The organism is Syntrophomonas sp. DTU019, assembly GCA_913757435.1.
Lineage (GTDB): Bacteria > Bacillota > Syntrophomonadia > Syntrophomonadales > Syntrophomonadaceae > DTU019.
Window position 1 is genome coordinate 1,093,607 of record CAJYDM010000001.1, and the last position, 41,196, is coordinate 1,134,802.

Genomic DNA, 41,196 nt, shown 5'->3' on the forward strand with positions numbered 1-41,196 from the left:
TTTGGCTGTTCCAGACTGCATCTGCCAAGTTGGTGCAGAGCAATGTCGATAATCTGAATGTAGGAATCCTGGATACAGTGGACTGGTCTAAGGTCGTATTGAAGAAGCCGGTTATTAGCCAAACCGTTAATCAACCCCAAGAAGGCAAAGTATAAAAAGCGCCGTAACGAAAAACCTCCCTGATGGGAAGTTTGTTTTTAATCAAGCCTGAATTTTGGTTGCATTTTTTAAGCGTCTTCAAAGGAGAAATGCAGTTCTGTCGAATATTCATAAGTGACTTCGCCTCCTTGCGATGGTTGGTTTGGTCACTTACTAATTCGACAAAATAGGGGGTGAAGTCCTTTTTCTGGGTAATTAAAATCCCTCTAATTCGAGGCATAGCTATTATGCAAAAGTCTCACATATGTATTCAATGAGTATAATCAATGATTTTTATTGTGTCTCCAACCTTCTTTGCAAAAATCTTCCAACACCGTCTCGAATGTTAAATTCTTTCTTTCATCAATACAATTTCATTTTTAAGCAGCCCGCACCTTTCCATAAAAAGATTACACTTACACAAAAAGATATAGTAAATGTTGCCGCTCCTGGTTTCATGTAATGATTCGAAGTTACCCTGGCCCTTGGCAATAATTACATCGGCATTATTGAATGCCTGTTTGAAGCTATCTGAACAGTGTTCCAGTACCGTCCCCGGCATATCAGTGCCGTTATTGATAATGTGAGCATAGCTATCCATACCAACCAAATAAGCATCTTCTTCCGTAATATCGTTCAATATCGCTGCTCCCCGGGTAGCGAAATCCACCTGTAGATCGGGAAACTCTGACGTAATAGTGCTGATAAATATCTTGTCAAACACGATTTCTCCGGCGTTGTCACCCAAATAAAGAAGTTTTTTGGCCTTGCGTAGATCAGATTTCAACGACGCAAAGACATCCTGATCAAATTCTCTTTTTAAGGTCCGGTTCAAGACTCTGAGGACTGTATCTCTAGATAGATCATGACCAGGGCCAAAATCGATTATGTTTCCCGCTGCGGCCAACTTCAAAGCCGTTTCCAGTGGGTCTTCGGCTGCCCTGATAAGGTCAAAAAATTCATTTTCCAGCTTGAGCATTTCGGAATTGTAATACAGCTTCTCTTCGCGATATGGATCTGGATTTTGCAGGGCGTCTTTTAAGACTCGGTGAATTTTACAGGACATATCAAGAGTGCTTTCGGTGTCTTTGCTGGCACCGATCTCCCGCATGATCTTTTTCACCAAACTGCACTGAACATCTTCACTTTCCAGATGAATTTTGCTTAATCTGACCGCTTGGTTGACTAAACATCCCAGGCATTCCACGTTCGATTTCATTATGGACCTCCCGTTAAAGGCATATAATGACCTATCCACCAAGCAGAAGCAACGATGTACCGGGCTACTTTCAAAGCCGACATAATTGGGGCTGCGGCAGCAAACCTTATACGCCATCAGATATTTTTTATATAGTGTAATCAGGCCGGGCTTCTAATGTCCGCATTCACCATGATGCTGATGTTCGTGGCAGACTGATCCGGTAGACTTAAGCATGCCTTGCAGATATTCCTCTACCACAGCCTTGGCTTCACCTCTGGCGCCTACGATCACCTCAATCTCTTTTGCATTGAATATGTCAATGGCGCCACCGCCCATACCACCGGAAATAATCACATTAACGCCCTTGTCGTGCAAAAAGTTTGGCAGAAATCCCGGTATGTGTCCAGGATTGGGAATGGTTTCGCTCTTAATGATTTGGCTTTTTTCAGTATTAAAAATCATGAAACTCTCACAATGTCCAAAGTGTTGCGTAACCATTCCATTATCACTCGCTACTGCAATTTTCATCATTTCTTTTTCCTCCTCTTTTTGGTGTTTCAGTAAATCCATCAATTCCCTTTATAAAACTCTATCAGGCCTTTATCCAAGGCTTCCAATACTTTTGCGTCAACGAAATTCACTGATACCAAAAGCCTTGGCTATAAAGAGATCTCTTATCCTTCCCCTTCGAAGCACTGCAAAATTTAATCGCGATTCTGGACATTTCGTCAATCTCCTGCACTTGCTCCGGTGTCAAACAACAGCCTGTGACTTTTAGTTGCTATATATAAGCTGAGCCCGTGGTCATTGATGTAATCTCCACAAATTGATGTGTTTTCCACTAAGGTTTTCATAATCATGCATTATCACTTCCAATCCTCAAAAAGCAGCTTCATGGTCTCATCATAAACTCCTCTTGCCGCACGGCCTGACGAACAGTCTATATCAACAATGGTCTGTCCCTTGTTAATTGCCTTTACTGCATCCGTGTCAAAGGGTATACGACCCAAAAAAGGTATGGCGTAAGTATGGCAGAATGACTCGATTTTTTGGGTATTGTCAAGATTTGTATCATATTTGTTGATGCAAACCGCTATTCTGGTTTGAAAGGTCTGGGCAGTTTTTATGATACGTTCCATATCACTGATACCCGATAGGGATGGTTCGGCAACAATTAAGACCATATCCACACCGCTTATCGATGCAATGACCGGGCACCCTATCCCGGGAGAGCCATCGATGATTGCCAGTTTGGTATCCACAATCACTGATTTCATCTGCTTTTTTACTTCCGTAACCAGCATTCCAGAAGTACCGCTTCCCATCTTAAGCTGGGCGGTGGAGAATACCCTGTTATCGTCTAAATAAAGCATCAGTTCACCTGCTATCGCCGGTTTTAAAGCTACCGCATTAACAGGGCAGACCGCTTCACAGACCCCACAACCTTCACAGGCATAGTGATCCACCTGGTATTCGTGATGGTGGTTGATTGCGTCAAATCGGCAATGCTCACGGCACAAGTCGCATTCGATACATAATTCGGCTTCTATTTTCGCCTTAGGCAGCCCGTAATAGTCAGTCCGTGTGGGTTCAGAGGACATACCCATTATCAGGTGAAGATTGGGCGCGTCTACATCACAGTCCGCGTAAACCCTGGCATTAGCCAGTTTAATAAAAGCCCCTGCCAAGGTTGTTTTCCCGGTGCCGCCCTTACCGCTTAGGATTAGTAACTGTTTCATTTCTGCACCTCCTCGGTCACTATCTGCAGCAGGGCAGAGAACAGCATTTTATAATTTTCATTTTCCCTTACAGCGATTTGGGCATTCGAGTTCAGCAACCCCAGCTCATTATCAAATGGTATTCTGCCTAAAATCCTGATGCCTTTTTCCAGGCAGAATTCCTCCGCAGGGTTTTTCCCCTCCAGGCACTTATTAAGCACTACTCCATGGGGCTTATCAAATAACTTGACCAATTCATAAACCATATTGAAATTATGAACCCCGAACAAGGTAGGCTCCGCTACCAATATACAGTAGTCTGCATCTCTGATGCTCTCCATGGCAATACAGGCGCTTCCCGGCGGGCAGTCTATAAAGATGAATTCTGGCCCTGGCAGTATGTCATTCAAAAGCTTCTTTATAATAGGTATGCCCGATGCTTCACCGATGTTTAATATCCCGGTATTTACCGTTACATTCTCTGATGTCCCTTTTTGCACCCTACCAATAACCTTATCTTGTTCCGACAGGGCTTTTTCAGGGCAGAACAATATACATCCCCCGCAGGAATGGCAAACCTCGTTAAAGATCTTTAACTTCCCATTGATATAAGCCAGGGCATTAAATTTGCAAAAATCAACACATATTCGGCATCCATTGCATAGCTGTTCATCTACGGAGGGGATCTTAATGGCTATTTCTTCCTCCTCAACACCTTCAGGTCTAAAAAACAGATATCCATTCGGCTCCTCAACATCACAATCAATGTAAACTGAGGTTTGCGTTGCAGCCGCCAGATTTACCGATACCAACGTCTTACCGGTGCCACCCTTGCCACTAAGCACAGCTATTTTCATATTATCTGTTCCCACGGCCATGAAATCCGGGATGAATCTCGTCTAACAAAGAGAGCTCACCGTCAATGAAGACCTTGATATTTCCCAAAGCGGTAGCGTCAATGGTTTTATATATTTTTATGGATGCTCCTTTGATTACCTGAGCGGCATTTTCACCGCAACGTGGTGTAAGTAATGCACTTATGTTGGCATCAACAACGGTTTGGGCCGCCTTGATCCCGGCACCGCCCTGGCTGACCGCAGCCTTGTTATCAATGAACTCACTAGCCTTTGAGTCGGTATCATAAATGAGTAAATATGGTGCCCGTCCAAATGATTGGCATACACTTGAATCAATGCTTTTCTCGTCTACCGGTATCGCTATTCTCATAGGGAAACCTCCTTTTAAAATAATTTTGCCGATAATTAGTCGCTATTTTACGGACCTGCGTAATATTTTAGCTTTATCAATGCTTTCCCAGTTGAAATCAGAGTCTAAACGTCCAAAATGACCATAACAAGCCGTTTTTTTGTATATAGGCCTGCGCAGATTCAACTCTTTAATAATGCTCCCTGGTCTGAGATCAAAATGTTCATTTATAATATGAACGATCTTGCTGTCCGAAACCTTGCCGGTACCAAAGGTGTCGACATATATTGAAACCGGATTTGCTACTCCTATGGCATAAGCAAGCTGAATTTCGCATTTGTCTGCTAGACCAGCCGCAACGATGTTCTTAGCCACGTATCTCGCCGCATAGGACGCTGAACGATCAACCTTGGTAGGATCTTTACCTGAAAAGGCTCCGCCTCCATGTCTGGCCATACCGCCATAAGTATCAGAAATAATCTTACGACCGGTTAGCCCCGAATCTGCCTGGGGCCCTCCTATAACAAACCTTCCGGTAGGATTGATAAGATATCTGGTTTGCTTATCGAGCATTTCCGACGGGACAACAGCTTTTATGACCTGTTCGATAATATTCTGTTCAATATCTGCATATTCTATTTCTGGTTTATGCTGAGCTGAAACAACTACTGTACTAATCCTGGTCGGTTTGCCATCCTCGTATTGTACTGTAACTTGAGTTTTACCGTCTGGGTATAAATAATCAATCAGCTTTGCTTTGCGCACATCGGCCAACCGCTTGGCTAATTTGCTGGATAGCAATATCGGTAGCGGCATAAATTCGGCAGTCTCATTGCTGGCATAGCCGAACATCATGCCTTGATCACCGGCACCAATTGTTTTCCCTTCACTGTCAAGCTGCTGTCCACCCTCCTGACCCAGAGAAACTTTTACACCCATTGCAATATCAGCAGACTGTTCATCCAAAGAGGTAATAACTGCGCAAGTATCTGCATCAAAGCCGTATTTTGCACGGGTATAGCCTACGTCCCGAACAGTTTGACGGACGATTCTGGGAATATCCACATAGCAATCGGCACTGACCTCACCCGCTACAACTACCAACCCGGTGGAAACCAGCGTTTCAACCGCAACTCTGCCATACGGGTCCTTGCTGATTATGGCATCCAATATTGAATCAGAAATTAAGTCAGCCATTTTATCAGGGTGCCCCTCGGTTACGGATTCAGACGTAAAAAGTTGTGTTCCCAATGTTTATCACCCCTGTTATTTATTAATATTACTGAAATCAGTCTTCCTGGTGTATGGCTTCCAAGGGGCAAACATCTATACACGAGGCGCATTCTATGCAGATCTCTTTGCTGATTACAGCTTGAATTTCAACTAGCGAAATAGCCTCTAATGGGCATGATTCCACACATAATCCGCACCCGACACAGGTTTCGTCTATATACATTTTCATATCTCCTTGTTTTAAGTGTGCCTTTTCTCAATAAATTGAACTTCCATCTTCTGCTACATATTTATTGGACTGGGCCTTTAATGGGTGTTGGCCGGAGAATCAAGCGCCCCAAGGCTAGGTTTTCAGGCAAGCAGTAAACCTTCCTCCATTTCCCTGGTCCAGGCCGGTTATCTCGCCTCGTCATGCATCCAAAGCAGTGGGAGTAATCTCCCACTGCCTTGGTCTGCTCTTATAGGCTTTCCAAGCGTTTATCAATAGCTTCAAGCTCAATTTGCAATTGTTCCTTTTTGGCCTGCAGAGCTTGTTTATGAGCCGTTTGATGTGCTCCCAAGCCGGGGTTTCGTCCAAATCCAAATCCCCAATTTCTTGCGAACCCTCTTCCATAACCTCTTCCGCAACCACGTCCAAACCAACCGCCGGTATCGGGGGTATTAATGCCTGAGCAAATACCGAGTTTTCTACCTGTCATTGCACCCATTCCCATAGGTCCGGTTCCATCTCTTCTTGGCATATGATTCACTCCTTTCTATTAGGCTCTGACCATAGCCGTGCCGCACTGTGGGCACTTGACTTTATGACATGGTGCCCCAGTTTGATGCAGCACTTTTGTCCCGCAATTCGAGCATATGCAAAATCCTCCCGGACCTGTTCCCGAAGAACCTGCAGTTTTTCCTCTGCCAGGTCCACGCCTGGATTGACGGGCTAACCTGCTGCCACCTGAGCCTAAGGGCTCAGTTCCATCTCTTCCCGGCATATGATTCACTCCTTTTTGTTTATGACATATGTCATATATAATTTTATTGTAGGCTATTTATGACATATGTCAATAACTATTTGCTCCGATATACAATAAAAAAGAATCCAGTATAGAGGACTATTTACCCTCCCTAAGCAACCTTAATAGGAGGTTCATAAGATTCTACCGATACGCAAAACATGTATGACCAAATAAAAAGGCCTTTGCGTAGTAGCATTAGATGCCACATCAGCAAAAGCCCAATATTACAATATTTCTGGTGTCGGAGGGGGGACTTGAACCCCCACGCCTTTCAGCATACGCCCCTCAAACGTACGTGTCTGCCCGTTCCACCACTCCGACCCGTAGACTTGTACGCCAGAGCCAAAGGTGCCCTGACAAAGGGTATTATACAACGTCCTTACCTGGGTGTCAATTAAGGAATATAGCCCTTCACAGCCATACTCTGTTAAGTTAATTATACACCATAACCGGGGTCTCAGAATGCAGCAAATTTGGGGCTGATGGCATTAAAAACCTGGTATTCGTAAGCGAACACACTGGCAAATTTGACTTATGACTAACGGCTGCTGATGGATCGCGCATTACCCACCCCGGCAGATTTAGTATTCTGAGTCATTTATGTCCCAAAGGCAGTTGATGCACACCAGATTATTCTTATGGTAATGAAGGTTGTGTACTTGGCCGCAGACGGCGCAACCTTGCGAAATCTTCTGCAGTTTAATAATGCCTTCCTGAATGATCAATTCAAGATAATCGCCGACTTTTATATCCAGTGCCTCCATGATTCCGGACGGTAGCTTGATACGTCCGGTCTTGTCCATATTTATTACGGTGCGTACATTTTTCAACACCACAGTCCTCCAGAACTACTCTTAAATGGTAATAAATTGTAATTATATGTATAATTTAGAACTAATTTCATAAGAAGGCAAGTGACAATATTTTAAGCGTTCTGAATAAGATTAGTGTTTCTATGCCATACAATTGATACGAAGAGATCTAACTCGCCTAGCTATGCTGCGTGGTCATGGCTTAAATAAAAATATATAATATCTAATGTAACTCAATTTATTACGTTGGCCTTTTAACCCCTCAGGTGGATAATCTCATCACCAAAGGATTCCAGTTGTCTGTGCAGGGAGAAGGAAGCGGTCTAATACCTAATTAGATAAAGAGAAAGGAAGATCATATATTGGATGAGGTTTTCTCCAAGTTCAAAGAAGTGCTGTATTCGGTATTACCGATAACACTTATAGTAATAGTACTAAACTTTACTCTGTCGCCGGTTGCTACACCGTTGATCATTAGATTTATTATCGGTGCGGTACTTATTATTATCGGATTGACCATTTTTTTGATCGGGGTAGATATCGGCATCACTCCAATTGGCAATACCATGGGCTCAACAATGGCCAAAAGCAACAAACTCTGGATAGTCATTCTGGCTGGTATACTTCTTGGATTTTTTGTGTCCATTGCCGAACCCGACCTTCATATTCTAGCTGGACAGGTAGCTGCGGTCACATCAGGTTTAATTGCCAAGAATATCCTGGTTGTGATCGTATCAATTGGGATCGCGGTATTTTTATCGATAGGCCTGACTAGAATCGTTCTCAATTTTCCTATACACAAGCTGCTTACACTGATTTATGCGGTGATTTTGATACTTGCATTTATGACTTCACCGGAGTTTCTGGCCATATCATTCGATGCTTCGGGTGCAACCACGGGAGCCTTGACGGTTCCCTTTATTCTTGCCCTGGCGGTGGGGGTATCCAAACTTAAGAAGCATAGTCAAGAAGCCGAAAAAGATAGCTTTGGACTGGTAGGAATTGCTTCTGCGGGTGCAATTATATCAGTTATGGCCATGAGCATTATTTCGAAAACCGATAAGGTCACGGGCAATCTTCCTCAGCAAACCGTTTCCGATGCCATAGTTGAACCTTTTTTACACATATTTCCCATCGTGACCGGGGAGGTTATCGTGTCACTGCTGCCTATCGTAATAACTTTTCTAATATTTCAAAGAATTTCCTTTAAGTTGTCAAAACGGAATGTACGTAAGATATTATTCGGAACATTATTCACCTTAATAGGTCTGGTTCTGTTTTTGGTTGGCGTTAATGCTGGTTTCATGAACGTAGGAAGCACGGTTGGATATAACCTGGCTTCACTAGATAGCAAAGCTTATGTAATCATTCTAGCCTTTGTGTTGGGCTTTGTGACTATTCTTGCCGAACCGGCAGTGTATGTCCTGACGCATCAGATCGAAGATGTTACCAGCGGTTATGTAAAACGGCCGGTGGTTTTGATTACGCTTGCTATAGGAGTTGGCATAGCTGTAGCTCTATCGATAATTAGGATTTTAATACCAGAATTGCAGCTATGGCAATATCTCCTTCCAGGATATATGATTGCATTAGCGTTAATGTATTTTGTGCCTACGCTCTTTGTCGGTATGGCCTTTGATTCAGGCGGTGTCGCTTCAGGACCGATGACAGCCACTTTTATACTGGCATATTCACAAGGTGTTGCAGAAGCCATACCAGGTGCCAATGTACTCACTGAAGGATTCGGAATGATTGCCATGGTTGCTATGACTCCAGTTATCTCTTTACAAATATTGGGTTTGATTTTTAAACTAAAATCGAAGAAAGGAGAAATGGAGAGTTGATAGACGAAATGGATATCGAGTTGATATGCATAATTGTCAATTTCGGATCGGGGAGCAAACTGATCAAAACAGCTAAACAATGCGGTGTGACAGGTGGCACAGTAACACTGGGAAAAGGAACCATTGACAACCGAATCCTCGATTATCTGGGGATCTCAAGTGTAAGAAAAGAGGTCGTGTTTCTAATAGCTGAGAAGTCCACAGCTTATAAGGCACTTGATACAATCAACAAAAAGTTTATGTTTCATAAACCCAATCATGGTATTGCCTTTACGTCTACCATTTGCAGTCTATCCGGAACAAATCGTCTTTCATGCAATAGTATTAAGACTGAAAGAGGTGCGAATAACAATATGTATAACGCCATCACAACAATTGTAGATAAAGGTAAGGCAGAAGATGTTATTGATGCAGCAACTAAAGCCGGATCAAAAGGAGGCACCATTATAAACGCCAGAGGTTCGGGAATTCATGAAACCAGCAAATTATTCTCGATGGAGATCGAGCCGGAAAAAGAGATCGTCATTATTCTTTCTGAAGTAGCGTCAACCGAAAAAATCGTAGCTTCAATTAGAAACCATTTAAAAATCGACAAACCTGGCAACGGCATAATATATGTCCAGGACGTCAATAAAACCTATGGTATATATAAATAATATTTTTGTGATGCGCTTCACTATACTGATTCTGACTTCGTATCTTTTGCATAAGTCTTTGTTCAAGAGCATATAAGGTCAGGCAATACAACTGCCCAACTAAACGGCAGCAGACTTTCCATTGCTGTGCGAGCATGGCTGGAGTGCGCCACAGCCATGATTCAAAGATACTACCAGGAGGTAATCAATGCACATTCCTCTTTTAAATGACATTATCATCATATTTGGCCTGGCCATCGCGGTGATATATATCTGCCACAAGATCAACCTCCCTAGCGTGGTGGGACTTTTGATTACCGGGGTACTGGCTGGTCCTCATGGATGGGGACTAGTCAATGATGTAAAAAGTGTTGATGCTATGGCTGAGCTGGGCATTATTCTGTTGCTTTTTACCATAGGTATCGAGTTTTCAATACGAGAACTCTTGAGAATCAAGAAAAGCGTATTCTTAGGCGGAGTTCTGCAGGTTTTGTTCACTTCGCTGGCAACCATGCTTATTGTGATAAGAATCGGATACCATTGGAATATTGCCTTGTTTATGGGTTTTCTGGTGTCGCTGAGCAGCACCGCCATTGTGCTCAAACTGATGCAGGACCGCTCTGAGATTGATTCCCCCCATGGCCGGAATATACTGGGCATATTGATTTTTCAGGACATTATCATCATACCCATGATGCTATTAACCCCGATTTTGGCCCATGCCGCTGGCGGAACCGGGGAATCCATTTTACTGTTGATTGTAGAAATGCTGTTGGTATTGGTGTTTTTGTATGTCAGCGCCCGCTGGGTGGCGCCATTTATTTTCCACCACATCGCCAGACAGCGAAGCCGGGAGTTATTCCTGATCAGCACTGTCACCATGGGGTTGGCGGTGGCCTGGCTGACCTCCAGCATCGGATTGTCACTATCGCTGGGGGCCTTCCTGGCCGGGTTGATTATTTCGGAATCCGAGTACAATCATCAGGCCCTGGTCAGCATCTTGCCTTTCCGCGATGTGTTCACCAGTATCTTCTTTGTGTCGGTAGGTATGTTGTTCAATGCCGCCGAGTTTTTACACAACCCCCTGGCACTGGCCGGGGCGGCCCTGTTGATCCTGGTGGTGAAGGCTATCGCCGCAGGGGGAGTGGTATTGTCGCTGGGCTTTCCCTTGAGGACCGCTATCCTGGCAGGTCTGGCTCTTAATCAGGTGGGAGAATTCTCCTTTATTCTTTCCCGGGTAGGATTAGAGTACCAGTTATTGAGTCAGGAATTCTATCAGTTGTTCATTATTGTCTCAGTGCTAACCATGGCCCTAACGCCCTTCAGCATAGGACTCAGCCCTCGCCTGGCGCAGGCCTTGCTGCGCCTTCCCCTGCCTGCCAAGACCAGAACCGGTATAGACCAGCATTTGGAATCACCTCATGAGCATTTGAATGACCATCTGGTCATTATAGGTTTTGGCATCAACGGCCGTAATCTGGCCCGGGCGGCATCTGCTACCAACATTCCCTATGTGATCATAGAGATGAACCCCGATGTGGTAAAGCAGGAAAGGTGTAATGGCGAGCCCATCTTTTTCGGGGATGCCATTCATCCGGAAGTGCTGCAGCAGGCTAATATCGATACCGCCCGGGTGGTGGTAGTGGCCATATCAGATGCTGCCGCGACTAACCGAATCGTGGATATGATCCACAGAACCAATCCCCAGGTGCACATCATCGTGCGCACCCGCTATGTGCAGGATATTGGGGAACTTTACTCATTGGGGGCTCACGATGTCATTCCCGAGGAATTTGAGACTTCCATAGAGATATTTACCCTGGTCTTGAAGAAATACCTGATTCCCAAAGTCGATATTGATGGGTTTGTTGCTGAGATCAGAGCCGATGGTTATGAGATGCTGCGCAGCATGTCCAGGAAATCCCCCACCTTCCATGACATCAAACTGCATTGCCATGATGCTGAAATCGCCAATATCAGGGTGGAAGGCAGCTCAGTTTTAGTTAATCAGACCCTCGCTGATATCGATTTGAGGAATAGGTACGGGGTGTCTGTTTTATTGATCCAACGCGGGAATGAAACCATCATCAATCCCGCCGCCGACACTGTGCTGCAGCCTGAAGATCAAGCGGTTTTATTGGGAACTCCGGACTGCGTCAGTCAAGTTACACGGCTCCTGGGAGCAAGTGCGACACCAATGGGCACCCGACCCAGGCTGGAGGCGGTCTAATAGATAGCGGCCGAAGTGGAGTGAGGAAGCAGTTCTTGACAGCATACTGGCCCAGCGGGTGCTATCGCCTTAACAGGTAGATACGTCTAATCGCCTATAGGACTGTAGTGTATGATATTATTTAGGAAATAATCCCTGGAACGAGGTGTCAGGATGTATTGGCCAAGGTTGATCAAGCACTGGCGACAGTCCCTGGCCGGTTTGATTCTGGCGATTATGGGGGGAGCCATTTATCCCCGAAGCGCGTTGGGAATGACCTGGCGCGAACTTTCCAGAAGCCTGCACAGCACTTTCAGCCAACGCCATCCCTTAGACCATGAGAATATTGTCGGCTTAGCCCTGATTTTGATTGTATTTGGCTTGTTAGTGGCTGGCTTCAGATTATATGCCTGCAAACAGCAAAAAGGCATTGAGAAATTTTACAATGACCGCCGCCAGAAAAGGCAACAACAAGAGATGCTGCCCGACGGAAAGACTCAGAAGCGCAAATGGTTCAGGCTAAAGACCCGGGATTGGCTGCGCTGGTTCCAGTTTAGCGGCTTCACGCCTCTTACTGACAGCCAATACAAGCGGGACCGCATGGTGGATATTGGCGGGGGAGGGTTGCGCTTTACCACTGAACAAAAGTTGGAATTAGGGGCGATTATCACTTTCCTGCTTGATATTGGCGTTGATGAACCGCTTTCGGTTTGGGGTCGGGTGGTACGAGTGCAGGAAAAGAGCGGAGACGATCCGCAGCAATATTTTGTAGCCATACAGTTCGCCCAACTGCCTGATGCAGACCGTCAACGTCTGGTGGCCTGGATAATGCAGGGCCAGCGTGATGCTCTTCATATTGCCTCACCGGGGAAAAATACAACCACCGCCATTTCACACGATTAAGCATGAGTAGTGACCGTCACGACTCGATCTTCAAATCGTAGTGTAACTTGCCTAGCCCAATCTCCTCTGCGTACTCCAGGCCTGCCCTCCAGTTGGTCCTGGGATGGACCAGGCTGAATTTGTCATCTCCGGGTTTACAGCCTTTTTCAGCCAGCACCGTAGCGGGTAAAGCCGGGGCTTTATTGACCATATCTACACAGGCTTTATCCAGGGCGACGGGATCGAACGATACGGCGATACCGAGGTCCGATACTATGGCCGAATCATTATAAGACCAGCAGTCGCAATGGGGCGATACCGAGTTGACTATATTTATATGGAAATTTGGTTTTCCCTTAATTACTGCCAGAGCATATTCGGCTATCTTTTCGGCAGTAACCTGAACTGACTGCTTCCAAACCACTTGAGCGGAGTTAAAGCGGCACAGGGCGACACACTGTCCGCAGCCAATGCACAATTCCTCATCGATCATGGCTCGTTCCTCATCTGACAGGAGAATGGCCTGCTGCGGGCAGCTTTCTATACACATGCCGCAGGCGGTGCAATTCTCACCGATTATTCGCGGTTTCGAACTGGAATGCATCTCCATTTTGCCGCCGCGGGAGCCGGAGCCCATACCCAGATTCTTGATTGCTCCGCCGAAACCGGTCTGTTCGTGGCCCTTGAAATGATTAAGAGAAATCACTATATCGGCATCGGCTATAGCGCTGCCGATCTTTGCCTTCTGACAATGCTTCTGGTTGATGGTTATCTCCCGGTATTCTATGCCTTTCAGGCCATCGGCGATTATTACCGGACATCCCACCGTCAACGGGGAGAAGCCGTTTTTCATGGCGGAATCGAGGTGATCGATGGCGTTGCTGCGCAGACCGCTGTATAGTGTGCTGGCATCAGTTAAAAACGGTTTGCCGCCCAGCTCCTTGATCATAGCGACCAATTCGGCGGCATAATTGGGGCGGATAAAGGCCAGGTTTCCCGGCTCACCAAAATGCATTTTGATGGCTACCATCCTATTCTGGAAATCGATGTCTGCCAGCCCTGCTTTGTTTAACAGGCTGCGGAACTTATTAACGATATTGCGGCCGGGTCTGGTGCGGAAATCGGTAAAATAAACTTTTGATGGCTGCTGCATTTGTTATTCCTCCGCTTTAAATTCTCTTGTGAAAAAAGTATAGCATAGTATTCCGCCAAAATAATTCGCGGTTTAACTTCATTAGCTAACATAAACTGGCTAGTATTAATCTGGCATGATATATTCAATACAGGGTTTGTTGAAAAACCTGCCAATACCCTAATTAGCAGCACTTTAGAGATAATTGTGTATTCTACAGCTAATACTCTAGCCGAGAGTGGTGTGTACCGAATTCGGAAATGCTAGAGTGGAACTGGCATTTGTACGATTGGTGGTCAAACTCAAGATTTACCATAAGAGAGGATGGTTAGATGATTTCCGAACAGATTAAGAGTGATTTGCAGAACTCTTCGTGGATCAGGGCTATGTTCGAAGAGGGCGAACGCCTGCGGGCCATATACGGTGCCGACAAGGTGTATGATTTCAGCCTGGGCAACCCCGACTATGAGCCGCCTGCCAAGGTGAGGGACACTCTCAAGGGGTTGGTGATGAACGAGACCCCGGGACTGCACCGCTACACCAGCAATGCCGGGCATATTGATGTGCGCCAGCGCATTGCTGACCAACTGTCCAGGGAAAGCGGACTGACCCTGGCTGCTGGGCATATCATCATGACTTGCGGTGCCGCCGGAGGTTTGAATGTAGTCCTAAAGACCATACTCGACCCGGGCGACGAAGTGATTCTGCTAGCACCTTATTTCGTAGAGTACCATTTCTATGCCAAGAATCACGGCGGCAAGGTCGTGGTTGTTCCCACCGGAGATGATTTTCTACCTGATACAGCCGTTCTGGCAGCCAGTATTTCCCCAAAAACCAGGGCAATAATCCTTAATTCGCCCAACAATCCCACCGGGGTAGTGTATTCTGAAGCAGCCCTCAAGAATATCGCTGAGGTTGTCAATGCCAAAGAGCAGGAGTATGGGACCGAGATCCTGGCCATTTCAGATGAACCCTATTATAAGCTGGTATACGACGGGGTCAAGGTCACTAATCTGATGACAGTGTTCAAGAACGCGGCGATTGTTAACTCCTTCAGCAAATCCCTGGCTCTGCCTGGGGAACGTATTGGTTACATAGCTTTGAGTCCCAATATACAGAATGTGGGGCTGCTGATTGATGGCATGGTATTCGCCAACCGCACCCTGGGCTATGTCAACGCACCTTCGATCTTCCAGAAGGTGGTGGCGGAATGCCTGGATGAGGGTCCGGATACTGAGGAATACCAGCGCCGCCGGGACACTCTCTACAATCATATAACCTCTCTGGGCTTTTCCTGCACCAAGCCCCAGGGAGCCTTCTATCTGTTCCCCAAATCACCCGAACCGGACGACGTAGCATTTGTAAAACAGGCTCTGGAATACAACCTGCTGCTGGTTCCGGGGCGCGGCTTTGCCAGCCCGGGGTATTTCCGCCTGGCTTATTGTGTAGATTTCAAAACCATTGAGGGGGCTCTGCCCGCCTTTGAGAAACTGGCTAAGCATTATTTTTAGTTTCGGTCGGTAAGGTACAAATAGATATCATTAGCGTTATGGTCTGGAATGCACCGCCGAGCCCTGCATATATTTTAATGATTGAACTGGTATGGCCTGTGCGGGGAGGTGCCTTATGGTTTTTGGCGGTATGCCGAGACGTTGGATGCTGGCTGTGGCGCTGGGACTGATGCTCGTTGTGGTGAGTGTATATTTAATGCAGCCTGTACCGCGGCCAGAGCCGCCGCCCCCGCAAGAACAACCTGTAAAGGGGGAATTCCTTAGCTGGAAGGAAGTCGACCAGCTATTCCCCCGCTACTCCAATGCCAATATAGTAGACTTTGAGACCGGCTTGAGTTTCACGGTGCAGCGTCGCGCCGGCACTTATCACGCCGATGTCCAGCCTCTTACTGCGGAGGACACGGCTATTATGAAGAAGATCTACAGCGGTCAGTGGGCCTGGAAAAGGCGGGCCATACTGGTCGTCTTGGATAGCGGGCGGGTGGTAGCAGCATCCATGAATGGCATGCCCCATGGCTCAGGCGCTATTAAGGGCAACAAGTTCAATGGCCATTTCTGCATACATTTCCGCGACAGCATCACCCATGGATCGCGCAAGAGGGACACCGCCCACCAGGTTATGATCTGGAAAGCGGCCGGGGTTTTGAAAGAACAACTGGCAGAATTGACGACGGAACAAGTTATTGATGTGGCCATAGCAGCGCTGACGCAGGGGGACTCCCATATCCTCAGGGAAGTCACCTGTGATGCTGAACAAGCCAAACTCTTGGATAGTATGGAAGATGTTACCTGGGTCAAATCGAAGTCGCTGCGGAAGATCGATGAGCAACATTTCATCGCTCAGGTACAGTTTTTGAAGCGTGGCAGCATTAAAACTCAAATGCTGACATTGCATATTGAGCTGGTTGATTCCCCTGAGCACTGGTGCGTATCAGCCGCGTCGCTTCTGCCCCTGGTGCAGCCCTGACAACGGTCAAACGCTGGCAAACCGCCCCCGGTCACACTGTCACATGATTAAGGCTCAAGTTTCAGTTATTAGCCGAAATTTGAGCCTTATTCCGATTGACTCCTTCAAGAATCGTTCCCTGTCGCCTGAGCGCAATGCGATAAAGCGAGAACCGTCCACTGTGGAACTGTCGCATAGGCCGCAGGTCTGTTTTGGGGATATTAGCGGTCGGCCTTTTCATCCAGGTCGAACCAGCAGCCGGTGATAGCACGCAGGCACTTGGGGCAAAAAACGCTGCTGTAGCCGAATTGCCGCACCATCAAGATGCACTCCATACATACCGGCTTCAAACACAAGCTGCAGGTCTGTTCGGTGGTTTCTTCGCCTTCATGATAAATGCACTCCATTATACAATGATTCCTCCATTAAACCGAAGGGACAGAAGAACCGTCCCCTTGTCCCTTTGTTACTTGTCTGAGCCAGCAGAGCCAACAGAAAGAACGTCCCTCTGTTGGCGCAGCATTTCTATTACGGTGCGGTCCGTGGGGAAGGCTAAGGGTGGAACGTTGTCCAGCGCAAAATAGCCCACCATATCCAGATCATCCCCGGCTACAGGCGTACCTGCAATTACTTCGGCCAGGAACCATATGCCTACCGTATGCCGTGCCGGGTCATGGAAATTGGACAGAACTGCAAACAGTTTGACAATGTTGATAGTCAAACCAGTCTCTTCCAGGAACTCCCGCTTAGCACCGTCGAAAACGTCCTCATCATACTCCAGATAGCCGCAGGGGATGCACCACAAGCCTTGATAATCGCCCCAGTTCCTGCGGCCCAGCAAAATCTCACCGCGTTCATTAAAGACAATAGCGGCAACCCCTACGATGGGATTCTCATAAAAAATATAGCCACAACTCTGACAAGTCAGGCGCTGGCGTTCATCGTGCATACGGTATTCGAGAGCCCCACCGCATTTAGGGCAATAAAAGTAGCGCTGCACAGGAGGCTGCGGATTATGCTTCATCGTTCATGTCCCTGTCTAATTATTGCGTGGTTTAAATAAATTTCTGGTAAGACCTTTGTCAGCATCCTCGTTTTCGCACATTTCCAGCATAGACTCCGGTACGATCAGCATTTTGCGGTGCTGCTCCAGCATCAACAGGTACATGGGATCGCCCGGCGCTCTAAGTCCCCGCTTGCCGACTATAATACCCGTGCAGTTGTTGTAGAAATGGCCCCTTTGAGTGATTATGACCCTATTACCCAACTCCATATTGTTCACCTCTTTCACCACCGGCAGGGCTGCCAGTGGGCCTTTCTAAACGCCACCCGTTTGTTTAGTAGTCTTCTTAGGTGGTTATTGTACGGCACTCGCTTTGCCATAATACTACTTAATTATAATATATTGACACCATGATTGTATATTCTATCTGCCGGTGAATCGCCTCTGACACGTGGATAAACCTTTACATAGCAGCTGTCTGAGTATGCACGCAGCCCTCTCAATAGGTGGTAATGCGAAATGAATCCTTTAGGCTACCTGTTGAAGTGAGGCATGTTAAAGATCAGCAATAGAAAAAGGGGGCCAAAAACCCCTTATACAATACAGTTAGCAGACTCAAGCCCTGTTGGCTTTTAGGCCAGAGCGAATTCCCTTAAGATATTATCAAATATCTGCGCCACCGGCAGTATACTCTTTATTTTGTACACGTTAGCCCCGGCAAAGACCACCCCCTGGTCCACCTTGCCATTGCGGGCATTTATCAAGGCCTCTTTGATGCAGTAGTCACTTGAGCAATTGCGCAGGCAAGCCTCACATTCCTCTGACAAGGGAGCCTCTCCGGCTGCGATCAGGTCGGTGAAGCTGTTTCGGATGGCGCGCCCCGGCAGTCCCACCGGGCTTTTGATGATGATGACGTCTTCTTGCCGGGCATTCAGATAAACCTGCTTGTACTCTTCGGCTACATCGCACTCCTCACTGAGCAGAAAACGGGTGGCTATCTGCACTCCGTCTGCGCCCAGCCGAACCATATCAGCCATGTCATAGCCATCTACAATACCGCCGGCAGCGATGACAGGAACCTTTACCGCCTGTTTGATTTCCGGGAGAATCTCTTTGACGGAACGATCCGTACCCAGATGGCCGCCGGCTTCGCAGCCCTCGGCGACTACAGCTGCAGCCCCCGATTTTTCTGCCAGTATGGCGGCGCGAGCCGAGGATACGATGGAAACTACCGGAGTCTGGGATTCTTTGCACCAGTTGAAGATCTCCCGAGAAAACCCGGCTCCAGTGAAAATCACATCGATGTGTTCGTTTAATGCGGTTTTTACTAACTGCATAAACTCCCGGGCCGCGTACATGATATTCACGCCGATGATGCCCTGGTTCTGGCTCAATTGACGGGCAGTCCGTATCTGCTCACGGAGATCATCGAGGCTGATCGCCGTTCCCCCAATCACGCCTATACCACCGCAGCGAGCGACAGCTGCCGCCAATGGGGCGGTGGAAACTCTTATAGACATTCCTCCTTGTACGATGGGGAAGCGTGGTTGAAGGCTGCCTATTTTTAACTCCGGGAGCTGCAAGATGAACCCTCCTAGTATAATGATACTTTAACTAGAATATTACACCATAAAATCAACAATCATGCAAATATCGTAATTATTATCGGGATTAATTGAAATCATGAAGCAGCAGGGTGGGGGTTCGACAGGCAAATGAAGCTTTGCAATGAAAAGGAATTATCTGTCAGAAATAAGGCAATAATGGAATTGTTATTGACTTTCACTAATAATACTGGTTTAATAACCTCAACGTCCTTGTGCACGAAAATGTGCTCAAAACTACTGGGCTTAATGTCATGATGAGGTGATATTTACAGTGAGAGCTCAAATTATAGGTCTGGGATATGGGCTGCCGGAGCGGCGGCTTACCAACCAGGACCTTGAAAAAATGGTGGACACCTCGGATAAATGGATTGTTGAACGGAGTGGCATTCGCGAGCGGAGGATCGCCGATCAGCCCATAAAGTGTTCTGATCTGGCATATCAGGCTGCTGAAATGGCTGTGCAGCGTGCCGGTATATCTGCACAGCAACTGGACTTGATCATCGTGGCTACCTCTACCCCGGACATGTTTTTCCCTTCCACGGCCTGCATCGTTCAGGACCTTTTAGGGGCTACCAATGCGGCTGCCTTTGATCTGTCAGCAGGCTGCACAGGTTTTGTTTACGGACTCGATGTAGCCCATAAATACCTGCTTGCAGATGACTGTCATTATGTCCTGGTAATAGGCGCGGAGATAATCTCGCGCATCCTTGACTATGAAGACCGCAATACCTGTGTCCTGTTTGGCGACGGTGCCGGGGCGGCTGTACTGGGCAAGGGGAGCGATGCTTATGGCATCTTGAGTTCAGTATTAGGAGCCGACGGCAGTGGTGCTGCACACCTGAGCATGCCTGCCGGAGGAACGGCCATGCCAGCCAGCCTGGAAACTGTACAGAATCGTCTGCATTTCTTGCGTATGAACGGCAATGAAATCTTCCGCTTCGCTTCACGGATCACTTCTGAGATCAGTTCGCAGGTCTTGCAAAAAGCTGGATATACCTACAGCGATGTGGATATCTTTGTGCCCCACCAGGCTAATATACGCATAATAAGGACCGCCATGAAGAGAATGAATATTCCTGCAGAGAAGACTCTGATCAATTTAGATAAATACGGCAATACCTCCGCTGCCTGTATACCCGTTGCGCTCTTTGAAGCTGAACAAGAGGGGCGTATAAAAGCGGGGGACCTGGTCCTCTTAGTCGCGTTTGGGGCTGGTCTGACCTATGGCGGGGTATTGCTTCGCTGGGGGAGGGATTAGATGTTTACGAGTCGAGTCACTGAGTTGTTAGGGATTCAATACCCCATACTTCAGGGAGCCATGGCTTGGATCGCAGGCGGCAGATTGGCCGGAGCGGTATCCGAGGCCGGAGGCCTGGGAGTAATCGGCGCAGGCGACGCCGACCGGGCCTGGGTGGAAAATGAGATTCGCAAGGTCAGGGAGGCAACTGACAAGCCGTTTGGGGTCAATTTGATGATGACTTCGCCTCATATCGACAATGTAGTCGATTTAGTGGTTTCTTCCGGGGTATCTGTCGTCACTACCGGAGGAGGAAATCCGGGGCGTTATATGGAAGCACTCAAGGGTGCTGGTATAAAGGTTTTGCCGGTGGTGGCTTCGCTGGCCCTGGCTAAACGCCTCAGCCGCCTGGGGGCGGATGCCCTGGTGGTGGAAGGCATGGAATCAGGCGGTCACATTGGGGAAATGACCACCATGTGCCTCGTTCCCATGGTTGCAGATGCGGTGGATATTCCGGTCATTGCCGCCGGAGGCATAGCCGACGGCCGCGGCTACATGGCCGCCATCGCCCTGGGTGCGGAAGGGGTGCAGATCGGAACCCGCTTCATCTGCGCCACCGAATGCGACGTACACCCGGCCTACCAGCAAAAAGTAGTACAAAGCCGTGATCGGGCTACGGTGGTCTGTGGTTCCACCACCGGACATCCGGTACGGGCTATACATAATCGCTTTACACGCCAGTATCTGCAAGCCCAGGAATCAGGCGCCAGCAAGGATTTCTTGCAGCAGTTGGGGCGAGGCCGTTACCCGGCTGCAGCTGTGAAGGGCGAGGTGGACGAAGGCAGCATTTTAGCAGGCCAGATTTGCGGACTGATCAATCGTGTCCAACCTGCCGCGGAGATCATTGCGGATCTGGTAGAGGATGCCCGCCGGGTGCAGAAACGATTGGGGGAATGAAATGATGAAACTAGCATTTGTTTTCCCGGGCCAGGGTGCGCAGCAAGTGGGCATGGGCAAAGACTTGCATGACCACTTTGAGGCGGCTCGCCAGGTTTTTCAGGAAGCTGATCAGGCGGCTGGCTACAGCATCAGTGGGATCTGCTTTCAAGGCCCGGCAGAACAGCTCAATCAGACTGAATTCGCCCAGCCGGCCCTATTAGCTTGTAGTGTGGCAGCTGCCCGGGTATTGCAACAACGGGGCATTCAGGCCGCCATGATGGCAGGATTGAGCCTGGGCGAATACTCTGCTCTGGTGTCTTCCGGGGCTGTGGCTTTGGATGTGGCCCTGCCGCTGGTGCAGCGCCGCGCCAAATTGATGCAGGCTGCGGTGCCACCAGGTGAAGGTGCCATGGCAGCAGTGTTAGGTCTGAAAGATGAAGCCATACAGCAGGCCTGTGAGGCGGATCAGGGCCTGGTAGCCATCGCCAATTACAATTGCCCGGGTCAATATGTGATTTCCGGCCAGAGTCAGGCGGTGCAGAGGGTATCGGCCCAGTTGAAGGCAGCTGGCGGCAGGGTTATGCCACTGGCAGTAAGCGTGCCCTCACACAGTGAACTGATGAAGGATGCGGCTGATAGATTAAGGCCCTATTTAGAGGCAGTGGCTTGGCGGGAGCCGGTAGTGCCGGTAGTCAGCAATGTAAACGCTGAGGCCAACCCGGCTGCATTATTCGTCGATCTGTTGGTGAAACAGCTCTATTCCCCGGTCAAATGGGAGCAGAGCGTACGATATATGATGACTCAGGTAGATTATTTCATTGAAGTCGGTCCCGGCTCTACCTTATCGGGACTGATTAAAAAAATTGACAAAAACCGGGTGTTAGGACAAGTGAATGATGTCAACAGCCTGGAAAAAGTTATAGAGAAGGTGAATTCCATATGAAGGCTAGAACGGCACTGGTAACCGGCAGTTCCAGGGGAATAGGCAAGGCCATCGCCCTGGCTTTGGCTGCTGACGGATGTAACATCGCAGTCAACTATTATGAGAGTGGTCAGGCGGACCCGGCCATTAATGATGCTAATCGCAGCGATGCAGAAGCGGTAGCCAGGGAGGTTGAGGCTCTGGGCACTAAAGCAGTAGTAATCGGAGCTGACGTCTCCTTGTCCGAATCGGCCCGGGAACTTGTGGACCAGACCGTCAAAGCCTTGGGGCAGATTGATATCCTGGTCAACAACGCCGGAATTAATAAGGACAACCTTTTGCTGCGCATCAGCGATGCCGAATGGGATCAGGTTTTGAGGACCAACCTCAACGCGGCCTTCTACTGCAGCCGGGCGGCTGTAAAATATATGGTCAAACAGCGTTACGGCAGGATCGTGAGCATATCCTCAGTGGTGGGGGTAAGCGGCAATGCCGGTCAGGCTCATTACGCCGCTTCCAAATCAGGACTGTTGGGGTTCACATACTCCCTGGCCAAAGAGTACGGACGCCGCGGAATAACCGCCAATGTGGTAGCCCCGGGCTACATACAGAGTGATATGACCGCCAGGCTCAATGCTGAGCAGACGGCCCGCATAGCTGATAATATTGTCTTAGGCAGGCTGGGCACCCCTGAAGACGTTGCAGGCGTAGTCGCGTTTCTGGTATCATCCAGAGCAGATTATCTCACCGGACAGTTGATCCGCGTTGATGGCGGCCTGAGCGGTTTATAAAAATGGAATTCAAATTGGTTCAATAGTGTGAACCGTTAAATGTGGTTGACAACATAGTCGCGAAGACGGTTGGGTTGGCAACCTAATAAATAAAAGGAGGATGTAACCATGTCAGTATTTGAAGAATTGAAGAAAATTATTGTTGAAATCAAGGACATTCCGGAGGAGCAGATAACTTTAGAATCCAGCTTTGCAGAAGATCTGGAAGCAGATTCGCTGGACATCGTGGAGATGTTGATGTTGCTAGAGGAAAAGTTCGAGATCCAGATCCCTGAAGAGGCCGCCGAGAAGATGAAAATTGTACAAGACGTAGTTGACTATGTAGAGGCTAAGATATAGTCGGCAGCGCAGAATAGGGGTGATGAGATGCCGGAACGCAGGGTGGTGATTACCGGCCTGGGGGTGATTTCTCCAGTCGGCAATGATAAGAACGAGTTCTGGAATAACCTTCTAGCAGGCAAAAGTGGTATTGGCTTGATAGACCGCTTCGACGTCAGCCAATTCCCCACCAGAATTGCTGCACAGGTGCAGAACTTTGACGTGCAAAAATATATTCCCCGTAAAGATGCCCGGCGTATGGACCTGTTCGTGCAATATGCCTGTGCTGCCGCCAAACAGGCAGTGGAGGATGCAGCACTAGATTTCACAGCAGTAGATCGGCAACGGGTGGGAGTATGGATCGGATCGGGCATTGGCGGCATCGATACCCTGGAACAGCAGCATAATATGCTGCTCAAACGAGGCGTTTCGGGTGTTAATCCCTTCTTTATCCCCATGATGATAGCCAACATGGCTTCGGGGCAGGTGTCGATCCTGTTCGGGGTCCATGGTCCTAATGGGTGCACCGTGACCGCATGCGCTTCGGGCACTAATTCCATTGGCGAAGCTTTGGGTTTTATCCGCCGGGGAGAAGCCGAAGTGATGATTACCGGGGGAGCTGAAGCCGCTATCACGCCTATTTCCATTGCAGGGTTCTGTGCGGCTAAGGCTTTATCCAGCCGCAATGATGAACCAGACAAAGCCTGCCGGCCATTCGACGCCGAGCGCAGCGGTTTTGTCATGGGGGAAGGTTCCGGGGTCTTGATCCTGGAGGAGATGGAGCATGCCAAAGCGCGCGGGGCACACATTTATGCGGAATTGATCGGGTATGGAGCCAGCGGGGACGCGGTGCATGTGGTGCAGCCTGACCCCGATGGAAACGGTGCTGCACTGGCGTTTAAAAACGCTCTGGTCGACGCCGCCATAGAGCCGGAACAGGTGGATTACATCAATGCCCATGGCACCGGGACCGACCTCAACGATCAGATGGAGACCAAGGCCATCAAAAAAGTATTCGGTTCTCACGCTTATAAGCTCAGCGTAAGTTCTATCAAAGCCGCCACCGGGCATATGCTCGGAGCCGCCGGTGCGGTAGAGTTGATCGCTACAGTTTTGGCTTTGCAGAATAGCATTATTCCCCCCACCTTGAATCTGGAAAATCCGGATCCAGACTGCGACTTGGATTATACCCCACTGGTGGCCAAACCCAGGCAATTATCGGTGGCATTATCCGACTCTTTGGGCTTCGGGGGACATAATGCGGCATTGCTGGTAAGAAAGGTATAAGGCTATGACCGTCAATATGAATGTGGATGAAATCATGAAAATCATTCCCCACCGTTATCCATTTTTGATGGTGGATCGCCTGGTCGAACTCGAACCGGGCGTACGGGCGGTGGGAATTAAGAATCTGACTATAAATGAGCAGTTTTTTATCGGCCACTTTCCCGGTAACCCGGTGATGCCTGGAGTCTTGATGATTGAAGCCATGGCACAGGTGGGGGCCTGTGCCCTGCTGTCACAACCAGAATATCAAGGCCAGATAGCCATGTTTGCCGGGGTCGACCGCATCCGTTTTAAACGCTCGGCCATTCCCGGAGAGACTCTCTTGATAGCCACTGAGCTGACTGCAATAAAAGGCAGCATCGGCAAGGGCAAAGGCAAGATCACTATCGACGGGGAAACCGTATGCAGCGGGGAATTCATGTTTGCACTGGTCGAGGCCCTGGAGTAAACCGGAGGGAAAAATGCTTAAACGTTCATTCGGAAAAACCAAATACATTCCTGTTCCCCATGATACCCAACCATTCCGGCCATCCCGGCCAGGCCAGGCGGTTTGCCCGCAATGCAGCTCTAGCACATCAGAAGAGGAACTGCAGCAGAATGCTAAAGTTTGCCCGGTTTGCAGGCACCATTTTCCCATGTATGCGCCGGAACGTTTGGATTGGATCGCACAACCGGGCACATTCCAGGAATGGGATGCTGACCTGGATTCTTACAATCCCCTGGAATTCCCGGGATATGATGAGAAGTTGTCTGAGGCTCAGGAGAAGACCGGCCTGAAAGAAGCCATAATAACCGGGCAGGCCAGAGTACAGGGATATGAAGTGGCTCTTGGGATTATGGATTCGCGTTTCCTCATGGGAAGCATGGGTTCGGTGGTAGGGGAAAAAGTGTGTCTGGCCATCGAAAGAGCCATGGAATTGCGTCTGCCCTTTATCACTTTTGCCGTTGCCGGTGGCGCCCGCATGCAGGAAGGCATGCTCTCGCTGATGCAGATGGCAAAAACCAGCGCTGCTCTGCAGCGCTTCCATGAACAGGGATTATTGTACATATCAGTAATGACCCATCCAACTGTGGGCGGGGTACCGGCCAGTTTCGCAGGCCTGGGCGACATAATCATCGGCGAGCCAGGCGCATTGATCGGTTTCACCGGGCCCAGGGTTATCCAGCAAACTCTGGGGCAGCGACTACCGGAGCGGTTTCAGCGCGCTGAATTCCAATTAGAGCACGGTATGCTCGATCTGGTGGTTGATCGCGCCGAAATGCCTGTGGTGATAGGGCAGCTCTTAAGGCTTCACCTTGGAGGTAACCATGGTTAAGAGACAGTTTGACTACGAAGACAAGTATGAAAATATTCAGGATAAAATAAAGGAACTGGTGGAACTATCAGGCAGCCTGGACTTCGATCTCAGTGGTGAGATCAAATATTTAGAGAGTAAGCTGCAGGCTATCAGGGAAATCAAGTATCAAAATCTGACCCCCTGGGAAAAAGTCCTGCTAGCCCGTCATGCTGAGCGCCCCACCACTATTCAATACATTGAAGGAATCTGCGATGAGTGGATTGAATTGCATGGTGACCGCATGTACGGCGATGACCAGGCTGTGGTGGGCGGAATCGGAACTTTTAACGGCATGCCGGTAACCGTTCTAGGGCATCAGCGCGGCAAAGACACCAACGAAAATATCAAACGCAATTTCGGCATGCCCCATCCCGAGGGGTACCGCAAAGTGCAGCGCTTGCTCAATCAAGCTGAAAAATTCGGGCGTCCGGTGTTGACTTTCATAGACACTCAGGGGGCTTACCCCGGCGCCGGGGCGGAAGAGCGCGGGCAGCCACTGGCTATTGCTCAGGATTTGATGCTGTTGTCCGGCCTCAAGGTGCCGATCATATCGACTGTGATTGGAGAAGGAGGCAGCGGGGGGGCTCTGGCCTTGGGAGTATGTGATCGCCTGATCATGCTCTCCAATTCGGTGTTTTCCGTAGCCTCAGCCGAAACCTGCGCCTCGATACTGACCAAAGATGTCAACCGAGCCGAGGACATGGCCGAAGCCTTAAAACTGACCGCCAAAGACCTGAAAGAACTTGACATCATTGATGAGATAGTGCCTGAACCGGTTGGTGGCGCACATACCGACCCTGGAGAGACTATAGCCCTAGTCAAAGAGGCTATAGCCAGAAACCTCTATGAAGTAATGGAAAACGGGGGCGACCTGGCTGAGCAGCGCTACAGGCGGTTGCGGGCCATGGGCCGCTTCAATACAAAATAGATAAACATGATGAAAGTCTTCATACGCGAACGGTTTTGAACCGTTCCCTTGTGTCGCAGAACCGTCCCCTGTCACACCCTTTAACGGGAAAATGACACATTGAAAACGTCCCCGTGTGTCATACTAAAGAAGAATAGGTTTATAATGGATAACATAACCATTGATGCAGTAACTGACGTGATAAGGAGGATGGACGTGAACCATAGCCCCCAAAGAAATGATATAGAGGAACGCTTCAAATGGAACTTGGGCGATATATACAGCGATGATTCTGCCTGGGAGAAGGATTATGCAGAGATGAAGCGGTTGCTTACCGAGGTGGCTCAGTTGCAGGGGCGGCTGGGCAAGTCAGCTTCTGACCTGCTGCAGGGGTTGAGGCAGATCGAAGCCCTGGACCGGCAGGGAGAGAAACTGGTGCTGTATGCCAAGATGCGCCGTGACGAGAACAATGCCGACAACCGTTACCAGGCTTTGTATGATCGGGCTGAGGCCTTGATGATAGAGGCTGGCAGTGCTACTTCGTTCGTCACCCCTGAACTGACCGAGATCCCTGAAGAGGCATTCGAACAGTTTACCCGGGAGGTCGAGGATTTAAAGCTGTACCGGCATATGTTCGACGAGATCTACCGGCAAAAAGAACATGTGCTCTCTCACCCCGAGGAAAAAATACTGGCTCAGAGCGCTGATCTGGCCCTGGCAGCAGGAAACATATTCACCATGCTCAACAACGCCGACCTGAAGTTTGGTATGATCCGCGATGAAAACGGGCAGGAGGTGGAGCTGACCAAGGGGCGTTACGGCCGTTTCATGGAAAGCCAGGACCGCCGGGTGCGTGAAGAGGCCTTCCATGCTCTGTACAATGCATATGGCAAACTGGAAAACACTCTGGCTGCATCGCTTTCGGCCAGTGTTAAAAAAGATGTTTTCTACGCCCGGGTGCGGAAATACCCTTCAGCCCGGCATGCGGCCCTTAAGCAGGATAATATCGAGTTGGAAGTGTACGACCGTCTCATCGAATCGGTGCACAAGTATATGGAGCACATGTACCGCTATTTGAAACTGCGTCGCCAGATCCTTAATGTGGATGAGTTGCATATGTATGACATCTATGTGCCACTGGTGAAAGAGTATCAGTTAGAGGTACCCTTTGAAAAAGCCCAGGAACAGGTGCTAGAAGCCCTGCAGCCGCTGGGAGAAGAGTATCTGGAAGTCCTGAAAAACGGTTTTTCAGGGGGATGGATAGATGTATACGAAAACCAGGGCAAGACCAGTGGGGCTTATTCCTGGGGTGGCTATGATACTCATCCCTATGTATTGCTGAACTATGATAATAAGCTGGATGACGTGTTCACCCTGGCGCATGAGATGGGCCACGCTCTGCATAGCTTTTATTCCAACCGCCACCAGCCCTATGTGTACAGCCAGTACCCCATCTTCCTGGCTGAGGTGGCATCAACCGTAAATGAATCGCTGTTGATAGATTATCTGCTCAAACGCAGCAACAGCCGTGAGGAACGCATTTACCTGATCAATCATTATTTGGAGCAGTTCCGCGGCACGGTCTATCGCCAGACCATGTTTGCCGAATACGAAAAGATAATCCATGACATGGTTGAACAAGGCCAGCCCTTGACCACCGAAGCTCTGAAAAACAGCTATTTGGACTTAAACCGCCTTTATTACGGCCCAGAGGTGGTAATGGATGAGGATATCAAGATGGAATGGGCCCGCATCCCGCATTTCTATTCCGCCTTTTATGTTTACAAATACGCCACTGGCTTCTCTGCTGCCACTGCCATCAAAGAGCAGATCCTGAATGAAGGGCCACAGGCAGTGCAGCGCTATATGGAATTCCTCAAAGCCGGGGCTTCTGACTATCCGGTGGAGGTACTGAAAAAGGCCGGCGTCGATCTTACTTCACCGCAGCCGGTGCAATCTGCTCTGGAATATTTCGGCCGGCTGGTAACCGAGTTGGAAGAAGCGGTGCAGGGATAGCATTACAACAAGACGTTTTTACTGTGACAAAAATAAAAGGCATCTGAGGCCACTGAAAAAGTGTCATGTCATTCTGAAGCATAGCCAAGTAACTTCTTATTACAGTAGTTTTGAAGATCCTTCACTAACGTTTAAGGATGACGAAACAGGGCTTTTTCAGTGGCCGCGCACGTCCCGGTGTAACGGTGTAAAGCCCGTCGGTTTTATCTTTGGAATACTTTCATATTCGCCTCCTTTATTGCACATAATTATTGCAGGATGCCAATTTTTTGTGCATGAGAAGGAGGACCAGCCTTGACTCAAACCATATTATTAAAATGTGAAGAAGCATTTGATCAAACCATAGCCGGAGTTATTCCGCGGCTTAGAGAAATGGGCAGCTACGATCTGGTTATCGGCATACCTTTTCATGAGAATAAGGAGCAATTTCTGGCCTTATTGGAATCAGTCGATCAAGTTTTGACTTCATGGATAGGTAAACGTCAACTGCTGTTGATGGTTGGCGACCATTCGGCCGCTGATTTCCTGGGTGATGTTGCAGAATTGCCGCTAAAGCACCCTCACCTGGAGTTTATTCTGCCCGGTCCCTGCAGCGGGCGGGGCGGCAGCATCCGTGCCATCATAGAGATAACCAAGCGTTTGGAAGCCGATTTGATCATTTTTAGCGCCAATATGAATACCCCTGAAGGACCGGGCATACAGGGGGAATGGCTGGAAAGCCTGCTCAACCCGATCCAGGGTCCCTATGACATGGTGGTAGGGAGCATGAGACGCCATTTGGGGGTGGACAGCATCGCCCACATGCTGACTGCACCGGTCATGGAAACCTTCTACGGTTTCCGCATGACTGATCCTTTAGGGGGCATCTACGCACTGTCCCATGATCTGGTGGAAGACTTGGCCCATGAAACCATGTTCTGGGGAGAGCACATAAATGGCTACGGCATCGACTTCTGGTTGATAACCCGGGCCTTATGCTGGAACAAGAGCATCTGCGAAGTCAGCCTGAATGGGGATATCCAACCGGCCTCCCTGGCAAAGCGCAACCGGGTATTTCGGGATACCGCGCAGATCATCTTCGAAGCCGCCAGCCGCGACACTGCCGTCTGGGTGCAGGACAGACTGGTGGTAAAAGTAGCCGACATCCTGGCCAACAACGATGTCAAACAAGCTGATATCGGTCATCATGATCCCCAAGACTTGCTGGACAGCTTTCATGAAGGCTTGAGGCAGAATTATGATCTAATGAGACAGCTCTTCGATTATGACCTGGTTCAGCAGATCACCGGTCTTAATGAGCATAGCTTCAATCTAGACAATCGCCTCTGGGTGAAGCTGCTCACCGAACTGGCCATAGATTACAGTTTTGAAGAACTTGATAAGGGCCAGATACTAGACCTGCTGACCGCTCTATATAATGGCCGGGTGGCCAGTTATGTGCTGCAGATGCAGCAATTTAAAGCCTTGTTTGCGCAGCTGGAGAGCAGCGAACAGGATGCCCTGTTAGTTTCCAAAATGAACACTATTAGGCGCCAGCTGACTGATGAGTTGCTCTGCTGCAAACCGGATTTTATACGGCGCTGGATGAACAAAAAGGAGCAGCTCAAACCTGCTCTGATACCCCTGGGATATATGGAATACGTGCCCGGCAAACCATTGGTCATACCCAAGAAAATCCGTGGCAAGGATGAGCGCATCGTACAGACCGACAACATCTTCCGCAACTTGCGCAAGAGCTATGATGAAGAGTTCGCCGCATTTATCGGGGATGGGTTGGGACTGCCGGTCAAGGGTCCGGCTGCTGAACTTATCAGCGGGGTGGAGCGCTTCATGGAAAGCCTGGAACGGGCGATGGGCGAAATAATGCCCGGCGACCTCAGCAGCAGCGACGGCGTGGCCGAATTCATCTCCCACCTGCTGGAACTGGTGGATACCAAGGCCATGTTCACGGTGCATATTGACAAGATCAGGGAGATGTTGGTCAGGTTCCCGCCCATCAACTTAATGATCCCACTCGGGTATTATAAGCCGGAACAATTGATTGAAAAGATGGACCCGCGTGATGCGGTGACATTCGCCAATCTCATTGAGGACCGCTCTTATAGCACCCGGGATCTGAACTGGTTGGCAGAGACCCTCAAACCGGAACATTTTGAATGGGTGCCGATAAAAATCATCATTATGCCCGAGGAGATACAATTGGGCATTCTGGGTCGGGGCAAGATATCCACTGCCAACCACATCGCCGGCCGCATAACGGTTCGTCCGCAAATGCCCGGGACTGGGGGGAAATACCCTCGGTTAAGATATTTGACCAGCATTTTGCGCCGCCTGGCGGTGGCCGAACATTTTTCCGAGCTTAATCAGCAAAACGTCGGGGAACGCAAGAATATCGGCGCCAAACTGCGCAACTGCATGAATGTGGCGCAAAAAGGCGAAGAATTCTCGGTGCATAACATCTTCGAAAACCACCATCATCGCAGCCTGGTCAATAAGATAGAAGCGCTGGCGGGCAGGTTGGAAGATACGGGGAAAGCCGAATATGCCCGCTTATTCCGCCTCATGGCCCAGGGTTACGGCCTGTCGCAAGTTTTGGAGGAAGGCACCTTCTTGACCTGTACCGCCTGGAGCTGGGCCAGCTACAGCTTTAAGGGCGGGCTCAAAATTCCCGGCACCTGGACCACTACGGTGGAGAACCGCTGGTTTAACCATGACTTTCTGGAAAACCTCTATCTGGAACTGGGCTATGATCCCGAAAATATTATGCAACTAGTATATCGCATGATCCTGTCCGGCAAGAGCAACCAGAATCTCTTGGATACGCTATTGCCCACCCGGCCTAAAGATGTGACTGTAGTGGTGCAGGAGACCACCAACCAGCCTAGTAAAAACCTGATACGTTATCCCGGCAATCCATTATTGGAGCCCATTGAGGAAAATCCCTGGGAAGCCAAATATGTGCTCAATACTGGAGCCTTGCGCTTTGGTGACAAGGTCTACCTGTTCTACCGCGGGGTGGGAAATGATGGCATATCCCATATCGGTCTGGCTGTCACGGATGGCTATAAAGTATTGGAACGCCTTCCTGAACCAATATTCTCGCCTTCCACTCCAGAAGAACGTATGGGCTGCGAAGATCCCCGCGTGGTAGTAGTGGAGGACAAAATCGTCATGCTCTACACCGCCTACGACGGCAACCTGGCCCAGATAGCGGCTGCTTCCATCACCTTGAAGGATTTTTTGTCCGGCAATTACAAGGCCTGGAAACGGGAAGGGCTGGCCTTTAAAAACATTTGGGATAAAGATGCTATACTGTTCCCGGAACGGATCGGCGGCAAATACATTGTCTATCACCGCATTGAGCCCAGTATATGGGTAACCTACAGTAAGGAGATCAAATTCCCCATCAAAGAAAAACACGCCATTATCCTGGGACCGAGACCGGGCCGGATGTGGGACTCCTTAAAGATAGGCGCCGGGGCACAACCGCTCAAGACCAGACACGGCTGGCTGTTGATTTACCACGGGGTGGACTACAATTATGTTTACAGCCTGGGAGTTTTTCTGGTCGACTTGCAGGACCCGCAAAGAGTGATCTACAGATCGCCCAATCCCATCTTACAGCCTGAAGAGGATTATGAGATCGGGCTCAGCGGGGCATGGGTGCCGAATGTGGTATTCACCTGTGGGGCGGTGAGCGACAAGGATAAAGATATATTGGATGATGACGACCTGGTGATGGTATATTATGGCGCCGCCGATACCAGCATCGGTGTGGCCACAGCCACAGTAGCTGATTTGATCCCGGCTGAATACCGCCGCAACAATTGACCTGACCGTGCATGAAGACAATAAAGTGCCCCGGATAAAACCGGGGCATTTCTTTCGCTGAGGACATTTGTCTGTTGAACCAGCACCTTTTTCTGCAACGATTTTCGCTACAGAAAAGGTCTTAAATCTTTAAAAAATGTCATGTCATTATGATGCATAGCTGAGGAATCTTCTTATTACGCTAGTTTCAAGATCTTGCACTAACGTTTAAGGATGCCAAACCGGACTTTTTCAGTAATCTCGAACATCCCGGTGTAACAGTGAAACATGAAGGTTTAGGCCAGAGATGCCCGAACCAATTCATTATCATTCTTGTTAGTCTGTTCCATCTTACCCAGCAAGAGCATAGTACTCAGCATAAAGGAAAGCACCGCTTCGGCGCCCTGATTCTGGTTGACGCCGGTGTTGGTGAGGGCGTCAAAGCATCCTCCGGTTCGATTGTCATAAAGCGGCATGCCTTGCGCATTCTCACCCATGTACCACTTGTAGCCTTTAAAGGCTAGTTCCCGGTAATCCCGGTTGCCGGTGGTCTGGTAAGCTTCGTAACAAGCGAATATTATCGAAGCTGCATCGACCGGCTGCTGGTCATAGAGCGGAATGCTGCGTGAGCGCTGGTACCATCCCTCATTACCGATAATGTCCAGCCGGCCGTGGCGGAAAAGTATATCATTGAGGAAATTGATGCTCTCATAGGCTACTCTGCGAATCCTTCGTTTATGGTTTATTCGGTATACCGCAAACAAAGCCTGTGGCAAGATGCCATTACAATAAGTCAGGTAATTTTCAAACCAGTACCAACCCTGGCTGCGATTGTTATGGTAAAGAGACAGCAAATGCTCACAGAGCTGATCGCGCAGCCACTGCTGGTACTCATCAGGCTGAGGATGCTTGCACAGTGCCAACAAACTGTAAGCCATACCGCGAGGCGACGTAAACTGCTCGGACTTGGGCAGATGGAAATTAAACATCTGCTGGCACAGTTTCGCCAAGGTTTCATTGGTGCTGGAAATCCCCAAGCCGGCAGCTATTAAAGCCCTGCCGATACTGTCATCAGAATCGAACTGAGAGAAGTAGCGGCCATGATTATAGAGATTGGACCAACTGCCATCGGGCTGCTGCGCCTGATTCATGAAGCGGGCGTACTTAAGGGCCAATTCCTGTCCATCTTCCAGGAACAAAGCCGCTATCAGGGCCCGGGCGTTATCGTCCAGGGTATAGCCGCTCCCGGCATCAGGCGCCGACAGGGCAGAAAATTGCAGCATGCCGATATTGTCGGTCATTCTTCTCAAGTGGCGGTCATCGAGCATAGCTCATCGTTCCTCCATCCTGACTGACGCTGGGTTCGGGGCCTAATATACTCTGTGTCAATTTGACATATTGTTTGCCCACGTTGTTCCAGGTCCAGCTCTTTCCCAGGCGCAAGGCCTTGTCTTGCAGTCGCAATTTCAAGCTGCGGTCAGACAGGATCTTTTTCATCAGTTGGGCCAATTCTTCAGGTTCGGTGCCCTTGCTAAGCAGCCCAGTCCCTTTGTCCAGCATCTCTTTGGCATAGGCGTAAGGAGTGGAAACAATGGCCCGGCCGCATCCCAGCGCGAAGGCCATGGTGCCGCTGACCGCCTGGTCAAGGTTGGGATAAGGACTAAGGTAGATGTCGGTAAGATACAGATATTGTCCCAGCTCTTCATCATCAAGAAACTTGTTCACGAACAGAACCTGTTCCTCTAAACCCAGTTTTTTAACCAGTTCTTCCAACATGTGACGGTATTTCTCGCCTTCAGTTTTGACCAGCATGGGATGAGTCTGCCCCAGGATGAGATATCTGGCATTAGGGAACTGGGAAGAGATGTGTGCAAACGCCTGTATACCCAATTCCAGGCCTTTCCCCGGTCCGATCAATCCGAAGGTGCTGATGATGTCGTAGCCTTCCAGTCGGAGTTTGCGCTTTAACAGCCGGGCGTCCTGCTTCTCGAAATTGGGCACTCCGTGAGCAATAACTCTGATAAGGTCGCCAGGAGCTTCGTAGAGATCGGTCAAAAGGTTGGCGGAGTGCCTGGTCATGGCCACGATCCCGCTGGCATGATAACACAGCGTCTCCAGTATATGTTTCTGATGACTGGAAGGACGCGGCAAAACGGTGTGACATATCAATATATACGGCTTGGTTAAGCTTTTGACCAGATCGATGACATAATCGCCGTCGGTACCTCCATATATGCCGTACTCATGTTGAATGATGGCTATGTCGATACGGGGATTGAGATTGATGGATGAAGCGGCTTGTGAGTATTGTGATAGCTGATCTTGTTGGAGGTTGAAGATCACCTCTGGAGGATAATCGTACTCATAGGCTCGGTCTGAAACCGCCAGGACTGCCACCTTATGTCCATTAAATAACAGGCTTTCCCTTAAATCCATGGAAAAAGTAGCAATCCCGCACTGTTTGGGGGGATAAGTTCCCACGTTTATAAAATTCACTTTGTTCACTCCTTGTCGTCACATTACACAGGTACACATTAATTTAAGTTTCCCTGCGAATCGCAACATTTATACCTGGCAAGTCTGGAGTGAATCCACCTCTATTCCCACATTTTGTAAGCAGACGAAGAGCTCCGCTTTAATCTGCTCCAGGTCTTCAGGGGTCTTGCCTTCACAGCGCACGATCAGTTCCGGGCCGGTATTGGAGGCACGCACCAGTGCCCAGCCATGGGGAAATAGAATGCGGGCGCCGTCTATCTCGTTGATACGGTATTTGTCCTTGAAATAAGCTTTGACCTGCTCGACCACCAGAAACTTCTCCTCATCGCTGCTCTTCACGCGAATTTCCGGGGTGGCGTAATAAGTATTGATGTCGGCCAGCATTTCAGTGATGTTGGCCTCGCTGTGAGACAATAAGGCCAACAAGCGGGCTCCGGCATAAAGGGCATCATCGAAACCGTAGTATTCATCGGCAAAGAACATATGCCCCGACATCTCTCCGGTAAAAATAGCCCCGCTTTCTTTCATTTTAGCCTTGATCAATGAATGGCCGGTTTTGTAGATCAGGGGCTTACCACCCAGTTTTTCTATCTCATCAATCAGGCTCTGTGAGCACTTGACCTCTACTATGCAGGGGAGATCAGGATAACGGGGCAGAATATCCCGCCAGAACAGTATCATCAACAGATCGCCCCAGATCATGTTGCCGAGACTGTCCACTACTCCCAGGCGGTCGCCGTCGCCATCGATGCCTATGCCCAGGTCGGCTTGATGCTCTTGCACCAGCTTCACCATGTCCACCATATTGTCAGGGTTCACCGGGTCGGGGTGATGATTGGGAAAACTGGCGTCTGATTCACAGTATAGTTCGATGACCTCACAACCCAGGCTGCGAAATACTTCAGGTGCAAACAAACTGGCCGTGCCGTTGCCGCAATCCACCACTATCTTTAATTTCTTGGGTCCCATTTTGATCAGGTTTTTGATGTTTTCCTGATAGGCCCCAGCAATATCAACATATTTTAAGCTGCCCCGCGGCCCACTGACAAAACGCCGGTCTTCGACCATGCGCCTGATTTCCTGAATCTGCTCCCCGTATATGGTGGACTCACCCAACAAAAGTTTACAGCCATTGTATTCACCGCCGTTATGGCTGGCGGTGATCATCATCCCGGCGGGAATGTTGAGATAGCGGGCTGCGAAATAGAAAATGGGGGTGATAACCAGACCCAAATCTATGACCTGGCAGCCCGACTCCTGCAGGGCATTGACCACGGTATCGCGGAATTGCGGAGAAGAAAGGCGATTATCCCGGCCTACCAGGACGGTATCATAGCCTTTGCCGCTAGCCATGGCTGCAAAAGCCCTGGTTATCTGATCCATGGTTTTATCATCCAGATCCCGGCCTACCACGCCGCGGATGTCATACTGCCTGAAAATATTTTTCATTATTAAGCCTCCTCAACTTGTTACAACCCATAGTCATTATTTGTATAGAGCCGTGCTATGGATTAACATGGGCTTGACGATCCGGTTTACAGCAGATCCTCACGGCCCATGGCCTTTAAAACCTCGGTCAGATCTCGTATATCCTGGCATTTATTGCGGTCTGCCACCATGATCACATCATCTGTCTCTACCACTACCAGGTTTTCTACCCCAAACAGGACGATGGTTTTATCCGCCTGTTTTACTATACAGCGCTGGCTGTCCATGGCGATGATGTCCCGTCCTTCACAGACATTCTCCTGTTCATCGGCGGGGCGAATCTCGGAATAGGCATTCCAACTGCCCAGATCACACCAGCCCAGGTCGGCGGGAACCACCGCCATGCGGTCAGATTTCTCGGCTATGCCATGGTCCATACTGATGCTGGGCAATTGACTGTAGGACTGTTTGTAATGCTCGTATCCGCTCTTGGCCACACTGTAGATATCCGGCAGATGTTTGCGGAATTCCTCCGCCAAGACCCCGATCTTCCCGACATAAATGCCCGCATTCCACATAAAACGCCCGGTGTCTATGTAGGTTTGAGCCAGTTCTGCATCAGGCTTTTCATAAAAGGAATTGACCTGATAAACCTCTCCAATATTACCCACTTCCCATTTGGTCTTCTCTATATAGCCATAGCCGGTTTCGGGGCGATCGGGCTGAATGCCGATGGTGACTATATGTCCCTTTTCCGCAGCCAGGCTGGCCTTTTTCAAGCTGCTGCTGAACACATGCTCGTTCAGTATATGATGGTCTGCGGGGAATATGCCCAAGACTTCGTCGCGGTTATTAGCGTATTGTGATAAAACCAGACCGACCGCTGGAGCGGTATTTTTCCCCTCCGGCTCGCTCAAAACCTCTATCTGATTCCGGTCTGGACGCATTTCCACCAGCTCACTGATGGGAGCCAACAGATCATCGCCGGTGATGATGATTATTTTACTGCAGCCCGCCTGTTTGAGGCGGTCAATGGTATGGTCGAGCATGGATTTATTGCCCACTAATTTGCAGAGCTGCTTGGGATGCTGAATGCGACTCTCCGGCCACAAGCGTACGCCCCGGCCGCCTGCCAAGATCGCTGCTATCATGTAAACCTCCACAGTCTAGTGAATTTACCAAATGCGAAGTGGTGGCAATATCTGTCCCACTAAGGGTATGGCTTATTATATCCCTTTATTGACAAAATGATGCAGTTGCTGCTGATGGCCCCTATCATACGGCCGTTCAACTTTTAAACGCAGGTACCGCTGCAATAAATACTGCTCAAAAACCCGCTAGTCCAAACGACAATTCAAGAATATGTTCGCTCTCCCTTGGCAGCAAATGGGCCCTTGATCTCCTGCGGGCGGGGGCCATAGAACTGGTAAAAGGTGCAGGGAATGCGCCCGTTAAAAAGCTTCCTGCGCTTGTCGGCCTTGCGTCCCATAGCCTTTTCCAAACCTGGATAAGGGGTCAGCACATAGGCTGACCAGGTGCTTAATCCGGACCAGGCCCTGGCCAGGTCGTGATAGATCTGCTTGATTTGGTTATCATCCAGCAGCCGCTCTCCGTAAGGCGGGTTGCAGATCAGGTACCCGAATTGGTGTGCAGAGCTGAGATGTTTTACTGCCTGGCTTTCAAAGCGGATCTGTTCTGATACTCCGGCCCGCTGCGCATTGGCCTGTGCCAGGGCTATGCAACCCGGGTCAATATCATAACCCACTATGCCCAAATCACCATACATAACTGCCTTGTCACGGGCCTCCTGTCTTGCTCTGGCCCAAATTGCCGGACTAAACTGCGGCCACTGCTCAGCGTCGAAACTGCGCTTCAGCCCGGGAGCTATGTTGCAGGCCAGCATGGCCGCCTCAATCAAGATAGTGCCTGATCCGCAAAAGGGGTCAATCAAGGGTCGATCCTTTTTCCAGCGGCTTAGGGAAACCATGGCTGCCGCCAGGGTTTCCTTCAGCGGTGCGGCTCCCTGCTCCCGGCGGTAACCGCGCTTGTGCAGCCCGGCTCCGCTGCAGTCCATGGTGATGCTCACATTATCATCCAGGAGGGATACTTCAAGTTGGTAAAGAGGCCCGTCTTCGGGAAACCATTTTTGCGGGTAGTATTGCCTCATCTTTTCCACTGCGGCTTTTTTTACGATAGCCTGGCAATCGGATACGCTGTAGAGCTGTGATTTGATAGATTTGCCATTTACCGGAAAGCTCGCGTTTTTTGGCAGCCAATCCTGCCAGGGCAAGGCCCGGGTGCCTTCAAACAGCTCGTCAAATGTGCGGGCGGTAAAACTGCCCACCTCTATAAGTAGGCGGTCGGCGCTGCGCAGCCACAGACTGCAGCGGGCCATCGCTTCCAGACCGGCAGTGAAGCCCAGACGCCCGTTTTCTACCTTTAAATCTGAGTATCCCAGCTGTTTCAATTCATGAGCCACTATGGATTCGAGGCCGAATGCCGCTGTAGCCACATAGCGAATTTGGTCCATCAGTGCTATCCTTGTATAAAGTTTCTATTATTGTACTACATTTCGCCACTTGCCCAAAACCGACCGGATGAGTGGGGGGCATCATTGATCAATAACCTTATATAGGGCAGATGACCCTGTCTGCCCGCATGTACTTGACAGAAAGAACATTCCGATGTAACCGGTGTTATGCTAAAGGTGTAACCCTTTAATTTACCTAATGTAATCCTACGCTAACCGATGAGTAGGACATTATGAAGGGGCCCATCCCAGGATAAACTAAACCTAATTATTGAGGAGGTTACCATGAAGATAGCTCTGCACCGACCGAATTTCAGCAAATGGATAGAACGCATTACCTGGCAGGATATACTGGGCATTATCATCGGTTCATTGATTGCAGCGGCGGGAATTCAATGCATACTGGTGCCAGCCAGTCTCCTGACCGGCGGGGTCACCGGTCTGGCCATCCTGTTGCGTTATTCTACCGGAATTGAAATAGGACTCTGGGTGCTGCTGTTGAACATTCCCATATTTCTGGCCGGATACCGCTTTATCAGTCGGCGCTTCACGATTTACAGCCTGGTTGGGGTATTGTCCCTGGCAGGATTTTTGCATTTGTTAAAATACTTTCCCTTCTTAATTGGGGACCCTTTGCTTTCGGCCTTATTAGGCGGTGCATTGAGCGGACTGGGATCGGGAATTATCTTTCGCAGCAAGGCCTCATCCGGGGGGACAGATATAATAGCCATCATTGTTAAGCGGCTGTGGGGTTTTAATATTGGGCAAACCTCTTTGGTGGTCAATTTGTTGGTAGTGGGGTTACTGGCCCTGATAAGCGATATTAGCCTGGCGATGTATTCTGCCATTGCCATTTTCGTGTCATCTCAGCTAATAGACCAGGTCGAAGCCGGGCTAGGTATAACCGAGACTACTTTCATAATCTCTCCGCATTATGAGGAGATCGCACACGCCATCCTGCATAATCTAAACCGGGGCTGTACCTATCTGCCGGCCCAGGGGGCTTTCTCCGGTCAGAGTGAGATGCTGATCCTGGTCACCGTAGGCCGGATGCAGCTGCCGCGATTGAAAGAGATGGTGTTAGCCATCGATGAATCCGCTTTTATGATCGTTACCAACAGCATCGAGGTCTATGGGCGAGGTTTTAAGGCTAGGGCCGCCGAATATTGAGGGCAAAGCTATGAATTTGTTTACGTTTGCATCAGAAAAAAGAGAATAATTAGAATTAATGCAAATGTTTTATTCTATCGATACTATAACTTAATACTGAATTTATAGGAGGTTATTGGGGTGGCTATAATAAAACGCCTGATTCATGAGGACGAAGGCCAGGGGATGGCCGAATATGCCCTAATACTGATTTTTATCGCTGTGGCTTGTATAGCTGGATATACAATGTTTGGGCAGGCACTTAATGCCAAGGTCAGCAGCATGCCGGCCGCTTTTTAATATGTAGAATAGTCTGATTTACTCAATAGACATTTGTGATGCTGACACCGCTATACTGACCTGAATAAACCGGAATAGCACCCTGGGGGTTCTTTCTTACCTGAGTTGCACCGCCGCTATTGGTTACAGTTACTTCATAATATCCCTGAGGCAATTCGACAGTAATGGTCTGCCCGGCATTGATGCTGCGTTTGACACTGCCTGCAGAACCGCTGATACTCACCTCATAAGCAACCCCGGCCGGGGCTGCCCCTTCCACATTCATGGTGATCTGCATAAATCCTTTTACCGGAACCGGAAATCGATTGGTTATAGTCACGTTGACGTTCTGCCCTGATGCCAGGGCTATGTTGCCGTCAATGGATTTGCTGTAAGACAAAGCCCCTCCGTTCTGTGTCTCAACTACATTATATGTACCGGGCGGCAGGGATACCGTCACACTTTGACCGGCTCTCAAGCTATGGCGGGCAACTTCGCGGTTGTTGTCCACATCATTTATGGCCACCTCATACACAGCTGTAGCCGGGGCAGCCCCGGTGGTTTTTATGCTCACAATTATTTTCCCTGGATTGGGCAGCAGGTTCACAGACACATTGGTCGGTTTGATGGGGCCAATACAATATACGGCTCCGCTCCAGCATTCTT

General features: G+C 49.2%; 40 protein-coding genes and 1 tRNA gene (1 of these 41 running past the window's edge). 20 read left to right on the top strand and 21 right to left on the bottom strand.

What is annotated here, in order from left to right; all coding sequences use genetic code 11:
• Positions 1-155, top strand: partial view of an ABC transporter substrate-binding protein gene (locus AC15IQ_RS05510; RefSeq protein WP_483177669.1) — the 3' portion only. The gene continues 1,486 nt to the left of window position 1, outside the view; the window shows 155 of its 1,641 coding nt (coding positions 1,487-1,641); the start codon falls outside the window, past its left edge; the stop codon is at positions 153-155.
• Between the two features lie 329 nt (positions 156-484).
• Here AC15IQ_RS05510 and AC15IQ_RS05515 read toward each other — a convergent pair whose 3' ends face one another.
• The 10 genes from AC15IQ_RS05515 to AC15IQ_RS05560 all read right to left on the bottom strand — a co-directional run bounded on the left by AC15IQ_RS05515 (position 485) and on the right by AC15IQ_RS05560 (position 7,333).
• Entirely contained in the window at positions 485-1,357 is an 873-nt protein-coding gene (locus AC15IQ_RS05515; RefSeq protein ID WP_483177670.1) for a damage-control phosphatase ARMT1 family protein, read from the bottom strand.
• 153 nt (positions 1,358-1,510) lie between these two features.
• The gene (locus tag AC15IQ_RS05520) at positions 1,511-1,870 is read right to left on the bottom strand and encodes a NifB/NifX family molybdenum-iron cluster-binding protein (RefSeq protein ID WP_483177763.1); all 360 of its coding nucleotides are present in this window, start codon (positions 1,868-1,870) and stop codon (positions 1,511-1,513) included.
• A gap of 335 nt (positions 1,871-2,205) precedes the next feature.
• Positions 2,206-3,078, bottom strand: a complete 873-nt coding sequence (locus tag AC15IQ_RS05525; RefSeq protein WP_483177671.1) for an ATP-binding protein — start codon at positions 3,076-3,078, stop codon at positions 2,206-2,208.
• Positions 3,075-3,914 carry a nucleotide-binding protein gene (locus tag AC15IQ_RS05530; RefSeq protein ID WP_483177672.1) on the bottom strand — a complete coding sequence of 280 codons (840 nt, stop codon included), beginning with the start codon at positions 3,912-3,914 and terminating at the stop codon, positions 3,075-3,077. The genes AC15IQ_RS05525 and AC15IQ_RS05530 overlap by 4 nt, the downstream gene beginning before the upstream one ends.
• A gap of 1 nt (position 3,915) precedes the next feature.
• The gene (locus AC15IQ_RS05535) at positions 3,916-4,284 is read right to left on the bottom strand and encodes a NifB/NifX family molybdenum-iron cluster-binding protein (RefSeq protein WP_483177673.1); all 369 of its coding nucleotides are present in this window, start codon (positions 4,282-4,284) and stop codon (positions 3,916-3,918) included.
• A 42-nt stretch (positions 4,285-4,326) separates the two neighbouring features.
• Positions 4,327-5,514 carry a methionine adenosyltransferase gene (gene metK / locus AC15IQ_RS05540; RefSeq protein WP_483177674.1) on the bottom strand — a complete coding sequence of 396 codons (1,188 nt, stop codon included), beginning with the start codon at positions 5,512-5,514 and terminating at the stop codon, positions 4,327-4,329.
• 37 nt (positions 5,515-5,551) lie between these two features.
• Positions 5,552-5,719 (bottom strand): 4Fe-4S binding protein, encoded by a 168-nt coding sequence (locus AC15IQ_RS05545; RefSeq protein WP_483177675.1) that lies wholly within the window; start codon positions 5,717-5,719, stop codon positions 5,552-5,554.
• A gap of 235 nt (positions 5,720-5,954) precedes the next feature.
• Entirely contained in the window at positions 5,955-6,236 is a 282-nt protein-coding gene (locus tag AC15IQ_RS05550; RefSeq protein ID WP_483177676.1) for a DUF5320 domain-containing protein, read from the bottom strand.
• Between the two features lie 503 nt (positions 6,237-6,739).
• A tRNA-Leu gene (locus tag AC15IQ_RS05555) sits at positions 6,740-6,824 on the bottom strand.
• A gap of 260 nt (positions 6,825-7,084) precedes the next feature.
• Positions 7,085-7,333 (bottom strand): AbrB/MazE/SpoVT family DNA-binding domain-containing protein, encoded by a 249-nt coding sequence (locus AC15IQ_RS05560; protein ID WP_483177677.1) that lies wholly within the window; start codon positions 7,331-7,333, stop codon positions 7,085-7,087.
• 344 nt (positions 7,334-7,677) lie between these two features.
• Here AC15IQ_RS05560 and AC15IQ_RS05565 point away from each other — a divergent pair, with 344 nt between their 5' ends.
• The 4 genes from AC15IQ_RS05565 (at position 7,678) to AC15IQ_RS05580 (ending at position 12,906) form a co-directional block, all read left to right on the top strand.
• The gene (locus AC15IQ_RS05565) at positions 7,678-9,159 is read left to right on the top strand and encodes a DUF1538 domain-containing protein (RefSeq protein WP_483177678.1); all 1,482 of its coding nucleotides are present in this window, start codon (positions 7,678-7,680) and stop codon (positions 9,157-9,159) included.
• Entirely contained in the window at positions 9,156-9,815 is a 660-nt protein-coding gene (locus tag AC15IQ_RS05570; RefSeq protein WP_483177679.1) for a P-II family nitrogen regulator, read from the top strand. Before AC15IQ_RS05565 ends, AC15IQ_RS05570 begins: the two co-directional genes overlap by 4 nt.
• A 187-nt stretch (positions 9,816-10,002) precedes the next feature.
• Complete coding sequence (locus AC15IQ_RS05575) at positions 10,003-12,024, top strand: monovalent cation:proton antiporter family protein (RefSeq protein ID WP_483177680.1); 2,022 nt, start codon at positions 10,003-10,005, stop codon at positions 12,022-12,024.
• Between the two features lie 153 nt (positions 12,025-12,177).
• Positions 12,178-12,906: a PilZ domain-containing protein gene (locus AC15IQ_RS05580; RefSeq protein WP_483177681.1), complete on the top strand. Its 729-nt coding sequence runs from the start codon at positions 12,178-12,180 to the stop codon at positions 12,904-12,906.
• 16 nt (positions 12,907-12,922) lie between these two features.
• On the opposite strand, the gene AC15IQ_RS05585 is transcribed toward AC15IQ_RS05580, so the two are convergent.
• Positions 12,923-14,038 carry a DUF362 domain-containing protein gene (locus tag AC15IQ_RS05585; RefSeq protein ID WP_483177682.1) on the bottom strand — a complete coding sequence of 372 codons (1,116 nt, stop codon included), beginning with the start codon at positions 14,036-14,038 and terminating at the stop codon, positions 12,923-12,925.
• A gap of 311 nt (positions 14,039-14,349) precedes the next feature.
• Here AC15IQ_RS05585 and AC15IQ_RS05590 point away from each other — a divergent pair, with 311 nt between their 5' ends.
• Complete coding sequence (locus tag AC15IQ_RS05590) at positions 14,350-15,528, top strand: pyridoxal phosphate-dependent aminotransferase (protein WP_483177683.1); 1,179 nt, start codon at positions 14,350-14,352, stop codon at positions 15,526-15,528.
• Positions 15,529-15,643: 115 nt separating this feature from the next.
• Positions 15,644-16,495 (top strand): hypothetical protein, encoded by an 852-nt coding sequence (locus AC15IQ_RS05595; RefSeq protein ID WP_483177684.1) that lies wholly within the window; start codon positions 15,644-15,646, stop codon positions 16,493-16,495.
• 200 nt (positions 16,496-16,695) lie between these two features.
• Here the strand turns inward: AC15IQ_RS05595 and AC15IQ_RS05600 are convergent, their stop codons facing one another.
• The 4 genes from AC15IQ_RS05600 to AC15IQ_RS05615 form a co-directional block, all read right to left on the bottom strand.
• A complete protein-coding gene (locus AC15IQ_RS05600; RefSeq protein WP_483177685.1) occupies positions 16,696-16,881 on the bottom strand; it encodes a hypothetical protein in 186 nt (61 codons plus the stop codon).
• A 59-nt stretch (positions 16,882-16,940) separates the two neighbouring features.
• Positions 16,941-17,498 carry an NUDIX domain-containing protein gene (locus AC15IQ_RS05605; protein WP_483177686.1) on the bottom strand — a complete coding sequence of 186 codons (558 nt, stop codon included), beginning with the start codon at positions 17,496-17,498 and terminating at the stop codon, positions 16,941-16,943.
• A 15-nt stretch (positions 17,499-17,513) separates the two neighbouring features.
• The gene (locus AC15IQ_RS05610; RefSeq protein WP_483177687.1) at positions 17,514-17,747 is read right to left on the bottom strand and encodes a hypothetical protein; all 234 of its coding nucleotides are present in this window, start codon (positions 17,745-17,747) and stop codon (positions 17,514-17,516) included.
• 362 nt (positions 17,748-18,109) lie between these two features.
• Complete coding sequence (locus AC15IQ_RS05615) at positions 18,110-19,060, bottom strand: NAD(P)H-dependent flavin oxidoreductase (RefSeq protein ID WP_483177688.1); 951 nt, start codon at positions 19,058-19,060, stop codon at positions 18,110-18,112.
• A 295-nt stretch (positions 19,061-19,355) separates the two neighbouring features.
• Here AC15IQ_RS05615 and AC15IQ_RS05620 point away from each other — a divergent pair, with 295 nt between their 5' ends.
• The 11 genes from AC15IQ_RS05620 (at position 19,356) to AC15IQ_RS05670 (ending at position 32,669) form a co-directional block, all read left to right on the top strand.
• Positions 19,356-20,342: a beta-ketoacyl-ACP synthase III gene (locus AC15IQ_RS05620; RefSeq protein ID WP_483177689.1), complete on the top strand. Its 987-nt coding sequence runs from the start codon at positions 19,356-19,358 to the stop codon at positions 20,340-20,342.
• The gene (locus tag AC15IQ_RS05625; protein ID WP_483177690.1) at positions 20,343-21,278 is read left to right on the top strand and encodes a nitronate monooxygenase; all 936 of its coding nucleotides are present in this window, start codon (positions 20,343-20,345) and stop codon (positions 21,276-21,278) included. It abuts the gene before it with no gap.
• Position 21,279: 1 nt separating this feature from the next.
• Positions 21,280-22,203: an ACP S-malonyltransferase gene (fabD, locus tag AC15IQ_RS05630; RefSeq protein WP_483177691.1), complete on the top strand. Its 924-nt coding sequence runs from the start codon at positions 21,280-21,282 to the stop codon at positions 22,201-22,203.
• Positions 22,200-22,973 (top strand): 3-oxoacyl-[acyl-carrier-protein] reductase, encoded by a 774-nt coding sequence (gene fabG, locus AC15IQ_RS05635; RefSeq protein WP_483177692.1) that lies wholly within the window; start codon positions 22,200-22,202, stop codon positions 22,971-22,973. The genes fabD and fabG overlap by 4 nt, the downstream gene beginning before the upstream one ends.
• 108 nt (positions 22,974-23,081) lie before the next feature.
• On the top strand, positions 23,082-23,312 hold the full coding sequence (acpP, locus tag AC15IQ_RS05640; protein ID WP_483177693.1) for an acyl carrier protein: 231 nt from the start codon (positions 23,082-23,084) through the stop codon (positions 23,310-23,312).
• Between the two features lie 27 nt (positions 23,313-23,339).
• Positions 23,340-24,578: a beta-ketoacyl-ACP synthase II gene (fabF, locus tag AC15IQ_RS05645; RefSeq protein WP_483177694.1), complete on the top strand. Its 1,239-nt coding sequence runs from the start codon at positions 23,340-23,342 to the stop codon at positions 24,576-24,578.
• 4 nt (positions 24,579-24,582) lie between these two features.
• Positions 24,583-25,026 (top strand): 3-hydroxyacyl-ACP dehydratase FabZ, encoded by a 444-nt coding sequence (gene fabZ, locus AC15IQ_RS05650; protein WP_483177695.1) that lies wholly within the window; start codon positions 24,583-24,585, stop codon positions 25,024-25,026.
• Between the two features lie 13 nt (positions 25,027-25,039).
• Positions 25,040-25,894, top strand: a complete 855-nt coding sequence (accD, locus tag AC15IQ_RS05655) for an acetyl-CoA carboxylase, carboxyltransferase subunit beta (RefSeq protein ID WP_483177696.1) — start codon at positions 25,040-25,042, stop codon at positions 25,892-25,894.
• Positions 25,887-26,843, top strand: a complete 957-nt coding sequence (locus AC15IQ_RS05660) for an acetyl-CoA carboxylase carboxyltransferase subunit alpha (RefSeq protein WP_483177697.1) — start codon at positions 25,887-25,889, stop codon at positions 26,841-26,843. The genes accD and AC15IQ_RS05660 overlap by 8 nt, the downstream gene beginning before the upstream one ends.
• A gap of 189 nt (positions 26,844-27,032) precedes the next feature.
• Positions 27,033-28,838, top strand: coding sequence for an oligoendopeptidase F (gene pepF, locus AC15IQ_RS05665; protein ID WP_483177765.1), 1,806 nt, complete (start codon positions 27,033-27,035; stop codon positions 28,836-28,838).
• A 294-nt stretch (positions 28,839-29,132) separates the two neighbouring features.
• Positions 29,133-32,669, top strand: coding sequence for a glycoside hydrolase family 130 protein (locus AC15IQ_RS05670; RefSeq protein ID WP_483177698.1), 3,537 nt, complete (start codon positions 29,133-29,135; stop codon positions 32,667-32,669).
• 275 nt (positions 32,670-32,944) lie between these two features.
• On the opposite strand, the gene AC15IQ_RS05675 is transcribed toward AC15IQ_RS05670, so the two are convergent.
• The 5 genes from AC15IQ_RS05675 to AC15IQ_RS05695 form a co-directional block, all read right to left on the bottom strand.
• The gene (locus AC15IQ_RS05675) at positions 32,945-33,976 is read right to left on the bottom strand and encodes a hypothetical protein (RefSeq protein ID WP_483177699.1); all 1,032 of its coding nucleotides are present in this window, start codon (positions 33,974-33,976) and stop codon (positions 32,945-32,947) included.
• The gene (locus tag AC15IQ_RS05680; protein WP_483177700.1) at positions 33,966-35,144 is read right to left on the bottom strand and encodes a glycosyltransferase; all 1,179 of its coding nucleotides are present in this window, start codon (positions 35,142-35,144) and stop codon (positions 33,966-33,968) included. Before AC15IQ_RS05680 ends, AC15IQ_RS05675 begins: the two co-directional genes overlap by 11 nt.
• A gap of 69 nt (positions 35,145-35,213) precedes the next feature.
• Complete coding sequence (locus AC15IQ_RS05685) at positions 35,214-36,593, bottom strand: phosphomannomutase/phosphoglucomutase (RefSeq protein ID WP_483177701.1); 1,380 nt, start codon at positions 36,591-36,593, stop codon at positions 35,214-35,216.
• Between the two features lie 86 nt (positions 36,594-36,679).
• Complete coding sequence (locus AC15IQ_RS05690; RefSeq protein ID WP_483177702.1) at positions 36,680-37,723, bottom strand: mannose-1-phosphate guanylyltransferase; 1,044 nt, start codon at positions 37,721-37,723, stop codon at positions 36,680-36,682.
• A gap of 203 nt (positions 37,724-37,926) precedes the next feature.
• A complete protein-coding gene (locus tag AC15IQ_RS05695; protein ID WP_483177703.1) occupies positions 37,927-39,102 on the bottom strand; it encodes a THUMP domain-containing class I SAM-dependent RNA methyltransferase in 1,176 nt (391 codons plus the stop codon).
• 285 nt (positions 39,103-39,387) lie between these two features.
• Between AC15IQ_RS05695 and AC15IQ_RS05700 the strand changes: the two genes are divergently transcribed.
• Both AC15IQ_RS05700 and AC15IQ_RS05705 read left to right on the top strand, forming a co-directional pair.
• Complete coding sequence (locus AC15IQ_RS05700) at positions 39,388-40,272, top strand: YitT family protein (protein WP_483177704.1); 885 nt, start codon at positions 39,388-39,390, stop codon at positions 40,270-40,272.
• 120 nt (positions 40,273-40,392) lie between these two features.
• The gene (locus AC15IQ_RS05705; RefSeq protein WP_483177705.1) at positions 40,393-40,551 is read left to right on the top strand and encodes a Flp family type IVb pilin; all 159 of its coding nucleotides are present in this window, start codon (positions 40,393-40,395) and stop codon (positions 40,549-40,551) included.
• A 22-nt stretch (positions 40,552-40,573) separates the two neighbouring features.
• Here the strand turns inward: AC15IQ_RS05705 and AC15IQ_RS05710 are convergent.
• The coding region (locus AC15IQ_RS05710; protein ID WP_483177706.1) for a hypothetical protein at positions 40,574-41,196 on the bottom strand (623 nt) is incomplete at its 5' end.

Bases quoted from the DNA above. Each gene is read 5' to 3' on its own strand.
- AC15IQ_RS05700 (WP_483177704.1), top strand. From the start codon at position 39,388: ATGAAGATAGCTCTGCACCGACCGAATTTCAGCAAATGGATAGAACGC.
- AC15IQ_RS05530 (WP_483177672.1), bottom strand. From the start codon at position 3,914: ATGAAAATAGCTGTGCTTAGTGGCAAGGGTGGCACCGGTAAGACGTTG.
- AC15IQ_RS05520 (WP_483177763.1), bottom strand. From the start codon at position 1,870: ATGATGAAAATTGCAGTAGCGAGTGATAATGGAATGGTTACGCAACAC.
- AC15IQ_RS05695 (WP_483177703.1), bottom strand. From the start codon at position 39,102: ATGGACCAAATTCGCTATGTGGCTACAGCGGCATTCGGCCTCGAATCC.
- fabG (WP_483177692.1), top strand. From the start codon at position 22,200: ATGAAGGCTAGAACGGCACTGGTAACCGGCAGTTCCAGGGGAATAGGC.
- AC15IQ_RS05610 (WP_483177687.1), bottom strand. From the start codon at position 17,747: ATGGAGTTGGGTAATAGGGTCATAATCACTCAAAGGGGCCATTTCTAC.
- acpP (WP_483177693.1), top strand. From the start codon at position 23,082: ATGTCAGTATTTGAAGAATTGAAGAAAATTATTGTTGAAATCAAGGAC.
- pepF (WP_483177765.1), top strand. From the start codon at position 27,033: ATGGACGTGAACCATAGCCCCCAAAGAAATGATATAGAGGAACGCTTC.
- AC15IQ_RS05675 (WP_483177699.1), bottom strand. From the start codon at position 33,976: ATGCTCGATGACCGCCACTTGAGAAGAATGACCGACAATATCGGCATG.
- AC15IQ_RS05605 (WP_483177686.1), bottom strand. From the start codon at position 17,498: ATGAAGCATAATCCGCAGCCTCCTGTGCAGCGCTACTTTTATTGCCCT.
- AC15IQ_RS05545 (WP_483177675.1), bottom strand. From the start codon at position 5,719: ATGTATATAGACGAAACCTGTGTCGGGTGCGGATTATGTGTGGAATCA.
- AC15IQ_RS05525 (WP_483177671.1), bottom strand. From the start codon at position 3,078: ATGAAACAGTTACTAATCCTAAGCGGTAAGGGCGGCACCGGGAAAACA.
- fabF (WP_483177694.1), top strand. From the start codon at position 23,340: ATGCCGGAACGCAGGGTGGTGATTACCGGCCTGGGGGTGATTTCTCCA.
- fabZ (WP_483177695.1), top strand. From the start codon at position 24,583: ATGACCGTCAATATGAATGTGGATGAAATCATGAAAATCATTCCCCAC.
- AC15IQ_RS05515 (WP_483177670.1), bottom strand. From the start codon at position 1,357: ATGAAATCGAACGTGGAATGCCTGGGATGTTTAGTCAACCAAGCGGTC.
- AC15IQ_RS05625 (WP_483177690.1), top strand. From the start codon at position 20,343: ATGTTTACGAGTCGAGTCACTGAGTTGTTAGGGATTCAATACCCCATA.
- fabD (WP_483177691.1), top strand. From the start codon at position 21,280: ATGATGAAACTAGCATTTGTTTTCCCGGGCCAGGGTGCGCAGCAAGTG.
- AC15IQ_RS05690 (WP_483177702.1), bottom strand. From the start codon at position 37,723: ATGATAGCAGCGATCTTGGCAGGCGGCCGGGGCGTACGCTTGTGGCCG.
- AC15IQ_RS05585 (WP_483177682.1), bottom strand. From the start codon at position 14,038: ATGCAGCAGCCATCAAAAGTTTATTTTACCGATTTCCGCACCAGACCC.
- AC15IQ_RS05595 (WP_483177684.1), top strand. From the start codon at position 15,644: ATGGTTTTTGGCGGTATGCCGAGACGTTGGATGCTGGCTGTGGCGCTG.
- AC15IQ_RS05580 (WP_483177681.1), top strand. From the start codon at position 12,178: ATGTATTGGCCAAGGTTGATCAAGCACTGGCGACAGTCCCTGGCCGGT.
- AC15IQ_RS05660 (WP_483177697.1), top strand. From the start codon at position 25,887: ATGGTTAAGAGACAGTTTGACTACGAAGACAAGTATGAAAATATTCAG.
- AC15IQ_RS05575 (WP_483177680.1), top strand. From the start codon at position 10,003: ATGCACATTCCTCTTTTAAATGACATTATCATCATATTTGGCCTGGCC.
- AC15IQ_RS05685 (WP_483177701.1), bottom strand. From the start codon at position 36,593: ATGAAAAATATTTTCAGGCAGTATGACATCCGCGGCGTGGTAGGCCGG.
- AC15IQ_RS05590 (WP_483177683.1), top strand. From the start codon at position 14,350: ATGATTTCCGAACAGATTAAGAGTGATTTGCAGAACTCTTCGTGGATC.
- AC15IQ_RS05550 (WP_483177676.1), bottom strand. From the start codon at position 6,236: ATGCCAAGAAGAGATGGAACCGGACCTATGGGAATGGGTGCAATGACA.
- accD (WP_483177696.1), top strand. From the start codon at position 25,040: ATGCTTAAACGTTCATTCGGAAAAACCAAATACATTCCTGTTCCCCAT.
- AC15IQ_RS05535 (WP_483177673.1), bottom strand. From the start codon at position 4,284: ATGAGAATAGCGATACCGGTAGACGAGAAAAGCATTGATTCAAGTGTA.
- AC15IQ_RS05600 (WP_483177685.1), bottom strand. From the start codon at position 16,881: ATGGAGTGCATTTATCATGAAGGCGAAGAAACCACCGAACAGACCTGC.